This window comes from Rothia sp. HMSC061C12, from assembly GCF_001815755.1.
Classification (GTDB): domain Bacteria; phylum Actinomycetota; class Actinomycetes; order Actinomycetales; family Micrococcaceae; genus Rothia; species Rothia mucilaginosa.
This window is the reverse complement of record NZ_KV821875.1, coordinates 1-57,671: the sequence shown is the minus strand read 5'-3', so window position 1 is coordinate 57,671 and position 57,671 is coordinate 1. Positions and strand designations below refer to the sequence as shown.

General features: G+C 60.0%; 38 protein-coding genes and 1 tRNA gene. 33 read left to right on the top strand and 6 right to left on the bottom strand.

Translation table 11 applies throughout. The features are described from left to right. Positions 1-69: 69 nt before the first annotated feature. The 4 genes from HMPREF3055_RS07320 (at position 70) to HMPREF3055_RS07305 (ending at position 7,637) form a co-directional block, all read left to right on the top strand. Positions 70-1,899: a hypothetical protein gene (locus HMPREF3055_RS07320; RefSeq protein WP_246826920.1), complete on the top strand. Its 1,830-nt coding sequence runs from the start codon at positions 70-72 to the stop codon at positions 1,897-1,899. Positions 1,900-2,236: 337 nt separating this feature from the next. Next, the gene (locus HMPREF3055_RS07315) at positions 2,237-3,838 is read left to right on the top strand and encodes an enoyl-CoA hydratase (RefSeq protein ID WP_070738744.1); all 1,602 of its coding nucleotides are present in this window, start codon (positions 2,237-2,239) and stop codon (positions 3,836-3,838) included. Positions 3,839-4,017: 179 nt separating this feature from the next. Next, a complete protein-coding gene (locus HMPREF3055_RS07310) occupies positions 4,018-6,813 on the top strand; it encodes an HtaA domain-containing protein (RefSeq protein ID WP_070738742.1) in 2,796 nt (931 codons plus the stop codon). 83 nt (positions 6,814-6,896) lie between these two features. Further along, on the top strand, positions 6,897-7,637 hold the full coding sequence (locus HMPREF3055_RS07305; protein WP_246822811.1) for a sirohydrochlorin chelatase: 741 nt from the start codon (positions 6,897-6,899) through the stop codon (positions 7,635-7,637). A 140-nt stretch (positions 7,638-7,777) separates the two neighbouring features. On the opposite strand, the gene nirD is transcribed toward HMPREF3055_RS07305, so the two are convergent. Continuing rightward, entirely contained in the window at positions 7,778-8,104 is a 327-nt protein-coding gene (gene nirD / locus HMPREF3055_RS07300; protein WP_005505749.1) for a nitrite reductase small subunit NirD, read from the bottom strand. A gap of 546 nt (positions 8,105-8,650) precedes the next feature. On the opposite strand from nirD, the gene nirB reads away from it, so the two are divergent. Both nirB and cobA read left to right on the top strand, forming a co-directional pair. Then, on the top strand, positions 8,651-11,320 hold the full coding sequence (nirB, locus tag HMPREF3055_RS07295) for a nitrite reductase large subunit NirB (protein ID WP_005509080.1): 2,670 nt from the start codon (positions 8,651-8,653) through the stop codon (positions 11,318-11,320). Between the two features lies 1 nt (position 11,321). After that, positions 11,322-12,233 carry a uroporphyrinogen-III C-methyltransferase gene (gene cobA, locus HMPREF3055_RS07290; protein WP_049356776.1) on the top strand — a complete coding sequence of 304 codons (912 nt, stop codon included), beginning with the start codon at positions 11,322-11,324 and terminating at the stop codon, positions 12,231-12,233. A 307-nt stretch (positions 12,234-12,540) separates the two neighbouring features. Here cobA and HMPREF3055_RS07285 read toward each other — a convergent pair whose 3' ends face one another. Together HMPREF3055_RS07285 and HMPREF3055_RS07280 are read right to left on the bottom strand one after the other, a co-directional pair. Continuing rightward, positions 12,541-13,506: a DUF6318 family protein gene (locus HMPREF3055_RS07285; protein ID WP_070642513.1), complete on the bottom strand. Its 966-nt coding sequence runs from the start codon at positions 13,504-13,506 to the stop codon at positions 12,541-12,543. Between the two features lie 338 nt (positions 13,507-13,844). Further along, on the bottom strand, positions 13,845-14,795 hold the full coding sequence (locus tag HMPREF3055_RS07280) for a DUF6318 family protein (RefSeq protein WP_070738740.1): 951 nt from the start codon (positions 14,793-14,795) through the stop codon (positions 13,845-13,847). A gap of 1,460 nt (positions 14,796-16,255) precedes the next feature. On the opposite strand from HMPREF3055_RS07280, the gene ileS reads away from it, so the two are divergent. From ileS to HMPREF3055_RS07190, 17 genes are all read left to right on the top strand, one after another. Further along, positions 16,256-19,597 (top strand): isoleucine--tRNA ligase, encoded by a 3,342-nt coding sequence (gene ileS, locus HMPREF3055_RS07275; RefSeq protein ID WP_005505755.1) that lies wholly within the window; start codon positions 16,256-16,258, stop codon positions 19,595-19,597. Between the two features lie 146 nt (positions 19,598-19,743). Continuing rightward, complete coding sequence (locus HMPREF3055_RS07270; protein ID WP_070738738.1) at positions 19,744-21,405, top strand: bifunctional folylpolyglutamate synthase/dihydrofolate synthase; 1,662 nt, start codon at positions 19,744-19,746, stop codon at positions 21,403-21,405. A gap of 399 nt (positions 21,406-21,804) precedes the next feature. Next, positions 21,805-22,482, top strand: coding sequence for a TenA family protein (locus tag HMPREF3055_RS07265; protein WP_070738736.1), 678 nt, complete (start codon positions 21,805-21,807; stop codon positions 22,480-22,482). A 350-nt stretch (positions 22,483-22,832) separates the two neighbouring features. After that, positions 22,833-23,495: a vitamin K epoxide reductase family protein gene (locus HMPREF3055_RS07260; protein ID WP_070738734.1), complete on the top strand. Its 663-nt coding sequence runs from the start codon at positions 22,833-22,835 to the stop codon at positions 23,493-23,495. Positions 23,496-23,776: 281 nt separating this feature from the next. Continuing rightward, positions 23,777-24,016 (top strand): hypothetical protein, encoded by a 240-nt coding sequence (locus tag HMPREF3055_RS07255; protein ID WP_012903409.1) that lies wholly within the window; start codon positions 23,777-23,779, stop codon positions 24,014-24,016. A gap of 556 nt (positions 24,017-24,572) precedes the next feature. After that, complete coding sequence (locus HMPREF3055_RS07245; RefSeq protein ID WP_083318022.1) at positions 24,573-28,427, top strand: Rne/Rng family ribonuclease; 3,855 nt, start codon at positions 24,573-24,575, stop codon at positions 28,425-28,427. A 496-nt stretch (positions 28,428-28,923) separates the two neighbouring features. Further along, positions 28,924-29,235, top strand: a complete 312-nt coding sequence (gene rplU, locus HMPREF3055_RS07240; RefSeq protein WP_005505764.1) for a 50S ribosomal protein L21 — start codon at positions 28,924-28,926, stop codon at positions 29,233-29,235. 40 nt (positions 29,236-29,275) lie between these two features. After that, a complete protein-coding gene (gene rpmA / locus HMPREF3055_RS07235) occupies positions 29,276-29,533 on the top strand; it encodes a 50S ribosomal protein L27 (RefSeq protein WP_005505766.1) in 258 nt (85 codons plus the stop codon). Positions 29,534-29,726: 193 nt separating this feature from the next. Beyond that, positions 29,727-31,334: a GTPase ObgE gene (gene obgE, locus HMPREF3055_RS07230; RefSeq protein ID WP_070738728.1), complete on the top strand. Its 1,608-nt coding sequence runs from the start codon at positions 29,727-29,729 to the stop codon at positions 31,332-31,334. Positions 31,335-31,757: 423 nt separating this feature from the next. After that, the gene (gene nadD, locus HMPREF3055_RS07225) at positions 31,758-32,507 is read left to right on the top strand and encodes a nicotinate-nucleotide adenylyltransferase (RefSeq protein ID WP_049360451.1); all 750 of its coding nucleotides are present in this window, start codon (positions 31,758-31,760) and stop codon (positions 32,505-32,507) included. Continuing rightward, positions 32,500-33,570 (top strand): sulfite reductase subunit alpha, encoded by a 1,071-nt coding sequence (locus tag HMPREF3055_RS07220; RefSeq protein WP_070738726.1) that lies wholly within the window; start codon positions 32,500-32,502, stop codon positions 33,568-33,570. The genes nadD and HMPREF3055_RS07220 overlap by 8 nt, the downstream gene beginning before the upstream one ends. A 66-nt stretch (positions 33,571-33,636) precedes the next feature. Continuing rightward, positions 33,637-34,074 carry a ribosome silencing factor gene (gene rsfS / locus HMPREF3055_RS07215; protein WP_005505774.1) on the top strand — a complete coding sequence of 146 codons (438 nt, stop codon included), beginning with the start codon at positions 33,637-33,639 and terminating at the stop codon, positions 34,072-34,074. Between the two features lie 195 nt (positions 34,075-34,269). After that, positions 34,270-34,342 (top strand) — tRNA-Ala (locus HMPREF3055_RS07210). 129 nt (positions 34,343-34,471) lie between these two features. Beyond that, the gene (locus tag HMPREF3055_RS07205) at positions 34,472-35,446 is read left to right on the top strand and encodes a cation diffusion facilitator family transporter (protein WP_049350108.1); all 975 of its coding nucleotides are present in this window, start codon (positions 34,472-34,474) and stop codon (positions 35,444-35,446) included. 388 nt (positions 35,447-35,834) lie between these two features. Next, entirely contained in the window at positions 35,835-37,235 is a 1,401-nt protein-coding gene (locus tag HMPREF3055_RS07200; RefSeq protein WP_070738724.1) for a glutaminase, read from the top strand. A gap of 351 nt (positions 37,236-37,586) precedes the next feature. Continuing rightward, positions 37,587-38,573 (top strand): polysaccharide deacetylase family protein, encoded by a 987-nt coding sequence (locus HMPREF3055_RS07195; RefSeq protein ID WP_070738722.1) that lies wholly within the window; start codon positions 37,587-37,589, stop codon positions 38,571-38,573. A 45-nt stretch (positions 38,574-38,618) separates the two neighbouring features. Further along, positions 38,619-38,891, top strand: coding sequence for a hypothetical protein (locus HMPREF3055_RS07190; RefSeq protein WP_246823486.1), 273 nt, complete (start codon positions 38,619-38,621; stop codon positions 38,889-38,891). A gap of 97 nt (positions 38,892-38,988) precedes the next feature. On the opposite strand, the gene HMPREF3055_RS09445 is transcribed toward HMPREF3055_RS07190, so the two are convergent. The 3 genes from HMPREF3055_RS09445 to HMPREF3055_RS07180 all read right to left on the bottom strand — a co-directional run bounded on the left by HMPREF3055_RS09445 (position 38,989) and on the right by HMPREF3055_RS07180 (position 41,793). Continuing rightward, positions 38,989-39,168, bottom strand: a complete 180-nt coding sequence (locus HMPREF3055_RS09445; RefSeq protein ID WP_239665152.1) for an excalibur calcium-binding domain-containing protein — start codon at positions 39,166-39,168, stop codon at positions 38,989-38,991. Positions 39,169-39,776: 608 nt separating this feature from the next. Further along, the gene (locus tag HMPREF3055_RS07185) at positions 39,777-40,517 is read right to left on the bottom strand and encodes a DsbA family oxidoreductase (RefSeq protein ID WP_049352360.1); all 741 of its coding nucleotides are present in this window, start codon (positions 40,515-40,517) and stop codon (positions 39,777-39,779) included. 163 nt (positions 40,518-40,680) lie between these two features. Further along, a complete protein-coding gene (locus HMPREF3055_RS07180; protein WP_070738720.1) occupies positions 40,681-41,793 on the bottom strand; it encodes a polysaccharide deacetylase family protein in 1,113 nt (370 codons plus the stop codon). 177 nt (positions 41,794-41,970) lie between these two features. Here HMPREF3055_RS07180 and HMPREF3055_RS07175 point away from each other — a divergent pair, with 177 nt between their 5' ends. From HMPREF3055_RS07175 to HMPREF3055_RS07130, 10 genes are all read left to right on the top strand, one after another. Further along, positions 41,971-43,080 (top strand): App1 family protein, encoded by a 1,110-nt coding sequence (locus tag HMPREF3055_RS07175; protein ID WP_049350113.1) that lies wholly within the window; start codon positions 41,971-41,973, stop codon positions 43,078-43,080. Between the two features lie 774 nt (positions 43,081-43,854). After that, positions 43,855-44,079: a glutaredoxin-like protein NrdH gene (nrdH, locus tag HMPREF3055_RS07170; RefSeq protein ID WP_005505794.1), complete on the top strand. Its 225-nt coding sequence runs from the start codon at positions 43,855-43,857 to the stop codon at positions 44,077-44,079. Between the two features lie 74 nt (positions 44,080-44,153). Beyond that, positions 44,154-44,684, top strand: coding sequence for a class Ib ribonucleoside-diphosphate reductase assembly flavoprotein NrdI (gene nrdI / locus HMPREF3055_RS07165; protein WP_049342045.1), 531 nt, complete (start codon positions 44,154-44,156; stop codon positions 44,682-44,684). Next, complete coding sequence (gene nrdE / locus HMPREF3055_RS07160) at positions 44,657-46,837, top strand: class 1b ribonucleoside-diphosphate reductase subunit alpha (protein WP_070738718.1); 2,181 nt, start codon at positions 44,657-44,659, stop codon at positions 46,835-46,837. Before nrdI ends, nrdE begins: the two co-directional genes overlap by 28 nt. A gap of 147 nt (positions 46,838-46,984) precedes the next feature. Next, a complete protein-coding gene (nrdF, locus tag HMPREF3055_RS07155; protein ID WP_005505797.1) occupies positions 46,985-47,962 on the top strand; it encodes a class 1b ribonucleoside-diphosphate reductase subunit beta in 978 nt (325 codons plus the stop codon). Between the two features lie 323 nt (positions 47,963-48,285). Beyond that, the gene (locus tag HMPREF3055_RS07150) at positions 48,286-49,329 is read left to right on the top strand and encodes a zinc-binding dehydrogenase (protein WP_070666419.1); all 1,044 of its coding nucleotides are present in this window, start codon (positions 48,286-48,288) and stop codon (positions 49,327-49,329) included. Positions 49,330-49,562: 233 nt separating this feature from the next. Continuing rightward, a complete protein-coding gene (locus HMPREF3055_RS07145; protein ID WP_005505800.1) occupies positions 49,563-51,275 on the top strand; it encodes a formate--tetrahydrofolate ligase in 1,713 nt (570 codons plus the stop codon). A 1,318-nt stretch (positions 51,276-52,593) separates the two neighbouring features. Further along, on the top strand, positions 52,594-53,367 hold the full coding sequence (locus HMPREF3055_RS07140; RefSeq protein ID WP_070738716.1) for an MBL fold metallo-hydrolase: 774 nt from the start codon (positions 52,594-52,596) through the stop codon (positions 53,365-53,367). 140 nt (positions 53,368-53,507) lie between these two features. Beyond that, a complete protein-coding gene (gene uvrA / locus HMPREF3055_RS07135) occupies positions 53,508-56,396 on the top strand; it encodes an excinuclease ABC subunit UvrA (RefSeq protein ID WP_070738708.1) in 2,889 nt (962 codons plus the stop codon). Positions 56,397-56,441: 45 nt separating this feature from the next. Continuing rightward, positions 56,442-57,560 (top strand): GNAT family N-acetyltransferase, encoded by a 1,119-nt coding sequence (locus HMPREF3055_RS07130; RefSeq protein ID WP_070738706.1) that lies wholly within the window; start codon positions 56,442-56,444, stop codon positions 57,558-57,560. Positions 57,561-57,671 lie beyond the last annotated feature (111 nt).

Here is a 57,671-nt window from a genome sequence, read left to right as displayed (position 1 = left end):
GAAACACCGGGCTTGTGGTGAGCCTTCCCTAGTCCAGGCTTTGCGCCTACATCGATCGAAATGGCGCACATGACTATCACTCGACTTCCGAAACGCATTCATGCTCTTTCGCTTGCAGCCGCTTTAGGTGCAAGCGCTTTTGTGCTTCCTGGCGCCTCCGCAGTAGAGGCTGAAGCAATTAACGTGAATGATTGCCTGGCGGCTCTGGTTAATAGCGAATTTGAATCGAGTTGCCCCTATGAAGACCTCGAAATTGAGGTCGACACTATTGAGATTCAGATTCAGTCCATCAAGGACGGTCAGGCAACCATTAAGCTCGCCCCCCTCTATGAGGGCGGCTACGTGGGCGATGCCTCTAGGGTGTACCTGGTAATGCAGTACTACGACGCCACTGGCACGTTGCTTGGGTCTGACACTTACGAGCCCTCCGCAATGCAGGTTGAGCGTGCGGACGACGGCTCGATGCTCGTCACCTTTGAGATGCCGCAGATGCCCCAGGAGGGCTACTACTCCATGAGCGTCATGGACCTGACGACCTCCGACGCGGGCTATGGCGAATTCATGATTTCTGAGGGTTCCCTCGTTCCGCACGCTATCCCGATTGAGGATGACTCTGACGAGGTGATGGTGGACAAGAAGGAAAACGCCCACCAGGTGCCGACCATTGACGAGCTAAAGACGATGGAAAAGCTTCGTGAAGAGGAGCAGAAGAACCAGCAGGCTGCAGATCAGAAGGGTAGCAAGGATAAGGTTAAGACTGAGGTGCCTTCCGAGTCTGCTGAAAACCCGAACCTCGAAACCCACACGCAGAAGCTGGAGCAGGTCCCCGGCGGATTGACCTCTTCTCGCGATACTCAGACCCTGAGTGTTGCGGAACTGAAGGTCGCCTATGCTGAGGTTCGCTCTGATAAGGAAACCAAGCCGGTGACTATCAGTGCAGCGCGTCTGCCCGCGAATGCGGCTGGCTACGACCTAATCGTGGTTGAAACCGATATGAGTGGCAACCATAAGGGTGATGCGCTGTCCATTACACACATCAGCTCTGATCGCATTGTGAATGGCGCGTTCAAGGAAGAGGTCGGCATGCCCGGCTCTCTTCTGAAGACCGGCTCGGTGTACACCGCCTACCTGGTGCATGCGGACGATACTGAGTATGCGGAAGAAGTTGTCTCGGTGCGATTCAAGGTCAGTGGTGAGGCGACCGGCAACTCAACCTCCTTGACGAAGGATGAGTCGCCCCGCCAGGATGCAAGCGCATCGCTCACGTCCAGCACCAATGCGGCCGAGGCGACCGGTACCACTCAGGGTAGCCCCTCGGCTGCTACTAGCGCCGTCTCGACTCGTTCTGATGACACCCAGTCGGGCTCGGGTCAGTCTGCCGCGAGCGCACCCCGCTCCACTCTGGATGCGGTGAGCGCCATGTCCAAGGCAAAGGAAGCGAAGGCTGAGCGTCAGCGTCAGGCTCTGCAGGCTTTGGCTCAGGCACGTACGATGGCTCCGCGTTCGGCTTTTGAGCCGACTCGCACCAATCAGATTTCGGCGTACAGTTCGGGCTCTGATCCGGCATCTATCGCTGCTACCGCGAAGCTGGATGCTTTGACGGATGAAGAAAAGGCAGCGTCGGCAGCTTCTGGTAACGGAAATAAGGGTTTCACCCCCGTGGTTCATTCGGAGTCTAATAATCGTTCAGCTACGGTGAACTCGAATACCACTCAGGTGCACTCCACCGCGAATGCTGAGCGTCAGGATGGCGTGAAGGCTGCAGCTTCGGCGGAGTCTCCCGCTAGTGAAGAGGTCGCGCAGCACGGTGTAGCTTTCTGGGCTCTTGGAGGCACCGGTTTGGCGCTGGTGGTTGGTGCCGCGTGGCTGGCTCACCGCAGGGGAGTCCTCGGCGGCTAACGCCCCTAATCCGTGCTTTTTGACGGCATCGCATAGTATATTCGTTGTTTCATGAGGAACACTCACCCCCGCTATCTGTTGGTGCAGATTCCAGGGGGCGAGTCGTGCATTCAGGGTGTTCAAAAAAACTCTACCCTCGCGTGAATGAACCTTAAGGTTCGTGATAGGGTTGAAATAACCGATAAATAGATGCGAGCTGTTGTCAGGTCCTCTTCACCTGAAATATGAAGCGGAGTGTGGTACGACGAATCCGGGTGCATGTCGCACTCGGGGGTCCGCGCGGCACATGAGGAACGGGCAGTAGCACGCACATTTCCACCATGAAAAGATGCATTGCATGAGTATTTATTCAGCGAAGCACCGTATTGTCACCGCAACCATTTTGGTTGCGGGGCTTCAGTGCGGGCTTGTTGTACCCTCTGTCGCAACGGAAGCGCCCGTCACGACGCACTCTGCCGTGCAAAAAACTACGACCCTGGACGCGACCCCGAATCAAACTGAACAGAACCCGGAGGTTCAGGGTGCCGCCTCCACAATCACCATGAAGGCGCAGCTCAAGGATGATGGTTACCTGCTACGCTGGACAGGCTTCCCCGAAGATTTGGAGGCCTCCAGCGTTCTAGTTGACGTGAACTTCTACACCCCTTCCGGTGAGTACGGTGGCTCCATTCTGGAGAACCCGGCCCTCTCTGAAGGAACCAAGGAAGGGGAGCTGAACCTCCTGATGAGCCCGGCAACGGACTCGAACGTCGTGTACGTGATCGTTCTGGAGGATACGGTCCACGGCGCCTCCTACGAATTTTTTGTGACCGAGCGGGGGAACCGCCTGGTCCAGGCTGCTGACCCGCGCAACGGTAAGGTAAAGCCCACTCAGCCGCCGGTCGACATTGAGCGTGAAGAGGGAGGAGCCCCCGAAGAGACTGCCACCCCCAGCCCCGGGGCAGTGAGCCTGCCTTCGCCTACCGCTACTGACACGGTCCGCCGTACCGTAGACAACCCGCAGAACAAGGATTCTGGCCAGTACGTTATCTCCGAAGACAATAGCGTGTATGACCCGATGAATCAGCGCAAGGGCAAGGCGTACCTGTCCATTCAGGACTCGCAGGGTGACTCTCGGGATGATACGAAGCCTGTTACGGTCCGTGCCACGAACTTCCCCCAGAATGACAAGGGTTACGACCTGATCGTCATGGAAATCGACTCCAACGGCAACACTGTGGGTGACGCGCTCGCCATTGTGCACGTTAGTCCGGAATCGATTTCTGCGGGCGCTTTCGAAGCGGTGATTGGTGTGCCCGGTGCGTCCCTACAGATTGGTAAGACGTACCTGGTGGCGGCTTTTGATGCTGCCGGTGACGGTAACCTTCAGCTCAATACGGTGCGTTTTACGGTGACTCAGGCGTCTTCTGAGGGCGGTGGATCATCGTCCGGTTCTTCGTCTGTGAACGAGGAGAAACCGGTTGCTGTACCTTCCGCATCTACCTCTGAGACTGCGGACGCATCCGGCGCGAATGCACCCGCTACGGGTTCCACGTCTAAGACCCGCGGTATTCAGGCTGATACCGCCATGGCTCCGGGTACTAATGACGCCACGATTTCTATTCCGCGCGCTACCGGTAGCTCTGCCACCGCGTCTTCCTCGGCGCTGGGGTACCGCACCGGGGAGGCGCAGCCTGTTGAGGTCGCGACCCCCGAATCTAACCTACCTTCGGGTACTGATTCGGCGGCGCAGTCTCGCCGTGCCGCGATTCTGAACGGTTCTTCCTCTCAGGTTCGTACTGAGCCTGGATCGCCGAACGGTGTGAAGGCAACGGAGGCGCAGATTACCCGCAACATGGATAAGAGCTCGCCTCTTCTGCCGATTTTGGTGACCCTGGGTGGTGGCCTGATTCTGGGTGCTTTGGGCATGTCACGCATGCATACCTCGAAGAAGGATTAGTCGCGTAGGAGTTGGGGGTGGTGGCGGCCCCTGTTGCATGTTGAGGGGGTATTGCCCTGTCGGTGTGCTGTGAGATGTTTTGTCATAAAATGGCTCATTTGGTGTGTATCTTGAGAAATACTCACACTGTCGATATAGTAAGCCTGTCCTAACAGTGTCGATAGTATGGATACACACCAATGAAGATTTTCACATCTGGCACCCGCCTCTCCAAGGGAGCCTGCGCCCTCGCCGTTGCTGGCGCTGTTGCCCTGCCCCTGGCACCCGTTCTCGCCGAGAACATTAATATCGCTGCCCAGAACGTTGCCGCACAGAATGTCGCTGCAGGCGACCAGGCAACTGCTGGCGCATCCTTCGGCTGGGGCGTGCGCGCCTCCTTCCTGTCCTACAACGGTATGCCCCGCGAAATGACCGACGGCGCATCCTGGGACGCAACCGCAAAGCAGTTCACCTTCACCCCGACCTCCACCACCGTCTCTGAAGACGGCAAGCAGGTCACCCTGCAGGCTGCCGGCCGCCTCTGGTTCACCGGCCACTGCGCCGAAGGTCAGGACCCCGAAACTGGTTGCGCCCTGAACCTCACCTTCTCCAACCCCCGCGTGGAACTGAACCTCGCTGACGGCACCGGCTCCCTCTACATGACCGTGCGCACCAAGAACTACGCCTCCGGCAAGTTCGAGGGCCCCATGGAAGTCAAGATGGCGACCCTGAGCACCGGCACCGCCAAGCAGAGCGAGAAGGACGGTGTGGTCAGCATCAGCGGCATCTCCGCGAACCTGACCGCCGACGGTAACCACGCCTTCTCCGACTTCTACAACGAAGGCGCCAGCCTCGACCCGCTGAGCATCTCCTACAACGGTAGCGCAGCTAACACCCCCAAGAGCGCCTACAGCGTCGCCGAGTCCTACAACACCGGCGCGGGCGTGAGCCTGCCCCAGAACACCGCACGTCTGGGTCAGAACCACATCGTGCACGTGGCACCCCCGAGCTTCGGTGGTGACACTACCTACACCGTGCTGACCAGCTCCAACCTGAAGATGACCGACACCGGCGTCCTGAAGGCAATCAAGGGCGTTTTCGCGGTGGATGCTGACGGCAACCGCATGCTCGTCATCGGCAGCGAGACCAACAAGCCCGAGCTGTACACCGTGACTGCTGAGGGTAAGCTCGTCTCCTCCGGCACCTACTCCGACGTAGACCTCGGCGCCAACACCGTCAAGGCAATCGGCTACAACCCCGCCAACAACACCTGGGGCATCGTCAGCATTGACGGCCAGGGCGGCGGCAAGCTCACCATCATTGACGCATCCGGCAAGGCAACCTCGCAGGCTCTGCCGAAGCCCGCCTCTATCGACCCGCAGGTTGTGAACGCATACTCGCTCGACGAGTACTACGGCGACTCGTTCTCCAATAACACCGTGACCCTCGCGCCGCTGCCCGACGGCAGCTTCGTGTACGCGCCGTCGACTTCCATCTACGATGCGGCCGGCGAAAAGGTGGTTCAGAAGGGTCACCTGCTGCACATGAGCAGCAACGGCGTGTCCCTGGTGCCGAACTCTTCACCCGCAGGCTACGACACCGCCCTGCCCTCGACCCTGGTCAGCCCCAAGGGCTACATTTACCGTTGGAACAACTGGTACGGCGGTAAGGTGCAGATTCTCAAGTACGAGAACGGCACTTTCAGCGTGGTCCGCGAGTCCGCAACTCTTGAGGGCTTCGAGAAGACCGAGGTTGCCACCATGTTCCTGACCCGCGCGGGTAACGTGGTCGTGGTGGACGCATCCGGCTCCCGCCTGGTGTTCATGGATGACAACCTGAACAAGGTGAACGAGGTGGTGCTCTCCTCGATGCGCAAGACCGACAAGAGCGGCGGCTACAACGCTCTCGAGCTGCCCAACGGCGATATTATCTACCCGACCAGCTTCGAGAACCCGAACACCTATGAGGATCAGCTGTGGCTGAACCGCCTGGCAGCGAACTCGGCACCGACCCCGGCACCCGAGCCGACCAAGGCACCTGAACCGACTAAGGCACCTGAGCCGACTAAGTCTGCTGAGCCTACCGTGGCACCGACTGCTGAGCCGACCGTCGCGCCTTCTGCTGAGCCTTCTGCTGAGCCTACCGTGACTGCGGAGCCGACTGTTGCTCCGACCGAGGCGCCGACCGCAGAGCCCACTAAGTCCGCTGAGCCGACTGTTGCGCCCACCGAGGCACCCTCTGCTGAGCCGACCGTTGCTCCCACCGCTGAGCCGACTGCGGAGCCTTCTGCTACTGCAGAACCTTCTGTCACCGCAGAACCGACTGCTGAGCCGACCGTGGAACCCTCTGCAACCGCTGAGCCCAGCGTGACCGCAGAACCCACCGCAGCACCTTCGGAAGAGCCCACCTCGCCGTCTCTGCCGACCGCATCCGTGGCTCCTTCTGTAGCCCCGAGTGCTTCTGCAACTCCGAGCGCATCGGTGAGCGCTTCCCCGACCGCGGTTCCGAGCGTTCCCGCTGTGACCCCCTCGGTGAGCGCGTCTGCATCCGCTAGCGCGTCTGCTTCTTCGAGCGCTTCTGCGAGCGCATCGAGCTCCGCAAGCAGCTCCAGCAGCGCATCGGTGACCGCATCGGCTAGCGAGTCTGCATCTGCGAGTGCATCCGCGTCCGCGAGCGCTTCCGCAAGTGAGTCTGCATCCGCGAGCGCTTCTGCTTCTGAGAGCAGCACCGCTGACCAGAACGCAGCCGGCCACAAGGGTGGCTCCAACGGCGGTTCTGACGCAGGTTCCGGCGCCTCCGACAACTTGGGTGTGAGCGGCTCCAACGGCGGTTCCTCTAACGGTGGTTCTTCCGCAGGTGGTTCCTCGACCTCCGGTAGCTCCTCCTCCAAGCTGGCACAGACCGGCGCATCCGGCGCTATGTTCGCCGCAGCAGCTGGTGCTATCACCCTGGCTGCGGGTACCGCACTGGTCGTGGCTCGCCGCCGCAAGAGCTAAAATTTAGCCTTCGTGCAACACCCCGCTTCGCCACTCGTGTTCATGAGTGGGGGAGCGGGGTGTTCCTTTCATACAATGGAAATATGACTATTCTGAATGTAATCGCAACTTCGCACGGCACTGACTCGGTCGCCGGTCGTGAAGCTATCACGCTGATTCGTGAGCAGATCAAGTTCCTGCTTGCCCAGCGTAATGACGGTGTGGAGTACCGTGTCCACGCCGCATATGTGGATGTGGAATCTCCCAGCGTTGATGATGCCGCAGCCTCTCTGCCCAATGATGAGCCCTGCGTGATCGTGCCGATTCTGCTGTCGACCGGCTTCCACACTCAGGTGGATTTGCGTCGTGCCGCACGCAATAGCGGTATTGAGCGTATTAGTATTGGCGAGTCTCTGGGACCGGATGCACGTCTTGCCGCTCTGACCCGCGCCCGCCTGGAAGAGGCTGGTTGGACTCCCGGCGACGGCCCTGTGGTGCAGGGTGCCGCTGGTTCTTCCCGCGCCGATGGTCGTGCCGATATGGAGCGTGCCGCTGAGCTGCTGGCTGACGAGCTGAACGCTCCGGTACATCACGGCTTTATTGCCGCTATCGATCCAAAGTTCCACGAGGTCGTTGCCGAACATCAGCCTAAGTTTGCCGCGACTTACCTGCTGGCGGATGGTTTCTTCTCCGGTAAGATGCGCCGTGATGCTGAGTCGACCGGTGTGCCGGTGAAGGTTGCCGCGCCGCTGGTGAACGCGCAGGGTGGCGCTTCTGCTGCCGTGGTGGCGGAGTGCTTTATTGACCGCATGGATGCGGCTATTGCCCAGTTGGATGCCGCCTAGATGACTTAAAATCAGGCTAGTGCGCTCGCTGTTCACTCGCCTGATGAGAGGCTTCTGAAAACCCATACAAAAAACCTCGGGACGTCATGTTCCCGAGGTTTTTGTGTTGCTGTGTTTGAGAGCCGTAGACGGCTGAGCGTTTAGGCGGTCTTGAGGTAGACGTCGCCGTCGCGGACCTCTACGGGGTAGACCTTGATGGAGTAGGAGGGGTCGGAGACGCACTCACCGGTGGTCAGGTCGTAGACCTCCTTGTAGAGGGGGGAGGTGATGGTGGGGTTGCCGTTCTTCTCACCGACGATGCCGCGTGCGAGGACCAGTGCCTGGCTGTGCGGGTCGAGGTGATCGCCGGCGAAGATGCCGTGCTTGGTCTTGTAGATGGCGTACTGGTAGCCGTCGACCAGGGCGACTTCACCCCAGTTTTCTTCGAGGTCAGATTCAGCGCAGATACGTACCCAGTTCTCAGCCATGGGGGTTTCCTTTCGAAGTGGTGGTCTGCGCCGCGCGGGGTGCAGGACACAATAGCGGTTCGTGTGTTCTTTGTTTGGAGTTTACCTTATGAAACCCACATTTGGAAATGGGGCACGCGGAGGGTGCTAAAGGTTATTTTTACCCTAAAAAGACGACCTTGAATTTTGTAGATTAGCCTTACCTAATTTAATTTCAGGTAAGGTAAGAATACCCTATTTCAGCCCGATATTCCGCGGATTTTTTAGAAAATTTTCCCAAAAAATGCGGATTTTCGATGCCTCGACCCCGCGCTAGAGTGTACGATAAAAGTCGTAGTTTAAAACGCCTTTTGACTGCCTGAAGAAAACAACATAATCCCACACAAAAATGTTTCGTAATTTTCAGATGCATTCTAAAGAAGCGGGCGCTTCAACTACTCGGTACGCATCAGGTACGAGCCCAACGGTACGGAAACTAGGAGTTCCAATACCGGGCACGATCCAGCCGCACACTGAGGGTAGATAAGTGCCATGAACTACCTGCATTACAACTAGGAAGGAAAATCCATGTCGCACACCCCCCGCAACATTCTCGTTGTCGGCGCAGGCCCCGCTGCGTGGCGTTTTGTACGCGCGTACCACGAAGGCGCTGAAGCTGCCGGTCGCGCAGCGGACACCATCACCGTCCTCAACGATGAGCCCTACATCCCCTACGACCGCGTTGCTATCGAGAAGATTTTCAAGGACACCGAGAAGGATCTGACCCTCGGTGACCCCGAACTGTGGAATGCAGAGAACATCAACCTGGTCAACAACTGCCACGCAGAGAAGCTTGACCGCACCCGCCGCGTCGTCACCGACACCGAGGGCAACGAGTACCCCTACGACGTGCTGGTCTTCGCGACCGGTTCCCGCGCGGTTCGTATCCCCATTCTTAACTCGGACGCCGCACACGTCTTCCGCACCATTGACGACGTGAAGAACATGGTCTCCGAGGTCAACCGTCTGCAGTCCACCCTGGGCCGCGCACCCCGCGGTATCGTCGTCGGTGGCGGTCTGCTCGGCCTCGAAGCAGCTGAGGGTCTGAAGGACCTGGGCGCAGAGCCCACCATTCTGGATGTGGCTCCCTGGCTGCTTTCCGTTGAGGTTGACCAGGGTGGCGGTTACGCCGTGAACGCCCAGATTAAGGCAACTGGCATTGAGATTGAGACCGGCGTGTACATCTCCGGCATCAACAAGGATGCTGACGGCAACGTCGTCTCCGTCTCCATCGCAGATTCTCCCTCCGAGGATGCAGAAATCCGCACCCTGCCCGCCGACATGGTGGTCTTCGGTGCCGGTATTCGCCCCAACGACGAGCTGGCACGCGACGCCGACCTGGCACTGGGCGAGCGCGGCGGTATTCTCGTCAACGACGCATGCCACTCCTCCGACGAGCACATTTGGGCTATCGGTGAGGTCGCCTGCGTACTGGGCCGCACCTGGGGTCTGGTCGCACCGGCTAACGCTATGGCTGACGCTGTTGCAGCTAACCTGCTCAACGACAACGAAGAAGCTCAGGTTGAAGAGTTCGACATCGCAACCAAGCTGAAGTTCTCTGGCGTTCAGGTCGCTGGCTTCGGTGACCGCCGCGGCACCACCGAGGGTTGCCTCGAGGTTCTGTTCGCAGACCCCGCACGCGGCATGTACCAGAAGATCGTGACCAGCGGCGACGCAAAGACCCTGCTCGGTGGCGTGTTCGTCGGTGACACCGCTCCCTTCGACTCCCTCAAGCCCCTGCTTGGCCGCGAGCTGCCCGCTGAGCCGAACGTTTACCTGACCGCAGCTGGCGGCGGCGACGGCATCCCCGACACCGAACTGCCCGACGACGCAATCCTGTGTTCCTGCAACAACATCAGCTTCGGTGCTGTCCGCGAGGCAATCGTTGACGGCAACCACGATGTTGCGTCCCTGAAGTCCTGCACCACCGCGGGTACCCAGTGTGGTTCCTGTGTTCCGATGCTGCAGAAGACTTTGGAACAGCAGATGAAGAAGATGGGTCTGACCGTCTCCAAGGCACTGTGTGAGCACTTCGACTTCTCCCGTGCTGAGCTGGCTGAGGCTGTGCGCCTGACCAGCCTGGACGACTTCGACTCCGTGCTGGCACGCTTCGGTCGCGGTGGCGACGGCTGTGCTATCTGTAAGCCGACCGTTGCGTCGATTCTCTCCTCCTTCCGCAACTCCTACGTCCTGGACGCAGGCCGCGGTGGTATTCAGGAGACCAACGACCGTGCGCTGGCGAACATGCAGAAGAACGGTACCTACTCCGTCGTTCCGCGTATTCCCGCAGGTGAGATTCCCGCTAAGAAGCTGGGTGTCATCGCAGAGGTCGCTGAAGAGTTCGGTCTGTACGTGAAGATCACCGGTGCACAGCGTATCGGTATGTTCGGTGCTCGCCTGGAGCAGCTGCCCTACATTTGGGAGCGTCTGGTGGATGCCGGCTTCGAGTCCGGTCAGGCATACGGTAAGTCCCTGCGTAACGTGAAGTCCTGCATGGGTTCGACCTGGTGCCGCTTCGGTGTTCAGGACTCGACCGGTATGGCAGTCCAGCTCGAGAACCGTTACCGCGGCCTGCGTTCCCCGCACAAGTTCAAGTTCGGTGTTTCCGGCTGTAACCGTGAATGTGCTGAGGCACAGGGCAAGGACGTTGGTCTGATTGCAACCACCAACGGCTGGAACCTGTACTTGGGTGGTAACGGTGGTGCGAACCCCGCTCACGGTCGCCTCTTCGTCAAGGACGCCTCCAGCGAGGACATCATCCGCTACATTGACCGCTACCTGATGTACTACATCCGTACCGCAGACAAGCTGCAGCGTACCGCTCGCTGGCTCGAGGATCTGGATGAGGAGCACGGCGACGGTCTGGCACACCTGCAGTCCGTCCTCATTGAGGACTCCCTGGGCGTGTGCGAGGACCTGGAGCGCGACATGCAGCGTCACGTTGACTCCTACGAGGACGAGTGGGCAGCAACCCTGCGCGACGAGCGCCGCCTGCGCCGCTTCCGTGCCTTCATCAACGAGCCCAACGGCAGCGACGAGGGTTCGCACCTGTACGTGCTGGAGCGCGAGCAGATTCGCCCCGCAACCCCCGAGGAAATTGCGGCGGCAGAAGCTGGCGAGTCCAACACCGTCCTGCTGACCGGTGCCAAGATTCCCGTGGGCAAGCCCAGTGACCTCAACCCGGTCCCGGCAGCGTAGTATGTGCCCGAAGATTCCTCCGTTCCCGCCCCGCGAGTTCGCCACTATTGACGAAATCCTCGCGGGCGGGGCGCCCGGGCACACCCTGGACGATAGCGTGACGGAACGCGGCATCCTTCTGCCCGGCGAGCCTGCTGAGAACCCCGGCAAGGTCTACATTGTGGGTGGCGGCCCCGGTGCCGCTGACCTGCTGACCCTGCGTGCGGCACGTGCCCTGAGTGAGGCGGACGTGGTTCTTCTGGATCACCTCGCCCCGCAGGAGTACGGTGAGTACGCGCCGAACGCCCTCATTGTTGATGTGGGCAAGGTTCCCGGTAAGCACGCTGTTCCGCAGTCCCGCATTCAGCAGCTCATGATTGATTACGCGCTCTCGGGTAAGACCGTGGTGCGTTTGAAGGGCGGCGACCCGTACGTGTACGGTCGCGGCGCTGAAGAGCTGGATGCGTGCATCGCCGCTGGCCTGGAGGCCGAGGTTATCCCCGGCATTACCAGCGCTATTGCGGTTCCTGCGCGTGCGGCGATTCCGGTGACCCTGCGTAAGGTGTCCTCGATTTTCACCGTCATTTCTGGTCACTCCGGCCTGTCGGAGACCGAAGTTTCGGCGGTTGAGGCGACCCTGCGTGCACAGGGCACTGTGGTGCTGCTGATGGGCGTTCGCACTCTGCCCGATACGGTGGCGTCTCTGCTCTCTCGTGGGATTGAGGCTGACACGCCGCTGGCAACCATCGAGAACGGTTTCTCGGAGAAGGAGCGTGTGACTGTCACGACCCTTGAGAACGCTCAGGTGGATTGCGCATCGGTTAAGGCACCGGCTATTACCGTCATCGGTGAGGTCGTGCATTATGCTCGCGATAATCAGAACCGCTTTGTGAGCGAGGTTCACGAGCGTCTGCGTGAGCGTTCCACCTCCTAGAAGGCGGCGCGCCAGGTAGCTATGCGCTAGATAGTCCAGCTACGCGCCAGATAGTATTGCACAGCCCCGCATCCTTGGTTTTCCTAGTTGCCAAGGAGCGGGGCTGTTGCTGTGCCTGCTGGTATTGCTGTGCTGTAGTTGCCACCTGCCGGGCGCTGAGGCGCTCGCTGGCGCAGTAGCGGGGGAGCGCTGCGGTACAGAAGCACAGGAACATACGAAAGCGGGGCGGGTATCAGTTGATACCCGCCCCGCTTTCATCAGGGGCGCTGCGCTCAAATCCTAATCTTGGAGCTTAGAATCTCAGAGCCTAGACCTTGAAATCGCTGCTGCTACCGGAGCTAGAGCCACCGGAGCTGCCGGAGCCGCCACCGCTAGACTTGCTTGCAGAAGCAGAGGGACCCTCAAAGACCTTGCGGAATTGGTCGCTGTACTCCGACACGAAGTACTCGCGGCTGGTCACGCGCCACTTGCCCTCGGCGTACACCACGTAGATCACGACATCCAGGGTGCTTGCCTTCTGAACCTCACCCGTGCCCTTCTGGTAGATGGTGTATTCCTTGACGACATCCCGGCAGGGGAACGCCACAACAGCCAAATCGGAAGAGGCAAGAGCCTTCGCATCGAGATCGTCACGGATGCTCAGCTTACTCTCGTAGTCCTTAGTCCAACCACCCGCAGCGTAGAGCTTAGCAATAGCCTTCAGATTGTTGACCAGACCGCTGTCAGCGCCGTGGACCAGACCCTTGAGGTACTGCAGGTCGCCGTTGTACATCGCAGCAATGTACGCGCTCTGGTAAGCAGCCAGGGTCTTGTAGGCGCCCTCGAGACTGACGGTACGCTGAGCCACCGTATCAATGACCGGGATCGGGACGTTCTTCGCGGGGGAGGTGTCGGTCGGCTCAACATAGTGCGCAATGGCGGGCTTGTACTCGTACTTGACGTCGCCAATGTACTTCTTATAGTCCTTCAAGAACTCGTCGGACGGAATAATCTTCGCGCTACTACGGCTTGACGAGGACGAAGACGAAGCGGAGGCCGAAGCCGAGGCAGACTCAGAAGGCGAAGCCGACACAGACGCCGAGGGGGAGGCGGAGGCGCTCGGGGAGCCGGAGAAAGTGTCGCCGCTACCGGTGGGGCGAATATCCTTGTTGAAGGCGCATCCTGCTAGAGCCAAAGCACCGGCGGTCAGACCGCCAAAAAGAACGGTGCGGCGGGTCAATCCGTTTCGGTCGTTAGCAGAGAAGCTGGTGTGTGCACTCGGCCGGAAGGACATGGTATCTCCTGAAAGTGGTTGATCGAGGTAGCTCGCTTCACAACGCTGTGATGCGTACGAAAGGATCCGCCTCATCGTTTTTGTATTGTGTGCGGTACAGGGGGGGGTACCGGGATACGGGTGTGCCGGAGCGTGAACTGCGGCGGTATGAAGTATCCACTTCTTACTATAGAAGACTGGTTTTAAAACTTCGTCAAAAAACCCTGAACATTGTCTTTAAGACGCAATAACCCAAAGTCGGTGAGGTGCAGGGGAGTGCGCCTCCTCGACTTTGGGCTAGTGCATATGGAATTGATGAGACGGGCTGCTCTCGACTAGGGTATTAGACCCCTGCGGATTTAGACCTTAGTGGAGCCGCGACCCGAGGACGAAGAACCGCTAGAACCTGCGGAACTGGAACCAGCGGAACCAGCGGAACTAGAAGAGTCGGAAGAGCCCTTGCCGCCATTCAGACGCTCGTTCAGATAATCGTTGCCGATTCGCCACCACTTACCCTCGGTGTAGAGCATCACGTGCGGAATGGCTACCTGAGTAATCGCCGGTATCTTGCGTTCGGTGCCGTCCGGCTGATGGATGGCGGTGGCAGAATACTTGGCGTCCATCATGATTTCTACGTAGCCGTCACCGTTCTTCAGGGCGGTTCGAGGCTCCGTAGTCCGCATGGAAATGCTGCACGTGAAGTCCATGTACCAGCCGTTCTGCTCATACAGTTCCTTGACCGCCTTGACCTCATCAATGGCGCTCTTGTCTGCCGGGTAGGTCAGCTCAATCGCCTGATCTGCATAGTGGCCATCCTTGAGTGCGGTGATCTGAGCACTGTAGTAGGCGCGCAACGTCTCGTAGGCGCCCTGGAAGGTCGGTTCTTCACGGTGCGGAACGGTCTTGAGGGGCTTAGGTACGTTCTTCGCAGGGGAAGAATCCGTTGCGGGCTGGTACTCGCCCATGTATTCGCCGGTCAGCTTCAGAGGGCCGGGGTACTTTTCCCAACCCTCAACGAGTGCATCCTCAGATACGGGTACGCGTGCCGCGCTGGACGAGCTGCTCTTAGCACTTGCTGATGCGGTCGCCGAAGCAGACTGTGAAGCAGTTGGTGAACTAGACGCAGAAGCGGTCGCGCTCGCGGACGGGGTGGGGGAGCCTACCTTAGCTTTTGCTTCTTCGCTCAGCGGGCGAATATCGGAGGCGCAACCAGCCATGAGGGTTGCCACACCACCGAGCAGTAGGGCGCGGCGGCTGACAAGGCGGGAAGCGGCAGAATGGGTGCTCGAAGAGCGGGTAGGCGAGAGCATCGGTGAACTCCTTGAATTATGCCGAGGCGGGCTCGGGGCACCCGGCGGCGGGCGCGTGGTTGTATGGCGTGTTGGGTGAGGTCGTGAAAGGGGGCAAAACTTCGGGTAGGTGCCGCGGTTTTAGTCCCCGTCCGGAAGGAGCCTCGGGTGCGTACATGCTGCTGGTGGAGCGAACGGATACGCGGTGAACTCATCGTTGAGACTGCTGTGTTCACACCCCGGTGAGAGGGCAGATGCTATCGAATCGTCATTGATGTGTTGCACGATTCATTTTAGACTATTTTGAGCTCAAAATGCACGAAAATACACCTTAGTAATTCCTGGGAGCCTATAGACTGCTCAAGATATCAATCACCGTAAAGTATTGCGAGTGCACCTAAATAGCTGGGGATTATTTGAAGGATGGAGCTTCAGGAGGTGGGGTGCTCGCGTATCAGATGAAGTGATTTCAGTCATATTTATGGCCCGAAAAATGAAAGAGCCTCGCCCCGGTGTTCGCAAAAGATTGGGGAGGGGAGAGGGGGTGGCTCAACCTTCTGAATGCGAGGAGGCCTTCAGTAGTCCAGGAGAAATACCCGATTCAACAAGGGGAAACCCGCTCGGAACCCCCGAAATATGCACTCTATTCACCCGCTATGCATTGCTGAATCATTCAGAAAAACCGGTTCCCACACGGGATATTGAGGGGGTGAAAACATGCAGGGGTGAATATCTAGTGGAATTACATCGGTGTTCACCCCATATCTTGTGGTTGCACTGACTGCAATCCCGCAGGTTCCCTTGAAAAAATTGAAACCCACTTAAAGCAACACTGGGGGAATGTAAAAACATACATCCTTAAACACGCCCGAGTGCAGGGTGAGGCAAGACCCCTTAAGCCCCCTACTCGCTCTAAATATCGCCGAACGAAGAACCATTCTGTTTTACGCCCTCGGCATCGGCGCGTCTGAAAAGTACTGTTCAAACCCACACCCCGCGGGGTTGCATACAGGCACAAAAGCCACATAAACTATTAGTGTTTGCAACGACCCGGCCATCACCGGCGAGCAATTCGGAAGAACGGACCGCACCTGCGGGCACCCGCCAATCGCTGCGGCGAGGGTGTCTTAGCGGAAGAGATGTAGTCCCAGTAGAACCGGACGGTTAAGCCCGATATAGCTGTAATAAGCGACTGATACCCGCCCAACGCGCCGCTCTTCCGGTGGCTAGGTATCGCGGACACGCGACACCCCGCTAGCCCCGGGAGGGTTCGGTGCGTTGAGCTGTTAAATCAGTAAGCAAGGTGGTACCGCGCCGCATCCCGACCCCCGGCACAACCCGGGCAAGTCAGCGATGCCCAGGCGTCCTTGCACCCGTCATGTCAATCCTCACCCGCTGAAACGGTGCGGACGACGAGTGCTACGTACCCTGTCGCCCCAACCTCTCAGCGTTGAGAACAACAGATAAGGGCGCACAAACACATGTCCCATGTTTACCCCAAGGCGAGCGCCTTCGAAGCCGCAGGAAGCGGCGTCACCGCATCGCCCAAGTTCCCCGCGCTGGAAGAAGCAGTCCTCGACTACTGGAAGAAGGACAACACCTTCTCCGCATCCGTTGAGAACCGCCCCGCAGGCGAAAACGGCGAAAACGAATTCGTCTTCTACGACGGCCCTCCCTTCGCTAACGGCCTGCCCCACTACGGCCACCTGCTCACCGGCTACGCCAAGGACCTCGTCGCACGCTACCAGACCCAGCGCGGCCACAAGGTAGAACGCCGCTTCGGCTGGGACACCCACGGCCTGCCCGCAGAACTCGAGGCAATGAAGCAGCTCGGCATGACCGACAAGCGCGAAATCCTCGAAATGGGCATCGACAACTTCAACGACGCTGCCCGCGCATCCGTGCTCAAGTACACCAACGAGTGGGAAAAGTACGTCACCCGCCAGGCACGCTGGGTCGACTTCGAAAACGACTACAAGACCCTGAACGTTGAGTACATGGAGTCCGTCATCTGGGCGTTCAAGCGCCTCTACGATAAGGGCCTGACCTACCAGGGCTTCCGCGTGCTGCCCTACTGCTGGAAGGACGAGACCCCCCTCTCCAACCACGAGCTGCGCATGGACGACGACGTGTACAAGGACCGCCAGGACCAGACCGTCACCGTCGCATTCCGCCTCACCGCAGACACCGCCCTTGGTGCTGACGAGAAGGTCGCCGCAGAACTCGACGGCGTCGAAGCACTCGCATGGACCACCACCCCCTGGACCCTGCCCACCAACCAGGCGCTCGCCGTCGGACCCGAGATTGAATACTCCGTTGTACCCGGTGCAGGCAAGTTCGAGGGCCGCTCCTTCCTAATCGCCTCCGACCTGCTCGGCTCCTACGCTAAGGACCTCGGCTACGAAGGCGACCAGCCCGAAAAGGACGCAGACGCAGCCGTCACCGCACGCTACACCGGCTCCCAGCTCGAGCACGTGCGCTACACCCCGCTGTGGGACTACTTCGCAGACGCCGAAAAGTGGGGCACCGAAACCTCCTGGCAGATCCTCGTCGCCGACTACGTCACCACCGGTGACGGTACCGGTATCGTCCACCAGGCACCCGCCTACGGTGAAGACGACCAGAAGGTCTGTGAAGGCTACGGCATCCCCGTGATCCTCTCCCTCGACGAAGGCGCAAAGTTCCTGAACCTCTTCGCCGAGCCCACCGCCTCCGGCTCTACCGCTCTGGCTGAGATTGCAGGCGTGCAGGCATTCGACGCGAACCGCACCATCATCAACGCCCTCAAGGCAGACGATGTGCTGATCCGCGAGAAGTCCTACGTGCACTCCTACCCGCACTGCTGGCGCTGCCGCACCCCGCTCATCTACCGTGCAATCACCTCCTGGTACGTGAAGGTCACCGACTTCAAGGACCGCATGTACGAGCTGAACAAGCAGATCAACTGGATCCCGGAAAACGTGAAGTACGGCCAGTTCGGCAAGTGGGTTGAGAACGCACGCGACTGGTCCATCTCCCGTAACCGCTTCTGGGGCTCCCCGATTCCCGTGTGGGTTTCGGACGACCCGAACTACCCGCGCATGGACGTGTACGGCTCCCTCGAAGAGCTCAAGGCAGACTTCGGCCGCCTGCCCCTGAACAAGGACGGCGAACCCGACCTGCACCGCCCGTACATTGACGAGCTGACCCGCCCGAACCCGGACGACCCGACCGGCAAGTCCACCATGCGCCGCGTGGAAGACGTGCTCGACGTCTGGTTCGACTCCGGCTCCATGCCCTACGCGCAGGTGCACTACCCCTTCGAGAACCAGGAATGGTTCGAGAACCACTACCCGGCAGATTTCATCGTCGAGTACATCGGTCAGACCCGCGGCTGGTTCTACGTGTTGCACGTACTGGCGACCGCGCTCTTCGACCGCCCCGCGTTCAAGAACGTCATCAGCCACGGTATTGTGCTCGGCTCGGACGGTCAGAAGATGTCCAAGTCCCTGCGTAACTACCCGGACGTCTCCGAGGTCCTCGACCGCGACGGCTCCGACGCGATGCGCTGGTTCCTGATGTCCTCCCCGATCCTGCGCGGCGGCAACCTGATCGTGACCGAGCAGGGCATCCGCGAGGGTGTTCGCCAGGTCATGCTGCCGCTGTGGAACGTCTACCACTTCTTCGCCCTGTACGCTAACGCCGCCAACAACGGCGAAGGCTACAGCGCAAAGCTCAAGTACGACTCGCAGCACGTGATGGACCGTTTCATCCTCGGCAAGACCCGCGAACTCATCGAGCAGGTCACCGCAGCGATGGACTCCTACGACATCTGGAACGCCTGCGAATCCCTGCGCCAGTACGCCGACGCACTGACCAACTGGTACGTGCGCCGCTCCCGCGAGCGCTTCTTCAACGAAGACACCGACGCATTCGACACCCTCTACACCGCACTGGTGACCGTGTCGAAGGTTGCCGCGTCCCTGCTGCCGCTCAGCAGCGAGGAAATCTACCGTGGCCTCACCGGTGAACGCTCCGTGCACCTGGCTGACTGGCCCGAGGCATCCGCTTTCGCTGATGAGTCCGACCTGCTGGCTCTCATGCAGACCGTGCGTGAGGTCTGCTCCGCAGGTTCGGCACTGCGCAAGGAAAAGAAGATCCGCGTGCGCCAGCCGCTGCAGAAGATGACCGTGGCGATCGCACCTGAGCAGTTCGCAGCCCTGGGCACCGCTTTCGGTGAGAAGGGCGCGGAGTACTTCGCGAACATCGTCGAGGACGAGCTGAACCTGCGCCAGGTGGAGCTGGTCAGCGCCGACACCGTCGACCCCGCCGACTACGGTATCTCCCAGCAGCTGAAGGTCAACGCACGTGCGGCAGGTCCGCGCCTGGGCAAGCAGGTGCAGGTTGCCATTAAGGCATCCAAGTCCGGTGACTGGACCGTGACCGAGGACGGTACCGTCCTGGTTGGCGTTGCCGCTCTGGACGGTGGCCTGGCTCTGGAAGAGGGCGAGTACGAGCTGGCAACCGTGGTTGCCGCTGACGCTGAGGGTGCTGAGCACACTGCGGCTGCGGTTCTGCCCGGCGGCTTCCTGGTCCTCAACATTGAGCTGACCGACGAGCTGGTTGCCGAGGGTATCGCCCGCGACACCATCCGCGCTATTCAGCAGGCACGTAAGGACGCTGACCTGAACGTTGCGGACCGCATCAACCTGAGCATCGCGGCACCGGAGGAAACTCTGGCAGCTCTGCGCGCCAACGAGGCACTGGTGACCGGCGAAACCCTCGCCGTGTCCCTGCAGCTGAGCGAAGCAGCCGAGCTGAGCATTAGCGTCGCCAAGGCATAAAACGCCTGAACCGTACGGCCGTCCCGCCCCCTTGATTGGGCGGGGCGGCCCGTCGTCTATCCCGCCGCACGGTTATTCCGCCGCACGGTGGGCCCCCGCCGGCACTGGCTGGTTATCCCAGTCCGGCTATCCCAGTGAGGAGAACAATGAGCGAGAAGAATTACCCCGCAATTCCCGACCCCGAGGGCGTGGAGCGGGTCTACGGTGAACTGCTGGCGCGAGCACCCGAAAACAAGATGTCGCCGCGCCTGGACGCTGTGGCGCGCGCCGTCGAAATCCTCGGCGACGTGCACCGTGCCGCGCCGGTCATCCACATCACCGGCACGAACGGCAAGACCAGCACCGCCCGCATGATCGAGGCGCTGCTGCTCGGCCACGATCTGCGCGTGGGCCGCTTTACCAGCCCGCACCTCGAGAGCGTCACCGAGCGTATCTGCATTAACGGCGCGCCCGTACCGGACGCCACCTTCGTGCGCATTTGGGAGGAAATCGCCCCCTACCTGCAGATTGTGGACGCGGAGATGACCTCCCGCGGCGAGCCCGCCCTGACCTTCTTCGAGTCCGTTACCGTGCTCGCCTTCGCGATTTTCGCGGACGAGCCGGTGGACGTGGTGGTGCTTGAGGTCGGTATCGGCGGCACCTGGGATTCCACGAACGTTGCCGACGGCGTGGTTTCCGTGGTTACCCCGATCGGTCTGGACCACACCGACATGCTGGGCGAAACCCTCGCCGAGATTGCGACCGAAAAGTCCGGCATTATCAAGCCCGGTGGCTTCCTGGTTTCTGCGGCACAGGACCCGGAAGCGGCGGACGTGCTGCTCGCCTCCGCCCGCGAGAAGGAAGCATCCTTCGCCTTTGAGGGCGTGGAGTTCGGCGTTGTCTCCCGTGAGCTTGCGGTCGGCGGTCAGCTGCTGACCCTGCGCGGACTGGCGGGCGAGTACCCGGATGTGCCGCTGTCCCTGCACGGTGCGCATCAGGCGCAGAACGCCGTGGTGGCTCTCGCCGCCGTGGAGGCGTTCTTCGGCGGTCAGCGTCAGCTGCCCGAGAACGTGGTGCGTACCGCGTTTGAGACGGTGCGCTCGCCGGGCCGTCTGGAGGTTGTGCGCACCGAGCCGCTGACCATCCTGGATGCGGGCCACAACCCGCACGGTGTGCGTGCGTCCGCGGCTGCGCTGACTGAAGCGTTCAAGCTGTCCCACCTGCACGCCGTGGTCGGTATTTTGGGTGAGAAGGATGCTCTGGGCATGTTTGAGACCATGCGCGAAGAGTACGTTGACGCTTCTGACGGCACGTTCCGCCTGTACTTGGCGGCGTCGGATTCGCCGCGTGCGATTGCGCCGGAGCGTCTACACGAGCTGGCGCTGGATGCGGGTCTGGACGAAGACTCGATTGAGGTGTTTGAGCACCTGGACGAGGCGATTGCCACCGCCATGGAGAACGCACTCTTTGAGCAGGAGTCAGCGGGTGTGCTGATTACCGGTTCGATTACGGTCATTGGTGAGGCGCGTACCCTGCTGGCGGCGCATGAGGAGGCGAAGACCCCCGGCGCTGAGGCTGAGGAGCTGCCGGATGAGCTGGGCGCCGAGGGTGCTTATGCGGGTTCTGCGGGCGCGGCGTCGGCTTCGACTCTGGCTGCCGCGGCGGCTGCGGCTGCCTCTGCTGAGCCGGATGAGCTGCTGGACGGCATCATGGCTGAGCTGGGTGGCGAGTCTGCGGCGGGTTCTTCGCTGGAGGATTCGCTGGGTCTGCCGCTGGGCGATTCGTACACCGATGATTTCTTCGGTGATGACGAAGACTCGGACAACTAAAGCGGTCTGTTGAGGTTACAGACATGAGGCGGGGTGCCGCCCTCCGGCTAGTATTTCTAGTATTTATTGGCTGGGGGAGTGGCACCCCGTTTTTTCGTGCCCCCGCTTTTTATGCCTTTGCCCTCATACTCCCACTCGAACGCATGATTTCTCACGTGTTCCCATGGGCTCTCACCTAACCCCAATCGCCCGAATTTGACCGGCATCATCCGCCCTCACCCACCCAAAAAATCGAAAAGAACGAAAATTTGCGGGCACCGGGGCGCAAAACCGGGCACGCCTCCACGACACGGTGCTATATTCACTGAGGCGCCGGCCCCAACGTTCGAGGCCGCACCAACACACCCGCACACATACGCATACCAGCGACGGTATGCCACATAGCGAAAGGCACCCATCATGCCCGCACCCTTCACCGATTTGATTGGCACCGATTCATTCACCGAGTCCCTGCGCCAGGAGAACATTGCCACCTGGCTCTCCGCCACGAATCACCGCTTTGTTGCTGAGCTTTTTGACGGCTCGATTGCCCCGCAGGTCATGGCGGGCTACCTGGTGCAGGACTACCGCTTCCTGGACACGTTCCTCGCGCTGATTGGTGGTGCTATCGCCAACGCTGATACTCTCGCGGGCCGTCTGCGCCTGGCGCAGTTCGCCGGTGAAATTGCTGGTGACGAGAACACCTACTTCCTGCGCTGCTTTGAGACTCTGGGCGTGACCGAGCATCAGCGTGAATCCATGCCCGATACGGAGGCGACCACCGGCTTCAAGCGTCTCTTCCTGGATGCGGCGGCAAGCGGCAGCTACGCGGCGATTCTGTCGGTGCTGGTGGTTTGCGAGGGCCTGTACCTGGATTGGGCGTCGAAGGCTCCCGCCAAGCGCCCGGATTCTTTCGTGCACCACGAGTGGATTACTCTGCACGACTACCCGGAGTTCCGTGAGCTGGTTGATTTCCTGCGCCGTGAGCTGGACCGTGTGGGCCCGGCGGATGCGCAGGCTGCCCGCGAGTTCTTTAGCCGCGCGGTGGAGCTGGAGCAGCAGTTCTTTGACGATTCGTACACCCACCCGCTGCCCTAGGTAATACCGCCCTAGGTAATGCCCCAGATAAAGCCCTAGAAATATCCCGTGGAGACCCCCGGAAGGTTCCGCCCGCCGCTAAATTGCGGGCGCCTCCCGGGGGTTTTCGCGCGTTAAAGACTTCCCGAATACGCCTCGAAAGCGCCCGGAACGAGCCCCGAAAAAGCCCCGAAAACGCACCCATCTGCGTAAAATAGCACGTCATAAACGGAACATACAGGCTAACAGTGTGCCATTTGGTGTTGTGAGAGGCTAGGATAAATGGGGTACCGCTTCCGGGGTGCTGGCTATGCCGCGCCGGTATGTACCCGCTACTGCACGAGGTGAAACACACTATCTAAAGGAGTCGTATGAGTACCGCCGCATCGAGTACTACCGAGCCCAACCACACTGAGGCAGAAAAGCAGCACGGGCGCAAGGGAACCGCTGGCGGCTACTCTGACCGACAGCTCGGGTTCTGGCTGATTGGTGCGGGTCTGATTGCGCTGATTTCTTCGGCGATTCTGGTGTATGAGCGCCTGCAGATTTACATTGATGCCGGCCACTCCACGGTCTGCGATATTAACGCCCTGCTCAGCTGCGGTACGGTGATGCGTACCCCGCAGGCGGAGGCTTTCGGCTTCCCGAACCCGTTCATTGGCCTGGTGGGCTTCTCGATTGTGGTGACTATCGGTGCCGCGATGATGGCGGGCGCACAGTTCAAGAAGTGGTTCTGGGTCTGCATGGACATTGGTTTGGCGGTTGCGACCGCGTTCATCATGTGGCTGTGGTACCAGACGACGTTCCAGATTAACGCGCTGTGCCTGTTCTGCATGATCGTGTGGGTTATGACCATCACGCTTTTTGTGAAGACCACGGTCCGCAATATTTCGGTGGGGGTTATCCCGGCGTCGCAGTCGATGCGTGAGAGCGCTCGCGGCTGGTCGTGGTTTGCGATTAGCCTGTGGTTGATCCTGATTTTCGGCATTATTGTGATCCGCTTCTTTGAGGTCATTGTGAATATGATGCGCTAAGCATTGAGCTGTACCGCCCCGGTACCTGTTGGTGCCGGGGCGTTGCTGTACCCGCAGGCAGAATGTGCCGGTAGATTGCGGCAGGAAGAATGCAGCGGGTAGCGGGGGAGGTGCCGGTGACCCGAGCCGTGAAGTCAGCGGGGAGGCGGCGCGGGTGCGTATAATGGTCAGGTATATTCATGAGCGGCATCAGCCGGGACCGCCCGCGGGTTTTGCCTGCGGCGTTGACTGCCCGCCGTTCTGCTGGACACTAGATTCTTGATACCCCTTCGAGGAGAACCGTGAAGACTGCCGGAATTGCCGCAATGGGCGCTGCTGCCGTTATTTTTCTGACTGCCCTGCTGTTGCTGACCGCCGGTCACTTCTCGTTGCTGTGGGTGATTCTGCTGGTGGTTTCTCCGTTCGTTTTCATTCTGGGTGTTCCGTTTGCGACTGGATCTGGTCCGGAGTACCTGCCGACTGACCCGAAGCTTGCTCAGCAGGCTCGTGAGGCGCGCGATGCGGAGCTGGGTCTGAACTAGTCCCTCCTCTGAAAGTTTTTGAAGCCGGGTGGTGCGTAGTGGCACGCCCGGCTTTGCTGTACCCGCTATGGTGCTCGCCGCAGTGCCCGCGCATCCTGGTGGGAAGTGATGCCTGGATTGGGGGTCCTGGGTGGCTTAGAGGCACCCGCTACCGGGTATAATGAAAGACGGTGTCTTGTGCGCCCCGCACGCGCATGAAGATCCCCACCAACGCATCGAGGGAGAGTACCCGATGAGCGCCGGCTATAAGCCGCGGAGCATAACTGTCGCACCGCGCGTGCCGCCCGCCTCGGCGAAGAAACCCGAAGACCGGCAGGGCACCCAGGAAGGGTGTGAGCGTGCCGTGCTCGAGAGCGAGGTGGCTGTGACCGTCGCGGCGCGCTCTGCGTTCCGCCCGCTCGCCCCCTACGGCAGAAGCACTGAATGAGATAGTGCCCGCGAAGAACGCGCACCGTAGGGTGAGGCTTGAGCCGCGGTGGCAGCAACTAGGCTTTGCGCTGTATGCGCGCTGTTAAAATCCTTGCGGTGCGGAGCAGGGTGTAACGAAAGAAGATTAATGTCTGACGAGAAGAACGTCGAACTTGGGGTTTTTGAGGCGCTGAACGCCCTCGCGGAGGAGAAGAACGCCTCTGCAGAGACCCGTGAAACTCTGCGTAAGAATGTTCGTGAGAGCTCTGAGGCTCAGCAGGGTGCTGAGCGCCGCCGTCCGGGTCGCCCGAAGAAGGAGAAGGCTCCTGAGGTTCCCCTGGATGAGGCGATTGCTGCTGGCCTGACCAACCTGCGTAATGCTAAGGCTAAGCACGCGCCGGCACCGAAGGTTGCCGCTCCCGTTGCGTCTGAGACCGAGGTTGCTTCTACCCTCGATAGCCTGTTTGCGGCTGCTGAGAAGAAGGCGGCTGAGCCTGCTGTTGAGGAGAAGACCGCAAAGGTCGAGACCGTCGAGAAGACCGCGAAGGTTGAAGAGGTCGCCAAGGTTGAGAAGGTTGCTAAGACCGAGACCGTGGAGAAGACCGCGAAGGTGGAGGAAGTTGTTGCCCCCGCCGCTGAGTCTGCCGAGCCTGCCGTTGAGGTGAAGGAAGAGACCGCCAAGGTTGAGGTCGTAACCCCCGCACCGGCTGAGAAGGCTGAAGATCCCGCTGAAGAGGCTGCCGCAGAGCAGCCCGCCGAGGCTGCTGCGGTTGCTGAAGAATCCGCAACCGAAGAAGCTGCACCTGAGGCACCTGCCGCAGAAGAGTCTGCTGAGGAGCCCGCGGCTGAGGAGCCCGCAGAAGCTCCCGAGCCGGTAAAGACCATTAGCGACCTGCAGCGCGAGAAGCTGCAGGAACTGCGCTCGCGTACCCCCATGGGTGCGATGCCGCTGTTCATGGCGCCCGAGCCGGAGGAGCTGAGCGAGCTCGCTGTTGCCGCCAAGCTGGAGCGTGAAGCACGCCGCGCCGCTGCCGAGGAGCAGAAGCGTAAGGAGCGCATGGAGCGCCGCCGCGAGGAGGCTGCCGCTGAGGCTGAGGTGACGAGCCACCGTCGCCGTCGCCGTCGCCGCGGTACCGAGGATATTGAGATTGAGGGCGGCGTTGATGATGACGTTGAGACCGTCACCAAGGTGCGTGCGCCGCGCCTGGCTGACTCTCACGCATCCAACACCGTGACCGGTGTGCGCGGTTCTACCCGCCTGGAGGCGAAGCGTGTGCGCCGCCGCGAGTCCCGCTCCCTGGGCCGCCGCCGCCACATCGTGACTGAGGCTGAGTTCTTGGCTCGCCGCGAGTCCGTGGACCGTCAGATGCTGGTTCGTCAGAAGGACGGCCGCATCCAGATTGGCGTGCTTGAGGACGGCGTGCTGGCTGAGCACTTCGTGTCCAAGACCCAGCAGGATTCCCTGATTGGCAACGTGTACCTGGGTAAGGTTCAGAACGTTCTGCCCTCCATGGAAGCTGCGTTCGTTGACATTGGACGCGGCCGCAACGCTGTGCTGTACGCGGGCGAGGTCAACTGGGATGTTACCGGTCTGGACGGTGCGCCCCGCAAGATTGAGAACGCCCTGAAGCCCGGCGATTCGGTTCTGGTGCAGGTCACCAAGGACCCGATTGGTCACAAGGGTGCCCGCCTGACCAGCCAGGTTTCCCTGCCCGGTCGCTTCCTGGTGTACGTGCCGGGCGGTTCGATGACCGGTATTTCCCGCAAGCTGCCCGACACCGAGCGTGCTCGCCTGAAGAAGATTCTGAAGGACAAGCTGCCCGAGGGTGCTGGCGTGATTGTTCGTACCGCGGCGGAGGGTGCTTCTGAGGAGGAGCTGACCCACGATATTAACCGTCTGCGTGCGCAGTGGGAAGAGATTCAGGAGAAGGCTAACTCCCGTAAGGTACTGGCTCCGGAGATGCTCTACCAGGAGCCCGACCTGATGATTAAGACCGTGCGTGACGTCTTCAACGAGGACTTCACCGCGATGATTGTTCAGGGAGAGAACGCCTGGGATTCCATCGAGGCGTACGTGACCTACGTGGCGCCGGACCTGGTTTCCCGCCTGCAGCAGTGGGATGGCGAGGATGACCTCTTCGACCACTACCGCATCAACGAGCAGCTGGCGAAGGCTCTGGATCGTAAGGTGTACCTGCCTTCGGGTGGTTCGCTGGTGATTGACCGCACCGAAGCCATGACTGTGGTGGACGTGAACACCGGTAAGTTCACCGGTAGCGGCGGCAACCTGGAGGAGACCGTCACCAAGAACAACCTGGAAGCTGCTGAGGAGATTGTCCGCCAGCTGCGTCTGCGCGATATCGGCGGCATTATCGTCATTGACTTCATTGACATGGTGCTTGAGTCGAACCGCGACCTGGTTCTGCGTCGCCTGATTGAGTGCCTGGGCCGTGACCGTACCAAGCACCAGGTGGCTGAGGTGACCTCGCTGGGTCTGGTTCAGATGACCCGTAAGCGTCTGGGTACCGGTCTGCTTGAGGTCTTCTCGGAGCCCTGTGAGCAGTGTGCTGGCCGTGGCCTGATTGTGCATGATCAGCCGCTGAGCGGCCGTAGCGGTGGCGCGTCGGATTACATCCACCGCCATGAGCGTAATGACCGTAAGCGTAGCCGTGCCGCTGCCCGCGAGGATTCTCGTGACCAGCAGAAGCAGGATGCTCTGGAGTCGAAGAAGGCTGAGCGCCGTAACGCTATGGCTGCGGTGGCTGCCGCATCCGCTCAGGCTGATGAGGCTTCGGATGAGACCACTTCGACCCGTAAGAAGCGTAAGCGTCGCAAGCGTTCGCGCCGCGCGGAGACCGCTGAACTGTCTCTGGAGCAGGAGATTCAGAGCATTGCTGAGGTTGCCAGCGAGCAGGCCCACGCGGAGGTTGCTCAGCGTGAGGACAAGGTCGCTGAGGTGACTGGCGGCAACTGGATTGGCGAGCAGGGCGGTTTCTCCCTGGAGCAGCTGGCGAGCGCGTTTGACCGCGTGGAGGAGGAGTCCGCTGAGGATTCCTCGAATGGCTCTGACCAGGAGCGTTCTGCAGAGGACCGTTCGGAGGAGCGTCGTTCGTCCAAGCGTGGCGAGAAGAAGTCTTCTCGTAACCGCCAGCGCCGCGAGCTGACCGATGCGGATATTGCCGCTGTGGAGGATTCCGGTGCGGGTGCGCTGGAGGACGAGCACCACGTTGACCCGGAGCTCGACCCGCGCTTTAGCCGCTCTTCGGATCGTTTCGAGGCGATTCGCGCTGGCGAGGCGAAGGCTCGTGCTTCTCAGAAGGCTGGCCGTCTTGCCCGCACTGAGGGTGAGTCGTTCCGTTCGAACCGCGAGGATCGTGCGGCGAAGCGTCAGAACCGCGAGCAGCAGAACGCTGAGGCAACCTCCGAGAAGGCTCAGGAGTCCAAGCGTGTTGAGCGTGAGGATCTGCGCATTGAGGATGTCCGCGAGACTCCGCGTGCGTCCCGCCGCCGTGCGCGTCGTGCCGCTGATGAGAAGCGTGCCGAGAAGGCTGCTGAGCAGAGCGTGGCAACTGAGCAGAATGTGGCATCTGAGCAGGCACCCGCAAAGGATGGTAAAGTTGAGAAGTCCGCGAAGACTGAGTCTCGCCCGGTGGTGACCGGCGTGATTGGTGCTCCGGCTGTGACCGGTGTGATCGGTTCGGCTCCTGCCGCAGTTGAGGCTGAGGCTCCGGTTGAGGAGGCTCAGAAGCCTGCGGCTCAGAAGCCTGCGGCTCAGGTGCCGGGTTCAACCCCGCGTAAGCGTCGCACTCGCCGTGCGGCGTCGAGCGCTGGTGCTGGTGCTAAGGTAGTAACTGTTGACGCTTCCGAGCGTGCTGAGGGTTCCGTGGTTGCTTCCGCTTCTGTTGCGGATGTGGCTCCGGTGGCTGATGACGCTTCGGCTCCTGTCTTGTTCGGCATTGGCGTTGCCGCTGCCGATATTAAGCGTGAAGGTAAGGACGATTAGTCTTTAGCTTCCGATCATCGGAATTCCGATGGTGTGTATGTTGCGCCCCGGCGGGGTGGAGTAATCCACCTCGCCGGGGTTTTTATGCCCGGTCTACCTGCGGTGTATCTGCCGGGGTTGAGTAGTATCACGTGCCGACTTCGTGCGTTCCGAAAATTTATCTATTGCGCGGCGCGTAGATCATGCCGTATCCTTAAGGACTGGTGTTTATCTCAGTGAAGCCCTATCGACGCAGGGCCAGCGGGAGACACCGCTCCCACCCGCATCGTCTTCGGCGCGGTCGAGTATTCGGCTGAGGTTGGAACGTGCGGGAGAGAGACACCACCGGTGAGCCTCGCGTGTTGGCTTCGGCGGGCAATCCCGTCGGAACGCACGGGCCGTTCCTCCTTGTTCGCGGTCATTTGATTGGCGGGGGAGGGCGCACAGCAATGAAAGCGCAGGCTGCTCATTCGTGTGAGATTCAAGAAGCAAGTTGTCGAGAAAAGTGAGTCCCATAGTGGCATACGCGATTGTACGCGCTGGCGGCCGCCAGGAGAAGGTTTCCGTAGGCGACCTCGTTACCCTTGACCGTGTTGCAGGCGAGCCCGGCAGCACCATCGAGCTGCCCGTGCTGCTGCTCGTCGACGGTGACAAGGTCACCGCTGACGCAAAGTCCCTGGCTTCCGCCAAGGTTGTTGCTGAGAAGGTTGAGGACCTGCGCGGTCCGAAGATCGTTATTCAGAAGTACAAGAACAAGACCGGTTACAAGAAGCGTCAGGGCTTCCGCGCCGAGCTGACCACCGTCAAGATTACCGCTATCAACGCGTAATTAAGACGACCGGAATTCAACCCTAAGGTAGGAATACAGAATGGCACACAAGAAGGGCGCAAGCTCCACCCGTAACGGCCGTGACTCGAACCCCCAGTACCTCGGTGTTAAGCGCTACGGCGGCCAGTCCGTCAACGCAGGCGAGATTCTCGTTCGCCAGCGCGGCACCCACTTCCACCCCGGCCTGAACGTTGGCCGCGGTGGCGACGACACCCTGTTCGCTCTGGCAGCAGGCACCGTCGAATTCGGTACCCGCAAGGGCCGCAAGGTCGTTAACATCCTGGCAGCAGCTGAGTAATACTCACCGCTAGGGCAGAGGGGGTAGGCGTTAGTCTACCCCCTCTCGCTATGACCTCGAATGCCGTGGATGCCCGTGCTGGGTTCCACGATGAGGCGCACCCCAACCCGGTCGCGCCTGCCGCCGCATCCGCAGCATGATTGGTGTGTGCCGTGCGGTGGCGAAGTGAAGATGTTCAAGATAAGGAGAACCCGTGGCAGAGTTCGTGGACCGCGTGGTCTTGCATGTATCTGGCGGTCGCGGAGGTAACGGCTGCGTCTCCGTGCGACGTGAAAAGTTTAAGCCCCTGGGCGGCCCTAACGGCGGTAATGGTGGTAATGGTGGCGCGGTGATTCTGCGCGTGGATAACCAGACCACGACCCTGTTGGAGTACCACCACAGCCCGCATCAGCACGCCCCGAATGGCGATATTGGTCGTGGCGATATGCACCACGGCTATAACGGTGAGGACCTGGTTCTGACCGTGCCGCAGGGTACTGTGGTGAAGGACCGCGAGGGTAATGTTTTGGCTGACCTGCTGCGTGTGGGCGACGAGTATGTTGCTGCCCATGGTGGTATGGGCGGTCTGGGTAACGCTGCGTTGGCTTCGGCTAAGCGTAAGGCTCCCGGTTTTGCTCTGTTGGGCACCCCCGGTGAAGAGGCTGATATTGTTCTGGAGCTGAAGTCCATTGCGGATGTGGCTCTGGTGGGTTACCCGTCGGCGGGTAAGTCTTCGTTGATTGCTGCGATTTCTGCGGCGCGTCCGAAGATTGCTGACTACCCGTTCACCACCCTGATCCCGAACCTGGGTGTGGTGCAGGCAGGCGATGTTCGCTATACCGTTGCGGATGTTCCGGGTCTGATTGAGGGCGCTTCTGAGGGTCGCGGTCTGGGTCACCGCTTCCTGCGCCATGTGGAGCGTTCTTCGGCTCTGGTGCATGTGATTGACTGCGCTACTTTGGAGCCGGGCCGCGACCCGATCAGTGACTTTGAGGTGATTCGCGGCGAGCTGCAGAACTATGAGGTTGACCCGACTGCGGGTGTGACCGTGCCGCTGCATGAGCGTCCGCAGATTGTGGTGCTCAATAAGATTGACGTTCCTGAGGCTCGTGAGCTGGCTGAGTTTGTTCGCCCCGAGTTTGAGGAGATGGGTTTCAAGGTCTTCGAGATTTCGACTGCTTCCCATGAGGGTCTGAAGTCCCTGATCTTTGCGATGGCAAAGCTCGTTGAGGAAGACCGCGAGGCTCGTGCCGCTGCCGAGAAGGAAGCGGAGCGCGTGGTTGTTGAGGCTCCTGTGGTTCGCCCGAAGGGCTTCCGCGTTAAGAAGAAGCAGGAGTTCATTATTCGCCGCGAGGAGCGTAACCTTGAGCCGCTGTTCCGCGTGATTGGTGAGAAGCCTGAGCGTTGGATTCAGCAGACTGACTTCAATAATGATGAGGCTGTCGGCTACCTGGCGGACCGCCTGGCGCGCCTGGGTGTTGAGGATGAGCTGTTCAAGGCTGGTGCTCGTGCCGGTGACGCCGTGGTGATTGGTGAGAATGACAACTCGGTGATCTTCGATTGGGAGCCGACCATGGTCGGTGGCGCTGAGTTGCTGTCCTCCCCGCGTGGTACGGACGCTCGTCTGGAAGAGATCATTCGCCCGACTCGTGCGCAGAAGCGTGTGGAGTACAAGGAGCGTATGGACGCGAAGGCGGAGGCTCGTGCCGAGCTGGAGTCCGAGCGCGCTGCAGGCGTGTGGACCGAGTCGGTTGAGTACCGCAAGAAGTTGAAGGAAGGCAAGGTCGACGAGAATATCGACATGCCGAACGTCGACGACTAGTAGCTGAAGCGTAGCTGTTGCCTAGACAGCTGTTGCCTAGACAGCTGTTTCATAGACAGCTGTTTCATAGACAGTGAGTGGTGCCGCGTACCGGGGTTTGGCTCCGGTGCGCGGTGCTTTCTTGTGTGCGGTGCTTTCTTTTGTGTTCTGTGGTTGCCGCTCGCGCCGGATGTGTGTGTTGGAACATGCGGGTGAGCCTGCGGTGAACCTGTGGTCGGGCGTGCTGGCTGGGTATTCCACTGGCGGCTTAGCTCACCCCCGTCATTTCGGTTTTTTTGACCGTAAGCAGGTAGCATAGAGGGGAATGTACGCGGGCACCGTTTTCGGTGTTGCGTACCTTCTGTGTACCTGCCCGCATCCGCACCTGTGGTGGCTCTTTAAGTTGCCGTGGTGCGGTCTCTGTCCCCAGCAAGGACGGCATTTGTGACTGACCAGCCTGTTCACCTTGATTTTGGTGCTCCGAGCACCGAGTCGATTCCCCCGCGTACCCCCGGTCGGGTGCGTCTGGGTGTGATGGGTGGAACCTTCGACCCGATTCACCACGGACACCTGGTGGCAGCTAGTGAAGTTGCCGCCGTGTTCGACCTGGACGAGGTTGTGTTCGTTCCGACCGGTCAGCCCTGGCAGAAGGTGGGGGAGCGGCACGTGAGTGACGCTGAGCATCGCTACCTGATGACGGTGATTGCGACCGCGTCGAACCCGCGTTTTACGGTGAGCCGTATTGATATTGACCGTGGCGGCGCCACCTACACCTTTGATACGCTTAACGAGCTGCGCGCCCTGCGCCCGGATGCTGACCTGTTCTTCATTACCGGCGCGGACGCGATTAGCCAGATTATGACCTGGCGCAATGCCCATAAGCTGTGGGATTTGGCGACTTTTGTGGGTGTGACCCGCCCCGATCACGATCTGGATCCGCCGCTGGCTGAGGGTCGTCATATTACGACCCTGAAGATTCCTGCGATGGCGATTTCTTCGACCGATATTCGTCGCCGCGCAGCTGAAGATGCCCCCATCTGGTACCTGGTGCCGGATGGTGTGGTGCAGTACATTGCTAAGTACGGCCTGTACAAGAAGGACGCTTTGACGGCGTACCGTGACGGCTTGCCTCACGTGAAAGATGAGTCTGGGCAGGCACCCCAATCGACGAATAATGAGGGAACACATGAGTGAAGCTACGGGTTCGAAGCCCTATAGCGAGGACGAAGCGTACCTCTACGAGACGTACGTGACCGAGGACGGCATTGAGGTGCCGCCGCCTACTAAGGTGATGGGTCCGCGCCGTCTTGCCCGCTACCGTGAAGAAGTTGCCGAGTACCTGCGTGCAGCCCGCCGCGGTGAGCCCGCGAAGCCTGTTGCGAATATGGGCTCCGTGATTCATGCGGACGCTATTGACCCGCAGGTTCTGGCTGTTCAGCGTCGTTTTGCGGCGCTGGCGGCGCAGGGCAAGATTGACACTGAGGCGAACGATGAGGAGAAGCTGCACGAGCCTGCTCCTCTGACCAGTAGCCTGCGTATTCTGCGTCCCGAAGAGATCGCGCAGAACCGTGTGGATGCGACCAGCCCCTCCGCGGTGGATAACCCGATGACTTCTTCAATCCCTGTCATTGCCGTGGTCAAGGAGGAGAAGCCGGAACCCGAGCTGCACCAGTACCTGGTGCGCGATGAGCCGAAGGTTGAGGAGCTGGACAGCTCTGACGTTGAGGCTGAGCAGACCGAGGTCGCTTCCGTTGAGGAAGAGACCGTTGAGGTTGCTGAGGTTGAAGAGTCTGCTGACGAACTGCCCACCCGCGTGAGCGCAGTGAACGCGCAGGGTCTTGACCTGAGCGTGCTGGATAGCGCCTCCGCTGGTGACACCGTGGATTCGGTGGACGGCGACCCGACCGTTGCTCTGAGCCCGGATGAGGTTGAGGAGCTGCTGCAGCGCATGGTGGATCGTCAGGATCCCGAAGAGTCTGCTGCTCTGGTTGAAGAGGTCACCGAGGACGCTGAGGAGTCTGAGGAGTCTGAGGAAGCCGCAGAAGACGGCGAGTCCAAGTCCGCTGAGTCGAAGTCTGCACCGGTGCCTTCCGCTGAGGCTTCGAAGGAAGCTGATGAGTCTGCTTCTGAGAGCGCTGTTGAGAAGGCTGAAGAGGTTCTGCAGCCTGCGCAGAAGACCTCCCTGGCGTGGCTGTGGATTGTGCTGTTGCTCGCCCTGGTCGTTGTTGGTCTGATTATGATTTTTGGCCCTAAGTAGGCCGTGAACAATGCACCCCTGTTGCGGGTGCTGCCGGCGGGTGTTCTGCCGGCAAGGAAGGAAAATATGACTGCTGCACAGTCCTCGATTGAGGCTCTGCGCATTGCCGCCCGCGCTGCGGAGGAGAAGCAGGGAACGAACCTGTTCGCTGTGGATGCTTCCGACGCGATGGGTCTGATTGATGGCTTCCTGGTGGTTTCTGCCCACAATGAGCGCCTCGTGAACGCCGTTGCGGATGAGGTTGAGGACGCTCTGCGTGAGCAGGCTGACCTGAAGCCGGTCCGCCGTGAGGGTCGTTCCTCGGGTCGTTGGATTCTGCTGGACTTCGGCGATATTGTCGTGCACGTTCAGCATGAGGAGGACCGCGAGTTCTACGCTCTGGATCGTCTGTGGGCTGAGGCTCCGCGTATTGAGCTGGGCGTTGAGAACGAGGCTCCCTTCGACATTGAGGGTGAGACTGAGGAAGATGCTGCACGCATCATTCCCGCTCAGGATGAGGCATAGGCTTCTGCTTGATTTTTAGCTGATGAGGGGTGGGCTCTGCTGGCGCTGTATGGTGCCGCGGGGTCCGCCCTTCTTGCTTAGCCTTTGGCTTACCCGCCGGGAACTTTTTGGATTTTTGGGTGCGCTGGTTTGCATCGCTGTCCGTGGTGTGTGTAATATATTCATGTTGCCTCGTTGAGGTCACTAACAGAATATGGGGATATGGCGCAGCTGGTAGCGCACCTGCATGGCATGCAGGGGGTCAGGGGTTCGAGTCCCCTTATCTCCACGTTTTCCTCGGTTGAGGAGCTTGTCGCCCGGTTCTTGTGAATCGGGCGATTTTGCTATCTGCCGGTAGTTTTCGGTAGCCGACAGTTCTTTAGAGCTGACGGTGTAGTGAGTAGTTAAGGAGCCACTCATGGGAGCGCACGCACATCACGGCCACGGCGGTCACCACGGGCATCACCACGACCATTCGCATGCCCCGAGCCCGGAGGACGCCGCCTCGATGCGTCCGCGACTGCTGATTGCGTTCAGTCTGGCGGTCGTTATTGTGTTGGCGCAGGCGATTGGTTCGTTGGTCACCGGAAGTCTTGCGTTGCTGACTGATACGGCGCACGCTGTTACGGATGCCTCGGGCCTGCTGGTGGCGCTTACGGCGGCTTCGCTCATGACGCGCCCGGCAACGTCCCGCCGCACGTGGGGTTTCCGCCGTATTGAGGTGCTTGCCGCCCTCGGGCAGTCGGTGCTGCTGCTGGCGGTGGGTATCTACACGGCGGTGGAGGGCGTGCATCGCCTGTTCGCCCCGCCGGAGGTGCCCGGCACCGAGCTGCTGATCTTTGGTGTGGTCGGCCTGGTGGCGAACGCTATTGGTATTGCGGTGCTGGCTACGGCGAGGAACGCGAACTTCAATATGCGTGCCGCGTTCCTGGAGGTGCTCAATGACGCCCTGGGCTCGCTGGGCGTGATTGTGGCGGCTATCGTGATTTGGCTGACCGGCTTCTACCAGGCGGATGCCCTGGCGGGTCTATTCATTGCGGCGCTGATTGTGCCGCGTGCAGTACGTTTGATGAAGCAGACCACGGCGGTGCTCATGGAGTTTACCCCGGACGGCCTGGACCTGGACGCGATGCGTGAGCACATGCTGCGCGTTGACGGCGTTGTAGAGGTGCACGATGTGCACGCCTCGATGGTGGCGACCGGTCTGCCAGTGGTGACCGCGCACGTGGTGGTTGCCGATTCATGCTTCCATGACGGGTCTGCGGTGACGATTCTGGACCATATCCGTTCGTGTGTGGCGAGCCATTTTGAGGTGTCGGTTGAGCACTCGACCTTCCAGCTGGAGACCGCCGAGCTGGGTGGTCGTGAGCCGGCTTCGATTCGCCACCCGTAGGCTGGCTCGCGTAGGTTTTGCCTCGCGTAGGTTTTGCCTCGCGTAGATTTTGCCCATGCTTCGCCGGCAGGTCTGCCCGCCGCGGTAGATAGAGCAGAAATAGCAAGCCAGAACAGGTACCAGAACCAGAGATAGCGGGGGAGAGGCGACCGTTATATTTGGTGGCTCAACTATGCAAAAGATACACTCTTTAGGGAGCAAAAAGTGCTCCTCACCCGCACACTTTGACAGGTCCGCTGGCTGGCTCTTTAGCTTGGCAGCCGCGGTGGCCTGTAACGATGAGCGCCTCAGCCCAGCTGAAACGGAATAGCTGAAACGGAACAGCGGGCGGGCGCATCCTGGAATTTTTGACGAGAACAACCACGATTAGCAGCAGATACGGAACACTATGCATTCACCTATTGCCACTTACCTGACCGAGACCCTCGAGTCGGTCGCTTCTGATACCTCCGGTGAGTTGGCAAACTACATTCCGGAACTTGCCGCCGTGGACCCGGACAAGCTTGCCGCGTCTATCGCCATGGTTGATGGTGAGCAGTACGCCGCCGGTGACTCCGATGTGGAGTTCACGATCCAGTCGATTTCTAAGCCGTTCGTGTACGCCCTGGCGCTCGCGGACCGCGGCTATGATGACGTGCTTGCGAAGGTGGGCGTGGAGCCTTCCGGTGAGCCGTTCAACGAGCTGTCCCTGGAGGACGGCTCCGGTAAGCCGCTGAACCCGATGATTAACGCGGGCGCGATTACCACCCATTCGCTGGTGGGTCCTCCCGGTGCGACTCAGGGCGAGCGTATGGAGCGTGTCATTTCTGGTTTGTCTGCGTTTGCGGGCCGTCGCCTGTCGGTGAATGAGCGCGTGTACGAGTCTGAGCTGGAGCACGCGCACCGCAACTACGCGATTGCGCACATGCTGCGCGGCCACGGCATCCTGACCGGTGACCCGACTGTGGCGGTGCAGGGTTATACCCGCCAGTGCTCGCTGATGGTGACGGTTAAGGATTTGGCGTTGATGGCGGCGACTTTGGCGAACTATGGTGTGCATCCGGTGACGGGTGAGCAGGTGGTTCCTAAGACTGTGGTGCGTCAGGTGCTGAGCGTCATGTTCACGTGCGGCATGTATAACTCTGCGGGTGACTGGGCGACCCAGGTGGGTGTGCCGGCGAAGAGCGGCGTGGGCGGCGGCATTATTGGTGCGGTGCCCGGTCAGCTGGGTGTGGCGACGTTCTCGCCGCGTCTGGACGGTCACGGTAACAGTGTGCGCGGTGTGGAGCTGTTCGAGCAGTTCTCGGATGACATGGGCATGCACGTGATGAACGTGCCGACCGTGGCTCGTTCGGCGTTGCGCGCGAACTACCAGATCGGTTCGGGCGATGAGTCTATGCGCCTGATTCAGTTGCAGGGCCGTATCCGTTTTGCGGGTGTGGAGCGTGTGATTCGTGAGATTGTGGAATCCCCGATGGAGGGTTCGAAGGTCGCCCTGGATGTGACTCGCGTGTACGCGGTGGATGAGGTCGCTCAGAGCATGCTCCTGGAGCTGATGCGTCGCCTGCGGAATGATGGGTACAAGGTGTACCTGATTGATAATGACGAGACGATCACGAATACGGATGCGCTGCGCAGCATGGGTGTGAAGGTTCTGACGAACCCGGCGGCGGTGACTTCTGCTGAGTCGGATGCTGAGCGTGTGGCTGAGGCAGACGCCGAAGAGGCTGCGGAGGCTGCGGCTCTGGAGGCGCTGAATGCGTTGGAATCCGCTCAGGCGGAACAGCCGGAAGCTTCGGAGTCCGAGTAGGTTTCACTCCGCGTACTTGATCGTATCTGCGTACTTGGCAGTACGATTGCGTGAACTTTATATATTGAGGCCCCTTCCCTAGGCGCGTTATGAACGTGTTCAGGGGGAGGGGCCTTGCTGCGCTTACCTAGAGCTGCACCTTGCGCTGTAGCTGGAGCTGTACCTGAATCTGTACATAGAGCTGTACCTGGGATTATCCGGCGTGCGGGTAGCTTAGTGTACTGAGCGTGGTCTTCGATGAGTGAGGGGACTGAAAGTGCATAAAGGTTCTTTAATAGCGCAGTTGTTAATCATTAAGTAATATTTTGAATTTTTCGATAGCTAACAGTGGTCTCATCATACACTCGTAATATGAACACTGTTCCACACTCAGAAACACCTATCACTACTCGTCAGTCCGCTATCGTCAACCCCGCTACTGACCACATGATATCGGGCGCCTCTGCCCGCGCCTCCATGGGGCGACGGGAACTCTTACAACACGTTGGTACCTTTGGCCTGGGCGCGGTGAGCTTCGGCGTGCTGGGTCTTGGCCTCACCGGTTGCACCCCGTCGAACACCCCATCGAGCAGCCCGTCCGGTAGTGCGTCGGGTAGCGCCTCGGCGAGCCCTTCTTCGACCCCTTCCGCATCTGGCTCCGCAACGGGTACCCCATCCCCGACCGCCGCGGCATCTCAGACCGCTTCTGCGACTGCGACCTCGTCGAACCCGGTTCCCGAAGCTCGTGCCTGGACCGGCCCGCAGACCGGCCTGCCCGGTGAGGGCAAGTACATTGCGTGGACGGTCGATGACGGCGCCGACCCGGAGGTGGTGCGCGCCTACGCGGAGTTTTCCCGCCGTACCGGCACGCGCCTCACGTTCTTTATTAACTGCCAGTACCCGGCGTTTAAGCAGCATCGTGACCTGTTGCTTCCGCTGGTGAAGAGTGGTCAGTTGCAGATTGCGAACCATACGTATAGTCATGCGGCGTTGACGAGCCTGACGGATGAGCAGATTGTGCGTGAGCTGACTCGTAATGATGAGGAGATTGTGCGGCTTTTTGGGGTGTCTTCGAAGCCGTATTTCCGCCCGCCGTACGGGTATTATGATGAGCGCGTGTTGGCGGCTGCGGCGTCGTGTGGTTTTACGCGCCCGGTGCTGTGGTACGGGTCGTTGGCGGATTCGTCTAATATTTCTTCGGCTGAGGTGTATGCCTATGCGGAGAAGTACGCTTTGGCTCAGCATATTGTGATTGGGCATTTGAATTATCGGGGTGTGGTGTCTGAGCTGGACCATATTCGGGCGTTGTTGGATCAACGGGGGTTGACGACGGTGACGATTCGTGACTATTACGGGTAGTGCGGGGGAGTCCTGGCGGGGGTTCCGGTGGGTATACTGGGAGGCATGATGAAGCTTCCTCAGAACCCTATTCTTCGGCAGGTGCACCGTTTCCGTGAGTCACTGCTGCTTCTGCTGTATTACTCGCTGTCTTTTCTGGGTGTGCGGTGGATGCGCACGGGGCATCCGCGTGTGGCGGCGGTGTGGTCTGTGGGTTTGTGGCTGAACTTGGTGCTGCGTGGCATGGGCCAGGTGGTGCGTATGCTGGTGCCGGTCCTGCAGGATGCGGAGGCGCGCCGTGCTCGTGCTGAGCGTGCCCGCGCCTACCAACCGCGCTAACCTCACCGGCTGAGCTAACAGAACGAGGCTGATATGCTGAAGCCCCCTTGTACTAGAAATAGTACGAGGGGGCTTCGCTATAAGAACGGGCAGGAGCCTAGTGCTTCTTCTTCGGCTCGCACGCCACGCCGTCACCGTCTCTATCCAACTCAGCCCGATATCCAGGTTCACCCCGGTGTATGGGTGCGGCACCTGCGGCTCGGGCTTCAGCACAGTTCTTGTAATAGACGCTGGATTGCGCCGGTGCTTCCCGGGCAGGAGCTTCCTGAGTAGGCACCCTCTGAGCGGGGGCAACTGCCGCAGGCTCCTGAACTGGAGCCTGCGTTGCCACGCGAGTAGGCCTTGGTTTCGTGGCTCGTGGAGTAGGAGTATATGTCTCCCACGGAGCTACAGAAGGACTGGGAGTTGGTGAAGGCGAAGGAGTTCGTTTAGGACGTTTAGTTTTACTAGGCTTGGGTGAAGGGGTCTTTGAAGCAGAGTCTTTAGCAGGTACAGTTTTCTGTTCAGAGGTCTCCGTCGAGCAACCGGTCAACAACAGAGCACCCGCAAGAACACCAGCGGTCGCGGCGTGAAATTTCAACACAATATTCCTTTATAAAGTGAGTGGACAAGCGTGTTCACCGTAGAACACACACTCCAGTGTAAAGGAAAACAGCCCCACCCGCAGACAACATCGAGCCGCCCACAAAGAGCCCGACAAGGAAAGACACAGTGTGCGGGCATGGCAAAGCCCCCTCGCACCGGTTCGCACAGAACCGGCACAAGGGGGCTTCGCTATATCTGTTGCTTCGCCATATCTGGGGCTGTATGAGCCGGGGAGAGCTAGGGGAGTAGTCCCCGCCGGGACAGCTCTAGCCAGAACCGCTAGCTCTAGCCGGGCTGAGGCTAGGAGCAGTTGCCGTTCACATCGCAGGACGGACCCGCCTCCGCAGCATTGTTACCTGCTGCGTCACCAGCCGCGCCCGCCAGCGGGTTCAGGAACTCAACCTGATGAGTCTGCTCCCACACCTGACGCAGCGCCTGCACCAGCGCCTCCGCAGGCTGCGCACCATTCACCGCCCACTTCGACTCAATCAAGAAGAACGGCACACCATTAATGCCCAGCTGGTGCGCCAACTGCTCATCAGCGCGCACATCCACCGCGTAACGGTCGCTCTTCAACACCGCCTCAACCTCGGCGGTATCCAAACCAATCTCAGAGGCGATATCCAGAATCGACTCGTGATCCTGCACCGAACGGCCCTGCGTGAAGTACGCCTTCTTAAACGCCTCCTGCGCCGCCGATGCCAAACCCTGCTCCGCCGCATAATGAATCACACGGTGCGCATCAAACGTGTTACCGTAGCGTGCCTGCCGCCAATTGAAATCCAAACCCACCTCGCGGGCACGCTCCGCTATCGACTCCTGGCTCGCAATCGCCTGCTCCAACGGCATCTGATACTTGCCAGCAATCATCTCAGGCAACGAACCTGCCGGATGCTCCGTAGCCGACGGGTCCAGCTCAAAACTATGCCACACCACCTCAACCTCGTCACGGTGCTCAAACTCGGCGAGCGCCTGCTCCAGGTTACGCTTGCCCACGTAGCAGAAGGGGCACACAATATCGGACCAAATATCAATACGCATGGTGTCTATTCCTCTCACACTCGGATGGGGCAACTGCCGCCCTGTACGATCACCTAACGCCCCGGTTGCCGCGTTTATTCTCGCCGGGTACGGCAAAGCCCCCTCGTACCGGTCCGTAGGGGAACCGGGTCAAGGGGGCTTAGCACACGCGAAATACGCGAACCTATCGGCGGGCAGCCGTCGGTGCGGTCGTGGCAGTAGCCGCGGGTGCGGTGGTCGCACGAGCCGGCGGAGCCGTAGTGGTTGCCGCCGCAGGTGCAGTCGTAGCCTGCTGGGTAGCCGCTACCTCATCCTCATAGCGGGTAGTCGGCGCCTGAGTCGGAGCCTCAGTAGTCGGCTCCTGGGTAGGGGCCGGTGCCTCCGTAGTCGCCTCGGGGGAGGGGGTGTTCTCCTCCGGGGTGGGGGTCGGCGAAGGAGCCGCCGCCTTAATCTCTTCCTCGGATGCGTCACCGTAGTAGTCACGAACCGTCACCGCAGTCAGGCCGCGGTCATCGAGCAGGCCCTTCACCTTATCCAGAATCGGGATGATCGTCTCGTAGTTCAGGTGACCCAGCACAATCTGCTGCGGCAACATGTAGCGGATACAACGCATGTAAATCACACGGGAGCTGGTCTTCGCCTCGTCGCCGGTAGTGCCGTTCCACATGACCGGGCGGGTAAAACCAATCTCACCGGCAGCCTTCAGCACCGCATCGTTGTAGCGGCCGTACGGCGGGCGGAAGTACGGCTTCGACGAGACACCGAACATGCTCATAATCTCGTCTTCGTTACGCTGCAGCTCTTCCTTCACACCCTCAGCATCCAGGGTGGTCAGGTCAGCGTGGTTGTACGTGTGGTTCGCAACCTGAATCTGGCCGCTCTGAACCAGCGGACGCAGCAACGACACATGCTCCTTAAAACCGGTGTACGAAGCGTTAATGAAGAACGTCAGGCGAGTATTCGTACGCTTCGAGAACTCAGCGTAGCCGCGAATCGCCTCCGGGCTTGCGCCGTCATCAACAGTCCACGCAACATACTTGCCGTCACCAATGAGGGAGTTGCCGATGCCGGGCCATTCGCGCGGCTTATCAACCGGGTTGCCAGCAGCGGCAACCGTCGGCGAATTCGTGGGTGCGGGGCGAGTAGCAGTAGCAGAGGTCTCGCCGCCAGCCTGATACGGAGTGAAATTACCGCTGGTGCCGTCGTAGTCATTCGACTTCTTCGAGCAGGCAGCAATCAGCGGAAGCATAGCAGTGCCGAGCACAAAAAGTCGGCGGTTAGGCTGTGAGTGGGTCATACTCTCCAGGATAACGCCCCCACCTGCAAGGAACGAATCTGAACAGCGAATACACCCTAAATAATGTGCACATCACACCCCGCGCTCAGCACCACAGTATTAATAGGTATAAAAACTAGGTATAAGAACACAAAATCCTAAAGCCGCAAGCCGGTAACGCTCCGCTACACTAGTGGGATGGAGAATTTGGGCACTCACGAACTGCGCAACCTTGTGAACGATGCTGCCGACGAGGCTGTCAACATCGGCTACCGTGTTGCAGACCGGCTGCACAGGTGGCGCGAAAAGCGTGCCATCGCTGCCGGTCGCGAGCCTATCCTCGTGCCCACCGAAGGCTACGGCCGCGCCGCCTCCGACGGAACCCCCGGCTGGGTCCGCGTTATCGCCCGCGCCCTTTACAAGACGGTCAACCTCGAACGCCTCCTGCAGGTCGTCGACGGCACCCAAGACACCGCCAACCCCATGCGCGGCTGGCGCTCCTTCACCGCAACCGCAATGTCCGATGCGCCCGTCACCATCGTCATCGACGGCACCAAGCACGAGGCGTACACCGACCGCGGCGGCGTGCTCGACGTCAAACTCAGCATCGACCTGGAACCCGGCATACACGAAGTCATCATGTACGTGCCCGGTTCCCGCGCCGTAGCAACCAGCGTCTATATCGTTCCCGAAAGCCAGAAGCTCGGCGTCATCATGGACGTCGACGACACCGTCATGGTCACCATGCTGCCGCGCCCCATGGTTGCCGCCTGGAACTCCTTCATCCTCGACGAGCACGCACGTATCCCCACCCCCGGCATGGCGGTCATGACCGACCGTATCCGCCGCAGCCACCCGAATGCGCCGTTCATGTACCTGTCCACCGGCGCCTGGAACATCACCCCGACCCTGCGCCGTTTCCTCAGCCGCAACGGCTACCCGCGCGGCACGTTCCTGCTCACCGACTGGGGCCCCACCCCGGACCGCTGGTTCCGCTCCGGAACCAACCATAAGGTCGAGTCCCTGCGCCGCCTCGCCGAGGAATTCCCGCAAATGAAGTGGATCCTCGTCGGTGACGACGGGCAGCGCGACCCGTACATCTACAACGGCTTCGCGGTACGCTACCCGGACAACGTCGCGGCAATCGTCATCCGCAACCTGACGGTGGGGGAGACCATGCTCGCCTCCGGCCGAGTCTGGAGTGACTACCGTGCCGAACAGATGATGCGCTCGCCGCTGTGGATTGAAGCCACCGACGGCGTAACGCTGAGTAAGAAACTGCGTGAGCTGGGCCTGATCGATTTCTAGCCGGTTACTGCTCGCCGGTTGCTAAAATCTGTGCCTATAGCCTGTAAACCCACCGCAAATACCGCGAAATGCCGGTATATGCGGTGGGTTTTGGTGTTTCAGCGGAATTAACCAACTTAAACCCACGACACACCGGCTGCTGAAAAAGAGTTAAAAATCTTTTCTACAGCCTTAATCACATAGCTTAAACCCGCTCGAAGGGGGTTAACCCCCGCCTTTAAGAAAGTCCGTTCTGCTTTAAAACCGCGCCGTTCCGCGCAAGAACGGGTGAGAGCGGAAATCTCTTTAAAATCAAGCCCGAATCTGCCGGGTTTTATGCCCCCAAACGCATACATGAGGTTAACTGAACCTCAACTCAGCGGGCGAATGAACCCTTAAAAATCCTGACCAACTTAAACCCCACCTGTGGATAACCCGGCACACCCCGCGAAAATACGGCGAACTAGCCCCGCGGCAGGGTGTGGATAAGCTGTAGACACCCCCTCTTAAGTGGGTTCAACTGTGGGTTTATCGAACGAAACACGACCCTCGCACCACATCATCTTGTGGTGCAGAAAAATCTCGACACTAGATGTAGTATTAATACTCGGTTCCACCACTACGGCACTTTTAGGCGCCCTGCCCCAGAGCAGGAAACCGCCACGCCCCACTAGGAGGGGGCAGTGGACGGCACAGCGCCCGCCGTAAATAACACGTGGTGAACCACCGACGAAACACGCCAGATTCATTCACGAGATAAGCCCGCCCGAGCGGGAGAAAGTAAGAGGCACTCCCATGGTAGTGACCGTGTACACCAAGCCCCAGTGCGTCCAGTGCAACATGACCTACCGCGCCCTCGACGCGAAGGGTATCAGCTACACCAAGGTTGATATCACCGAAGACGCTCAGGCCCTCGAAATGGTCAAGTCCCTCGGCTACATGCAGGCACCCGTCGTCATCGCAGGCGACGAGCACTGGTCCGGCTTCCAGCCCGACAAGATCAACGCTCTGGCAGCGTAACAACCCTGCCGAAACCCGTACAAACGGAAAATCGGCACGGAACCACACCGGCCCACGAGAATAAGGAGTACAGATTGAGTACCGCCCTCACGCCCAACCCCGTCGACGAGCACGCAGAAATCCGCAAGATTCTTATGGATGCACGCAATGCTTCCGAGGGTCGAGCGACCGAGGACGAACTGGACGATACAGCGCCACTCATCGTGTACTTCTCCTCCATCTCCGGTAACACCCACAAGTTCGTGGAGAAGATCCGTGCCCGCCGCCTCCGCCTGCCGCTGCGCACCGGCGAAGACACCCTCATTCTTGATGAGCCGTTCGTGCTCATCGTCCCCACCTACGGCAAGCCCGAAGGCGCCGGTAACGTTCCCCCGCAGGTGGTTAAATTCCTGAACGTGGAGCAGAATCGCCACCACATACTCGGTGTGATTGGCTCCGGCAACACCAACTTTGGTCCGCTCTTCGGTATCGCGGCAGACATTGTCGCCAAGAAGTGCGATGTGCCCGTGCTCTTCAAATTTGAGCTCATGGGCACCGATTCAGATGTAGAAAAAGTCAACGAAGGATTGGAAGCATTTTGGACGCAAAACTGCCCTCAGCACTAGAAACTCTCGGTGCGAGCCACAACGGCAAGAGCGTGCCCGAGAAGTTCAAGGGTATGAGCTACCACGAGCTGAACGCACTGCTGAACCTCTACGATGAGAACGGCCAGATTCAGTTCGATGCAGACCGCCAGGCGGCACGACAGTACTTCCTGCAGCACGTCAACAACAACACCGTCTTCTTCCACGACCTGGAAGAGAAGATCGAGTACCTGATCGAGAACCAGTACTACGAGCCGGAACTCTTCGACAAGTACAACTTCCAGTTCATTAAGAACCTGTTCAAGCGCGCCTACGCCGTGAAGTTCCGCTTCCCGACCTTCCTGGGTGCCTTCAAGTTCTACACCTCCTACGCGCTCAAGACCTTCGACGGTCAGCGCTACCTGGAGCGTTTCGAAGACCGCGTCTGCATGGTCGCACTGCTGCTGGCAGAAGGCAACGAGAAGCTCGCCGAAGACATCGTCGACGAGATCATCTCCGGCCGTTTCCAGCCGGCAACCCCCACCTTCCTCAACGCAGGTAAGCGTCAGCGCGGCGAGCTCGTCTCCTGCTTCCTGCTGCGCATGGAAGACAACATGGAGTCCATCGGCCGCTCCATCAACTCTGCACTGCAGCTCTCCAAGCGCGGCGGCGGCGTGGCATTCGCCCTGACCAACCTGCGCGAGTCCGGTGCGCCCATTAAGAAGATTGAGAACCAGTCCTCGGGCGTTATCCCCGTCATGAAGCTGCTGGAAGACGCCTTCTCCTACGCAAACCAGCTCGGCGCACGTCAGGGTGCCGGTGCCGTGTACCTGCACGCACACCACCCCGACATCTACGCCTTCCTGGACACCAAGCGTGAGAACGCTGACGAGAAGATCCGCATCAAGACCCTCTCCCTGGGCGTTGTCATCCCCGACATCACCTTCGAGCTGGCGAAGAAGAACGAGGACATGTACCTCTTCTCCCCGTACGATGTGGAACGCATCTACGGTGTGCCCTTCTCCGACATCAACGTCTCCGAGAAGTACTACGAAATGGTCGACGATGCACGCATCACCAAGACCAAGATCAACGCGCGTGAGTTCTTCCAGACCATCGCAGAGATCCAGTTCGAGTCCGGCTACCCGTACGTGATGTTCGAAGACACCGTCAACCGCGCGAACCCCATCGCCGGTAAGATCATCATGTCCAACCTGTGCTCCGAGATCCTGCAGGTTTCTGAGCCGTCCACCTACCACGCTGACCTCGGCTACGAGACCGTCGGTAAGGACATCTCCTGCAACCTCGGCTCGCTGAACATTGCACTGACCATGGACGGCGACGACTTCGGCAAGACCGTGGAAACCGCGATTCGTTCGCTGACCTCCGTCTCCGACCAGTCTGACATCCGCTCCGTACCCTCCATCGAGCGCGGCAACGGCATGAGCCACGCCGTGGGTCTGGGCCAGATGAACCTGCACGGCTACCTGGCACGCGAGCACGTCTACTACGGTTCCGAAGAAGCACTGGACTTCACCAACATGTACTTCTACACCGTTGCCTACCACGCAATCCGCGCCTCCATGCAGATCGCTAAGGAACGCGGTCAGCGTTTCGAGGGCTTCGAGAACTCGAAGTACGCATCCGGTGAGTTCTTTGCAAAGTACATTGAGAAGGAATGGGCACCGCAGACCGAGCGTACCCGCGAACTGTTCGCTAAGCACCACATCCCCACCCGTGAAGAGTGGATTCAGCTGGCTGCTGACGTGGCACAGTACGGCATGTACAACCAGAACCTGCAGGCTGTTCCGCCGACCGGCTCCATTTCCTACATCAACGGTTCGACCTCTTCGATTCACCCGATCGCTTCGAAGATTGAGATCCGCAAGGAAGGCAAGCTCGGCCGCGTCTACTACCCGGCACCGTACATGACCAACGACAACCTGGAGTACTACCAGGACTCCTACGAAATTGGTTACGAGAAGATCATCGACACCTACGCTGTGGCAACCCAGCACGTGGACCAGGGCCTGTCGCTGACCCTCTTCTTCCGCGATACCGCAACCACCCGCGATATCAACCGCGCCCAGATTTACGCATGGCGTAAGGGCATCAAGACCATCTACTACATCCGTCTGCGTCAGATGGCTCTTGAGGGTACCGAGGTTGAAGGCTGCGTATCCTGCATGCTCTAGCCCGAATGCTGTGACGCATTCAGCCTGAGCTGGCACACTATAACTAAAGACTGGAAGGGGCGGTTACGGTAAACACGCAAACCGCCTGCGCGACTGGCTGGCCGCGCGTGGCACCGTAACCGCCCCTTAAGAATCGGAGAATTACTAATGAGCGAAAAGGTGAAGCTCGTCGACCACGTGGTCGAGGCTATCAACTGGAACCGTATTGAGGACGAGAAGGACCTTGAGGTTTGGGATCGTCTGACCGGTAACTTCTGGTTGCCGGAGAAGGTGCCGCTGAGCAACGACGTGCCCTCCTGGAAGACCCTGACCGAGGAAGAGAAGCAGCTGACCATGCGCGTCTTCACCGGTCTGACCCTGCTGGACACCATCCAGGGTACTGTCGGTGCTGTGTCCCTGCTGCCGGACGCTGTGACCGCGCACGAAGAGGCCGTGTACACCAACATTGCGTTCATGGAGTCCGTGCACGCAAAGTCGTACTCCTCGATCTTCTCGACCCTCGCCTCCACCAAGGAGATTGACGAGGCGTTCCGCTGGGCTTCTGAGAATGAGCACCTGCAGAAGAAGGCGAAGATTGTTCTGTCCTACTACACCGGTGACGACCCGCTGAAGAAGAAGGTTGCCTCCACTCTGCTGGAGTCCTTCCTGTTCTACTCGGGCTTCTACCTGCCCATGTACTGGTCTTCGCACGCGAAGCTGACCAACACCGCTGACCTGATTCGTCTGATTATTCGTGACGAGGCAGTGCACGGCTACTACATTGGCTACAAGTTCCAGCGCGGCCTGGCGAAGGAGTCCGCGGAGCGTCAGGCAGAGCTGAAGGAGTACACCTTCAACCTGCTGTACGAACTGTACGAGAACGAGGTGGCGTACACCCACTCCCTGTACGACGGTGTGGGTTGGAGTGAGGACGTTAAGAAGTTCCTGCACTACAACGCTAACAAGGCTCTGATGAACCTGGGCTACGAGCCGATGTTCCCGGCGACCGTGACTAACGTGTCCCCGGCAATCCTCTCGGCACTGTCCCCGAACGCTGATGAGAACCACGACTTCTTCTCCGGTTCCGGCTCTTCCTACGTGATCGGTAAGGCTGTGAACACTGAGGACGAGGACTGGGACTTCTAAGGCGGAGACTTCTATCCTGGGACTTCTAAGCCCCTTCTCGCCTTGAGATATCAGGCTGAGATAAACCGACCCCCGCGTATCCACTGTGGATGCGCGGGGGTTCCGCCGTTTAACCGGGCTATTTAACGTGCCAGGATGCCCAGGCTTCCCCGGTATAACCTGGCGCGGAAGCGGCGGAGAAGCAGGGGAGTAGGAGCGGTCTTTCTGGTTCCGGTTGTCGGAATTTTTACCTTCACCCCGTAGCATAAAAAATTATTGATATATCGGGGTGCGGGGCGTACTCTGATACGACTAACTATCAACGCAGATTTGAAAGGAACATCATGCGTTCAGTTGTTATGGAAGCCCCCGGCAAGGTCGTCGTCAACGAAGTTGAGAAGCCGACCCTGCTCGAACCCACCGACGCCATCATCAAGCTCGCCGCATCCTGCATCTGTGGCTCCGACCTGTGGCCCTACCGCGGCGCACAGCCCGTTGACCACCGGGCAATGGGCCACGAATACATCGGTGAGGTCGTCGAGGTCGGCTCCGAGGTCACCACCGTAGCCCCCGGCGACTTCGTCGTAGGCTCCTTCTGCATCTCCTGCGGCGAATGCGAAACCTGCACCGCAGGCTACCCCTCCCGCTGCCTCAAGGCAATCGCGGCAGGCGACGCCTTCATTGGCGCACGCTCCAACGGCACCCAGGCAGAATACGCCCGCGTACCCTTCGCAGATGGCACCCTCGTCAAGACCCCCGCTGCACCCACCGCAGAGCAGATTCCGCACCTGATGGCGGCATCCGACGTGCTCGGCACCGGCTGGTACGCAGCAGACGCAGCGCAGGCAGGCCCCGGCAAGACCATCGTCGTTGTTGGCGACGGCGCAGTCGGCCTGAGCGCAGTCATCGGCGCTAAGCAGCTCGGCGCGGAGAAGATCATCATCATGTCCCGCAACCCCGAACGTCAGGCGCTCGCTAAGGCATTCGGCGCAGCCCACATCGTGGAAGAGCGCGGCGAAGAGGGCATCGCCAAGGTCATGGAGCTCACCGACGGCGTGGGCGCACACGGCGTCGCGGAGGCTGTTGGCACCCAGCAGTCCTTCGACCAGGCTCTCGGCTGCGTACGCCACGGCGGCTACATCGGCTTCGTGGGCGTTCCGCACGACAGCTCCATCGGCACCGATAAGCTCTTCGGCAAGCAGGTTCACCTGGAAGGTGGCCCCGCCCCCGTACGCAAGTACCTGCCGACCCTCATCGACCTGATTTACAAGGGCGAAATTGAGCCCGGCCGCGTCTTCGACATGGTTCTGCCCATTGACGAGGCGGCTAAGGGTTACGAGGCAATGGACCAGCGTACCGCTACCAAGGTTCTGCTGACTATGCCGTAATAGCCGCTCGTATCGCCGGTTCCTATACCGGCTGCTGTACCCGCAACCCGGCGTATATGCGCTACTAATCCCCGCACCGATCCTGCCGCTCCACGTGAGCGTAGGGTGCCGGTTGCGGGGATTAGTGCATTAAAAATTGGGTTTATTTGCCACCTTCCGGCGAGGTGAGGGACAAATGAGTGAGCCAAGGCATAGAATAAAAGAGCATGATTCGTACAACTCGAAGGATGACAATGACGAAGAAGCCTTTCCCTTCCGACCTCGAAATCGCACTTGCCGCCGATCTTTGGCCTATTAACAAGATCGCAGCAGACAACGGCATCAGCGAAGATCGCCTTGAACCCTACGGCAAGTATGTCGCTAAGGTCCTCCTCGACGAAACCACCAACGCAGAGACCGCCCGCAAGCGCGGCTCCAAGTACATCGTGGTTACCGCAGTCACCCCCACCCCGCTCGGTGAAGGTAAGACCGCAACCTCCGTCTCCCTCGCACAGGGCTTCGCACAGACCGGCCGCAAGGCAATCCTGGCGCTGCGTCAGCCCGCAATGGGCCCGACCTTCGGTATCAAGGGCGGCGCAGCGGGCGGCGGCTACTCCCAGATCGTTCCCATGGAGAAGCTGAACCTGCATCTGACCGGCGACTTCCACGCCGTCACCGCAGCACACAACCTGCTTGCCGCCATGATCGACAACCACCTGCACCACGGCAACGAGCTGCGCATCGACCCGCGCGCTATCGAGTGGCGCCGCGTTATCGACATGAACGACCGCTCCCTGCGCAACATCGTCGTGGGCCTGGGCGAACGCATGGACGGCGTGGTCCGCGAGACCGGTTTCGACATCACCAGCGCCTCCGAAATCATGGTGATTCTCTCGCTGGCAACCTCCTTCAAGGACCTGCGTGAGCGCCTGGCAAAGATCGTGATCGGACTGAACTACGACGGCGAGCCCGTCACCGCAGCCGACCTGAAGGCTGACGGCGCAATGTCCGTCATCCTGGCAGACGCTATCAATCCGAACCTGCTGCAGACCCTGGAGCACACCCCCGCACTGATTCACGCGGGCCCCTTCGGCAACATCGCAACCGGTAACTCCTCCGTGGTCGCCGACTACGTTGGTCTGGAGTACTCCGACTACGTGATTACCGAGGCTGGTTTCGGTGCCGATATGGGTGCGGAGCGTTTCTTCAACGTCAAGTGCCGCGTCTCCGGCCTGAAGCCGGACGCAGCAGTGCTCGTCGTAACCGTGCGCTCCCTGAAGTCCCACTCCGGCCTGTACAAGATCGTTCCGGGCAAGCCCCTGCCCGAAGGCATGCTGCAGGAAAGCCCCTCCGACGTGGAGAAGGGCGCAGAGAACCTGAAGAAGCACATCGAGATTGTGCGCAACTTCGGTGTTCAGCCGGTCGTGGCAATCAACGCCTTCCCGACCGACTTCGAGTCCGAGCACGAGACCATCCGCCGTATTGCTGAGGAAGCCGGTGCTCGCGTCGCTATCCACCGCGGTGTGGCTGAGGGCGGTAAGGGCACCACCGACCTGGCGGACGTGGTTGCTGAGGCATGTGACGACGTTTCGGATCTGAAGTACACCTACGATCTTGAGGACTCCATCGAGACCAAGATTGAGAAGGTTGCGACCAAGGTCTACGGCGCGGACGGCATTTCGATTGCTCCCGCTGCCGCTAAGCAGCTGAAGCGTTTCGCTGAGCTGGGCTACTCGCACCTGCCCGTGGTTATCGCGAAGACCCACCTGTCCATCTCTTCGGATGCAACTCTGAAGGGCGCACCGACCGGCTGGACTCTGCCCGTGCGCGAGGTTCGCCTGGCTGCAGGTGCTGGCTACGTCTACGCTATCTGCGGCACCATGCGCACTATGCCGGGTCTGAGCAAGAGCCCCGCAGCTGAGCGCATCGGCTTCGACGAGAATGGCGTGATGATCGGCCTGTCCTAAGGCGGCTGTTCCAGCTGATTTATAGCTAGTGGAGGCGGCGCTCCTTCCCCACAGCGGGGGAGAGGCGCCGCCTTTGCTGTAGCCTGTGGCGCTTTTGTGGAGTGGCTCTGCCCCAGATATATGGAAGCATGAGGGGCGAATACGAGGTGCGCAACGCTTGAGGGCGGGGGAGCGGAGCTCTTGAAAATAGAGTGAAACTAGGTTGCAGCCAGGCTACAACCCGGGCTGAAACTAGGCTGCAACCAGGCATCAACCAGGGGGAGTGAAGGATCCTGAAACCCCTAGTGGAGGGGTCTTTCAACCTTTCATTGAGGCTTCTATAGCGCCTGTTTTGAGGGCGGAATTGGTACGTGCTGGTTAATAATTGGGCTCTATTTGTGCTTGAAGGTCAGGTTTTATTAAACAATCTGTAGAGGTTGATTTTTTAGTGACACACTGTCTTGCATTTTGTGAAAATACGGCATTGACTAGGTATTTTGCTTTTTGAAAGGGGTTTTAATGGGTGCACTCAGTGAACCTGAAAGTGGGGCTGATGTTATTGTTTTGTAATAAAACCTCTACTTTAGGGGGTACCTACAGGGGTAAAACAGACCAATTGATTTTGCCCTCGCGCGAATAATTGTGTAGATTTTGAACGGTGAGCAGTACATTTTTTCCCGCTTATGAAGTTGCAAGTACTTGAAGATACTTTCACCTTAACCCTCTACTTCCGCAGAATACCGGGCTAAAACTGGGTATTGAACCTTTGGGATTGCCGAGTGCGGAGCTTAAGTTAAAGGTGCACTGAAGTGTCAAATGAGGGAAAATCTAAAATTATTTTGGGTGAAATAAGTCACACTAAAACTCGAAAAAAATGAAATTGGTACGTATGGATACCCTAAAAAACACCTGTTTTTATTACAGAATGATTACATTGAGGCGCGGGTCACTAAATCCGGCTCTCCGTACCAAATTGGGCGGTAAAACAGCCCCTAAAAAGTTCGCTACTATTGAGTCATCAAGTAATCGTGAGATTTCCAAAGTCCTCGGGTTGCTTGTGTTTGAGTGAGTGATAGATACCCCTGGGTGTCATGAGAAGCGACTGTGTATCGATGCGCAGTCGCTTCTCTGTTTAACTTTTGAATTTCAGTGGAACCTCAGCCGGGCGGGATCCAGCCGGGCTGAATCCAGCCGGAACCTAATCCGTACCGAGCATGCTCCAGAATCTATTCCCTGTGCATCCCGCACATGCAACCCGCGCGTTCAACGCCGAATGCGCTGATAGGGGAGCGAACCGCATAGGCGCATGCTGTGCGGTCACAACCCCTACACTGGAACTATGACTACTTACCCCGAACCCACCCTCATCTTTGAGAACCCCGAACTGACCGTCCGTGCGTTCAGTGTCTCCGAGATGGACAACAGCGTCTACCTCATCACCATGCGCGCCACCGGCGAGCAGGTGCTCATCGACCCTGCAGACGACGCAGAAGAACTCTATGCATTCACCCTCGACGCGCTCCTGAAGGACTGCCCGCAGCTTGAACTGGCAGACGGCGAAGAACGCCGCGTGCGAGTCATGGAGAAGGAAGAGGACTTCAACTCCATCAGGCCCCGCGCAATCGGTCTGACCGGCATCCTGGTCACCCATGGCCACTGGGATCACATCCGCGCTATTAAGGAGCTCGACCACCTCACCGGTGCCGTGACCTCCGCGGGTGCAGCTGACGCTGCTGAGATTAAGGAACTGGAAGACTACATCGTCGAAGAAGAGCTGACCGGCGGCGAAAGCTTCGACTTCTACCTCTCCGACACCGTCATCCGCGCCCTGCACGTGCCCGGCCACACCCCCGGATCCATCGTCTACACCCTCGAAACCACCTGGGAAGACGGCACCCCCGCAACCCTGCTGTTCACCGGCGACGCCCTCTTCCCCGGCGGCGTGGGCAAGACCGATTCCCCGCAGCAGTTCGGTGAGCTCTTCTCCAACGTGCTCGAAAAACTCTTCGGAGGCTTCGAAGACGACGCCATCGTACTGCCCGGCCACGGCCGCTCTACCACCCTCGGCGACGAGCGCCCCCACCTGGAAGAGTGGGGAACCCGCGGCTGGTAGGCCGCACTTGATGAATTGCGCCTCCTAGTCCACCTCATATAAGTACTGCACCCTCATGCCTTCACCCGCCGCATAATCCCGCTGGTGAAAGGCGTGAGGGTGTAGAATTTAAGTTCGAAGATAAGACGAAAGGATTTTCGATGACACCCCGCCCGGCACACGGTAGCACCGCACTCAAAGCGAACGATCTGACCAGCATCCGGGTTCAGGGTGCCCGCGAAAACAACCTCAAGAACGTAGACCTCACCATTCCGCGTGATGCGATGGTCGTCTTCACCGGCCTCTCCGGCTCCGGTAAGTCCTCCCTCGCCTTCGACACCATCTTTGCGGAAGGTCAGCGCCGCTACGTCGAGTCGCTGTCCTCCTACGCGCGTATGTTCCTCGGACAGGTCGATAAGCCCGACGTAGACTTCATCGAGGGCCTCTCCCCGGCGGTGTCTATCGACCAGAAGTCCACCTCCAAGAACCCGCGCTCAACCGTCGGTACCATCACCGAAATCTATGACTACATGCGTCTGCTCTGGGCACGCATCGGCCACCCGCACTGCCCCGAATGCGGCGAAGAAATAACCCAGCAGACCCCGCAGCAGATTGTGGACATTCTGCAGGAGTACCCCGAACGCACCCGCCTGCAGATCCTCGCGCCCGTCGTCAGCGCACGTAAGGGCGAGTTCGTGGACCTCTTCAAGGACCTGCTGACCCAGGGCTATTCGCGTGCCCGCGTGGACGGCGAAACCGTGCAGCTCTCCGACCCGCCCAAGCTCGCCAAGCAGTACAAGCACACCATTGAGGTGGTCGTCGACCGCATCGTCATTAAGGACGGTATCCATCAGCGCCTGACCGATTCCATCGAAACCGCGCTCAAGCTCGCCGACGGCCGCGTGCTCATCGACTTCGTGGACCGCGAGCAGGACGACCCCGAACGCACCCGCTCCTTCAGTGAAAACCTCGCCTGCCCCAATAATCACCCGCTGCAGATCGACACCATCGAGCCGCGCGCCTTCTCCTTCAACTCGCCGTTCGGCGCATGTACCGCCTGCGACGGTATCGGCTCGCGCCTGGAAGTAGACACCGAACTGCTCGTACCCAACCCCGACCTGACCCTCGGCGAGGGCGCTATCGCCCCCTGGTCGCAGGGCAAAGCAACCACCGAATACTGGCTGCGCCTGCTCGCAGGCCTGGGGGAGGAGCTCGGCTTCGACCTGAACACCCCCTTCAAGGACCTGCCCGCCAAGACCCGCGCCGCCATCCTGGAGGGCAAGGACTACAAGGTTGAGGTGTCCTACCGCAACCGATTCGGCCGCGAACGCCGCTACACCTCCGGATTCGAAGGCGTGAAGGCGTACATCAAGCGCAAGCACGAAGAAACCGAATCGGACTTTGCCCGCGACCGCTACGAACAGTACATGCGCCAGGTCGCCTGCCCCTCCTGCGGCGGCGCGCGCCTGAACCCGACCATCCTCGGCGTGAAGGTCGGCGGCCAGTCCATCGCAGACATTACCGACCTGTCCCTGGCTGACGCGCTCGCCTTCGTGCGTAGCCTGCAGCTCAGCGCCCGCGAAGCCAAGATCGGCGAGCAGGTCCTCAAGGAAATTGACGCGCGCCTGCAGTTCCTGCTGGACGTGGGTCTGGACTACCTGACCCTCTCACGCTCCGCCGGTACGCTCTCCGGCGGTGAGGCGCAGCGCATCCGCCTCGCAACCCAGATCGGTTCGGGCCTGGTCGGGGTGCTCTACGTGCTCGACGAGCCCTCCATCGGTCTGCACCAGCGCGATAACCGCCGCCTCATCGAAACCCTGACCAAGCTGCGCGATATGGGCAACACGCTTATCGTGGTTGAGCACGACGAAGACACCATGCGCGAAGCCGACTGGATCGTGGACGTCGGACCCGGTGCCGGCGAGCACGGCGGCGAAATCGTGCACTCCGGCAGCTTCGAGGAGCTGCTGAAGAACACCAAGTCCATTACCGGCGATTACATGGCTGGCCGCCGCACCATTGAGGTGCCCGCATCCCGCCGCCCCGTGGACAAGGAACGTCAGCTGACCGTGCGCGGCGCCCGCGAAAACAACCTCAAGAACGTGACTGTGTCCTTCCCGCTGGGCGTGTTCACCGCGGTGACCGGCGTGTCCGGCTCGGGTAAGTCCACCCTCGTCAATGACATTCTGTACACCTCCCTGGCGAACAAGCTCAACGGCGCCAAGCAGGTACCCGGACGCCACAAGAGCATCGACGGCCTGGAACACCTGGACAAGGTCATTCACGTGGACCAGTCGCCCATCGGCCGTACCCCGCGCTCGAACCCCGCCACCTACACCGGCGTGTTTGACCACATCCGCAAGCTGTTCGCAGAGACCAGCGAAGCGAAAATGCGAGGCTACACCCCCGGCCGATTCTCCTTCAACGTCAAGGGCGGCCGTTGTGAGGACTGCTCCGGCGACGGCACCCTGAAGATTGAAATGAACTTCCTGCCGGACGTGTACGTACCCTGCGAAACCTGCCACGGCAAGCGCTACAACCGCGAAACCCTCGAAGTGCACTACAAGGGCAAGACCATTGCCGACGTGCTCGAAATGCCCGTGGAAGAAGCCGCAGAGTTCTTCGCCGCATTCACCCCGATTGCGCGCCACCTGAACACCCTCGTGGACGTGGGCCTGGGCTACATTCGCCTGGGCCAGCCCGCAACCACCCTCTCCGGCGGTGAAGCGCAGCGCGTGAAGCTCGCAACCGAACTGCAGAAGCGCTCCAACGGCCGCTCCATCTACGTGCTGGACGAGCCGACCACCGGCCTGCACTTTGAAGACATCCGCAAGCTGCTCGCCGTGCTGCAATCGCTGGTCGACAAGGGCAATAGCGTCATCACCATCGAGCACAACCTGGACGTGGTTAAGTGCGCCGACTGGATTATCGACATGGGCCCCGAAGGCGGTAGCGGCGGCGGCACCGTCATCGCCGAGGGCACCCCGGAACAGGTGGCTCAGGTGAAGGGCTCGCACACCGGTGCGTTCCTTGCTGAGATCCTGAACTAGCCGAGATCCTGAACTAGTCAAGAACTTGACCTAGAGGAAACCTACGTGACTGATACTCAAGGAACCGAACCCACTCGGGGAGCTGTGAACCGGGGAGCCGTGACCCGTGGCGCTGTGACCACCGCGGACCGTGCGCGGCATATCCTGCACACCCAGCTGGAGGCAGACTTCTGCCAGGCACCCGGCTCGATTAGCCGCGCCCTGGAAGAGCTACGCGACTACCCGGAAGCCGAGAGCCTGCCGCTACTCGCCACCGTGCAGCCGCCCTCCGAGAAGATGGGTGCCGCACGCCGCCGCAACGACGACATTTGGGAGTTGCGCGTCGCCAACTACGCGAGCGTCGGCATTCTCTGCGCCAAGCATCCGCGCGTGCTGGACAGGGCCATTGACTACATGCTCGGCGACCAGTCGAATTGGCTGGGCGATTACGCGCCGCTGCGCCAGCTCAACGAACTGGTCACCCCCTACACGCTGCAGGTCAGCGGCACGAGCGTCTACTACACGCCCGGCCGCGCCCTGCTGAACTCGGTCGTACCCGAGGGCGTGCAGGCGCAGGAAGTGAAGTGCGCCGTGCCCGGTGTGGGTATGATGCGCCGCGTCGACCCCGCCGAGCTGAAGGCTGCGTTGCTCGCCGAAATCACCGGCGAGCGCACCATCCGCAGGGAGGCAAACGCTTCCGCGGGTGCGCTTGAGGTTGACCCGCAGGACACGCAGGCGCGCGTAACCCGTCTGCGCGTGGAGCTGCTGGACGCTGAACAGTTTGAGCGTTTCCGCGGGGATAAACGCTACTCGAACGCGCTGGGCTTTAGTGAACGCCGCCCAGACGTGCTGGTTCTGGCTGCCTACGCTGTAGACGGCGCCGGTGACACCGAAGGTGCCGGCATCCCCGCAAATGCCGACCCGGTAGCCATGGTGGGTATGAGCGACGACTCGCCGATTATGCGCCAGATTGGCATTGATGTGCTGCCCGCCTTCCGCGGTGCGGGTATTGCGAGTGCCCTGGTGCGTGATGCGGCACGCCTGACCCTGGCGGAAGGGTACCTGCCGTTCTACGGTACGAGCCCCTCGCACATCCTCTCGCAGAGGGTCGCGATGAACGCCGGGCTGGTGCCGACCTGGTGGGAGTACGTCTCGACCAGTATGAACGACCTGCCCATGGACTAGATACCTACAGACTAGAGCCGCTCGCACTAGGCATAACAGGCACTAGACAAACAGCATATGCGCAAAAGCCCCCGAGTTCGGATGAACTGCCTCCCGTTTCTTGGACAACGA

Excerpts from the sequence above, each read along its gene's own strand:
- HMPREF3055_RS07220 (WP_070738726.1), top strand. The coding sequence starts at position 32,500 with ATGAGTGAAGCTACGGGTTCGAAGCCCTATAGCGAGGACGAAGCGTAC.
- HMPREF3055_RS07270 (WP_070738738.1), top strand. The coding sequence starts at position 19,744 with ATGAGCGAGAAGAATTACCCCGCAATTCCCGACCCCGAGGGCGTGGAG.
- HMPREF3055_RS07285 (WP_070642513.1), bottom strand. The coding sequence starts at position 13,506 with ATGTCCTTCCGGCCGAGTGCACACACCAGCTTCTCTGCTAACGACCGA.
- nirB (WP_005509080.1), top strand. The coding sequence starts at position 8,651 with ATGTCGCACACCCCCCGCAACATTCTCGTTGTCGGCGCAGGCCCCGCT.
- HMPREF3055_RS07280 (WP_070738740.1), bottom strand. The coding sequence starts at position 14,795 with ATGCTCTCGCCTACCCGCTCTTCGAGCACCCATTCTGCCGCTTCCCGC.
- HMPREF3055_RS07245 (WP_083318022.1), top strand. The coding sequence starts at position 24,573 with ATGTCTGACGAGAAGAACGTCGAACTTGGGGTTTTTGAGGCGCTGAAC.
- HMPREF3055_RS07150 (WP_070666419.1), top strand. The coding sequence starts at position 48,286 with ATGCGTTCAGTTGTTATGGAAGCCCCCGGCAAGGTCGTCGTCAACGAA.
- HMPREF3055_RS07200 (WP_070738724.1), top strand. The coding sequence starts at position 35,835 with ATGCATTCACCTATTGCCACTTACCTGACCGAGACCCTCGAGTCGGTC.
- HMPREF3055_RS07315 (WP_070738744.1), top strand. The coding sequence starts at position 2,237 with ATGAGTATTTATTCAGCGAAGCACCGTATTGTCACCGCAACCATTTTG.
- nrdF (WP_005505797.1), top strand. The coding sequence starts at position 46,985 with ATGAGCGAAAAGGTGAAGCTCGTCGACCACGTGGTCGAGGCTATCAAC.
- HMPREF3055_RS07175 (WP_049350113.1), top strand. The coding sequence starts at position 41,971 with ATGGAGAATTTGGGCACTCACGAACTGCGCAACCTTGTGAACGATGCT.
- HMPREF3055_RS07205 (WP_049350108.1), top strand. The coding sequence starts at position 34,472 with ATGGGAGCGCACGCACATCACGGCCACGGCGGTCACCACGGGCATCAC.
- HMPREF3055_RS07320 (WP_246826920.1), top strand. The coding sequence starts at position 70 with ATGACTATCACTCGACTTCCGAAACGCATTCATGCTCTTTCGCTTGCA.
- HMPREF3055_RS07140 (WP_070738716.1), top strand. The coding sequence starts at position 52,594 with ATGACTACTTACCCCGAACCCACCCTCATCTTTGAGAACCCCGAACTG.
- rsfS (WP_005505774.1), top strand. The coding sequence starts at position 33,637 with ATGACTGCTGCACAGTCCTCGATTGAGGCTCTGCGCATTGCCGCCCGC.
- HMPREF3055_RS07190 (WP_246823486.1), top strand. The coding sequence starts at position 38,619 with ATGATGAAGCTTCCTCAGAACCCTATTCTTCGGCAGGTGCACCGTTTC.
- HMPREF3055_RS07145 (WP_005505800.1), top strand. The coding sequence starts at position 49,563 with ATGACGAAGAAGCCTTTCCCTTCCGACCTCGAAATCGCACTTGCCGCC.
- HMPREF3055_RS07305 (WP_246822811.1), top strand. The coding sequence starts at position 6,897 with ATGACTATTCTGAATGTAATCGCAACTTCGCACGGCACTGACTCGGTC.
- HMPREF3055_RS07195 (WP_070738722.1), top strand. The coding sequence starts at position 37,587 with ATGAACACTGTTCCACACTCAGAAACACCTATCACTACTCGTCAGTCC.
- HMPREF3055_RS07265 (WP_070738736.1), top strand. The coding sequence starts at position 21,805 with ATGCCCGCACCCTTCACCGATTTGATTGGCACCGATTCATTCACCGAG.
- HMPREF3055_RS07180 (WP_070738720.1), bottom strand. The coding sequence starts at position 41,793 with ATGACCCACTCACAGCCTAACCGCCGACTTTTTGTGCTCGGCACTGCT.
- HMPREF3055_RS07260 (WP_070738734.1), top strand. The coding sequence starts at position 22,833 with ATGAGTACCGCCGCATCGAGTACTACCGAGCCCAACCACACTGAGGCA.
- HMPREF3055_RS07185 (WP_049352360.1), bottom strand. The coding sequence starts at position 40,517 with ATGCGTATTGATATTTGGTCCGATATTGTGTGCCCCTTCTGCTACGTG.
- HMPREF3055_RS07310 (WP_070738742.1), top strand. The coding sequence starts at position 4,018 with ATGAAGATTTTCACATCTGGCACCCGCCTCTCCAAGGGAGCCTGCGCC.
- rpmA (WP_005505766.1), top strand. The coding sequence starts at position 29,276 with ATGGCACACAAGAAGGGCGCAAGCTCCACCCGTAACGGCCGTGACTCG.
- nirD (WP_005505749.1), bottom strand. The coding sequence starts at position 8,104 with ATGGCTGAGAACTGGGTACGTATCTGCGCTGAATCTGACCTCGAAGAA.
- uvrA (WP_070738708.1), top strand. The coding sequence starts at position 53,508 with ATGACACCCCGCCCGGCACACGGTAGCACCGCACTCAAAGCGAACGAT.
- cobA (WP_049356776.1), top strand. The coding sequence starts at position 11,322 with ATGTGCCCGAAGATTCCTCCGTTCCCGCCCCGCGAGTTCGCCACTATT.
- ileS (WP_005505755.1), top strand. The coding sequence starts at position 16,256 with ATGTCCCATGTTTACCCCAAGGCGAGCGCCTTCGAAGCCGCAGGAAGC.
- nrdH (WP_005505794.1), top strand. The coding sequence starts at position 43,855 with ATGGTAGTGACCGTGTACACCAAGCCCCAGTGCGTCCAGTGCAACATG.